We start from the raw sequence: 54,546 nt of genomic DNA, 5'->3' as shown, positions 1-54,546 counted from the left end.
GGCTGCCAGTGGTGCGCGGTTCGCCGTGGCGGTCAGTGGCGTGGCCGGGCCGGACGGTGGCTCGCCGGCCAAACCGGTGGGTACGGTATGGCTGGCGTGGGCCGATGGCAGCCATGTCAGCAGCGAGCGCCGGCACTTCGACGGCGACCGCGACGAGGTACGCCGACAAACGGTAATCGCCGCGCTAGAGGGCTTGTTACAGCTTGGTGCAGAGTAAATCGCAATTCGGGGGTAGGCGGGAACCAAACCCTGTGGAATAATACTGGCTACTTATACAGGTGTTCTGGCCGTCAGGCCCTATCGATTACGTGAGGACTTCAATGGACGACAACAAGAAGCGCGCCTTGGCTGCGGCCCTGGGGCAAATCGAGCGTCAATTCGGTAAAGGCGCGGTCATGCGCATGGGCGACCACGAGCGTCAGGCGATTCCGGCCATTTCCACCGGCTCCCTGGGCCTGGACATTGCCCTGGGCATTGGCGGTCTGCCAAAAGGCCGTATCGTCGAGATCTACGGTCCTGAGTCGTCCGGTAAAACCACGCTGACCCTGTCGGTGATCGCCCAGGCCCAGAAAATGGGCGCTACCTGCGCCTTCGTCGACGCCGAGCACGCCCTCGACCCCGAGTACGCCGGCAAGCTGGGCGTCAATGTCGACGACCTGCTGGTCTCGCAGCCTGACACCGGCGAACAGGCCCTGGAAATCACCGACATGCTGGTGCGCTCCAACGCCGTTGACGTGATCATCGTCGACTCCGTGGCCGCCCTGGTACCCAAGGCCGAGATCGAAGGCGAAATGGGCGACATGCACGTCGGCCTGCAAGCCCGCCTGATGTCCCAGGCGCTGCGTAAAATCACCGGTAACATCAAGAACGCCAACTGCCTGGTGATCTTCATCAACCAGATCCGCATGAAGATCGGCGTGATGTTCGGCAGCCCGGAAACCACCACCGGTGGTAACGCCCTGAAGTTCTACGCTTCGGTCCGTCTCGACATCCGCCGTACCGGCGCGGTGAAGGAAGGCGACGAAGTGGTCGGCAGCGAAACCCGCGTCAAGATCGTCAAGAACAAGGTGGCACCGCCATTCCGTCAGGCTGAGTTCCAGATCCTCTACGGCAAGGGCATCTACCGCAACGGCGAGATCATCGACCTCGGCGTGCTGCACGGCTTCCTGGAAAAATCCGGTGCCTGGTACAGCTACCAGGGCAGCAAGATCGGCCAGGGCAAGGCCAACTCGGCCAAGTTCCTGCAGGACAACCCGGAAATCGCCGCCACCCTCGAGAAGCAGATCCGCGACAAGCTGCTCAACGCTGGTGCTGTTGAGGCTGCTGGCAAGGCTGCAGCGGTCAACGCCGAGCCTGAAGACGAAACCGAAGCCGAAGCCGGCTACTGATCGTCCCCATGTCCGTCGTACTCGACACCCCCGTCGCCGTAAGGCGGACAGCCATGGACCTGCTCGCACGCCGCGAGCACGGTCGAGTCGAGCTGACGCGCAAGTTGCGTCAGCGCGGCGCTCCCCCCGAATTGATTGACCAGGAACTTGACCGTTTGACGGAAGAGGGCCTGCTCAGTGAAGCCCGTTACCTGGAAAGCTTTATCAGCTATCGCTCGCGGTCTGGCTACGGCCCGGCACGCATTCGCGAAGAGCTGAGCCAGCGCGGCCTGCAACGCGGCGATATCGACCAGGCCCTGCGTGAGAGCGGAGTGGACTGGGCGGGGCAGTTGCAGGATGTCTGGCAGCGCAAGTTTGCCGGGCAGCTACCCACCGATCCGCGCACCCGCGCACAGCAAACCCGCTTTCTGGTCTACCGTGGCTTTTCCATGGAGATGGTCGGCCGCCTGTTGAGCGGCCGAGGCCTGGACGACTAGCTGAGGGTCAAGTGACCCTCAGTGCTTCGCGGGCTCGCTGCGTGGTATGCATCGGCTCGGGCTTGGCCCAGTTTTCCGACAGGTTGATGAAGTCCACCAGCTCGCGCAGGCGCCCCTGGTCGCGGCCGTTGAAGGCGAAGGTCAGACGCGTCAGATGGCTGAACCTGGCTTCGTCGTGGTGCTCTCCAGCATAGGCGTGCTGGTGGTAGTGGCCGCTCAGGCGCAGGTCGGCAAACCCTTCTTGCAGATCAAGCAACGCGCCCTCGCTGAGCGGGTGGTGCATGCGGATCACGAACTGGTTTTTCAGCCAGCGGCTGGAGTGGTAGTTGCTGTAGAACTGGTTGATCTCCTCCACCGCGTCTTCGGCACTCTGCACCAGACGCAGCAGTTTCAGGTCGCTGGGCAGGATGTAGCGGTTTTCTTCCAGCTGCCGGGTGATGAAGTTCAGCGCGTCCTGCCAGAAGGTGCCGCCCGGAGAATCTAGCAGCACCACCGGCACCAGCGGGCTCTTGCCAGTCTGGATCAGGGTGAGCACTTCCAGCGCCTCATCCAGCGTGCCGAAGCCACCCGGGCATAGCACCAGGGCATCCGCTTCCTTTACGAAGAACAGCTTGCGAATGAAGAAAAAGTGAAACGGCAGCAGCTTGTCGGTGCCGTCTACAGTGGGGTTGGCATGCTGCTCGAACGGCAGGGTGATGTTGAACCCGAGGCTGTGATCGACGCCTGCGCCTTCGTGTGCGGCGGCCATGATGCCGCCGCCAGCACCGGTGATGACCATCAGGTTGGAACGCGCCAGGGTCGCGCCCAGCTCCCTGGCCAGTGCATACATGGGGTGTTCGACCGGGGTGCGGGCTGAACCGAACACGGTGACCTTGCGCCGGCCCTTGTACTGTTCAAGGGAGCGGAAGGCATGGTCCAGTTCGCGCAAGGCTTGCAGGGTGATCTTGGCGTTCCAGCGGTTGCTGTCGTCATGGGCCATGCGCAGCACAGTCAGCATCATGTCACGGTACAGCGTCAGGTTGGGGCTGTCGGGGGCAACCAGCTTCAGTTGTTCATCCAGCTTGCTCAGGTCGATTCCGTGGTTCCTGAAGTGACTCGCTAGCAGTTCATTCGGTTGGTAAGGCATTCAACGTCTCCTTCTGCAGCAAAACCTCTGACCGGACCTGTGCGGTTTCCGGCCACGACACTACGTGTGTCGCTGGCTGCCGTGGCTCGAGTGTGCGCCTCGAGCATTGCAGTAGACCTGCAAGGTCTTAGTGCAGTGATGATGGGCTCTTTGTTGTTGTCGCTCGGCAATGCTAATGCACGGCGTCGGCAGGCATCCCCCGGTGCGAGCCCTGAAACGGGCGGGCGCTTGCTATCAATCTAGACCCTGGCGGGTGTTTATGCCGAAAGGATCTTCGCTGGATCAGCTTGATCGGGGGCAGATTGGAAACAGACCGCCCGTCAGCAATGAACCGATCCTGGCATGGGTCTGGTTAACTGGAAGTCTGAGCGACTGTCGCGGTGCAGGGAGGCTGTCACATGCAACGGCTTAATCTGGAGCTCGATGCACAGCTGTTCGAGCTGCTCGAGCGCTCGGCCCAGGCTAATAACCTGAGCCTTGAAGAAGAGTGCCTGCGGCGCTTGGGGGGTGGGGTGCGGCACTCACGTTATGTCCAGGCCCTGGTGGCCGAACTGCGCGCCGATGAAAAGCAACGGCGCGACAGCGAGCAAGTGGCTTAGGCTTACTTGCTTGGCTTCACACCACAACTCTTGGCATCGAACGCCTGTTCACTGACCGGACGGTTAGTCTTGTACTCGGTGAAACGGTAGGTCAGCACCGCACCTTTGGCCAGCAATTGACGGTAGCCGGTGTTCTTGCACACGCTGTCACCCAACTGGCTGCGCACCCGGTTTGGGTCGGCCTTCATTTTTTCAGCGTGGCTGGGAAGTACGCTGAGGTGGTTGATCAGTTGCTTGCCTTCGACGGTGTAACCCTGGTCGAGGATGTCTTCGTTGATCGCTCGCGGCGTACCCACGCTGCTTTCAGTGGCAACTTTTTGCAGCATCTTGCTCAGCTCGTATTCCTGCTTGGAGGCCGCATGGGCAGCCAGGGGCAGGGCGAGCAACAGGCTCAGGGACGGGGCGATGAAGCGCAACATGGGGTTCTCCTGGTTCGGTAACTGGCGATTGGACCGGTAACTGCGCACGGTGTTCCGTCACGCGCGAAGTCGTGGTGCCAGCGGGTAGCGTCAGGCTGAAGATTATAGGGGAGTCGGCGCTATGCCTGCACGGCAAATACCGTCTGCCGGCAGCCCGGCTCTGGTAAACTGCAGCAGTTTTCCAGTCTTGCCGAGTCCGCGCAGTGCCGTCCTTTCCTTGCCTATATAGTCTGCTGCCATGAGCCATGCCGTATCGCGCCTGCGCGCCGAGCGCCTGGCGCGCAGTGTCAAACCTTTCGTTGCGCGCGGATCACGGGCGCCACGCTGTCCGCAGTGCCGGGTGATTTTCAGCCATTGCCTGTGTGCCTGGCGTCCACAGGTGCCGTCCGATTCGGCGATGTGCCTGCTGATGCACGACACCGAGCCATTGAAACCGAGCAACACCGGCTGGCTGATCGCTGACCTGATTGCCGACACCTCGGCGTTCGGCTGGCAGCGTACTGCGGTCGATGAGGCTTTGCTGGCCTTGCTCGATCAGCCGCATTGGCAGCCCTACATCGTCTTTCCCGGTGAGTTCGTGGCGCCGCAACGGGTGGTCAGCGAGGTGGTGCGTGAGCCCGGCAAACGCCCGTTGTTCATCCTGCTCGATGCGACCTGGACCGAGGCGCGCAAGATGTTTCGCAAGAGCCCCTACCTCAATCGCTTCCCGGTGCTCAGCCTGCAACCGGAGCAACTGTCGCGCTACCGCTTGCGCCGCTCCAAGCGCGACGATCATTTCTGCACGGCGGAAGTGGCGGCCATGTGCCTGGAACTGGCCGGTGACCAACGCGCTGCCGAGGCCCTGGATGCTTACCTGGATGTGTTCAGTACGCACTACCTGAGTGCCAAGCACCAGTGGTCAATTGATGAGCAGGATGCTGTCCACCAGCGTTTGCATACCTTCCTATAGTACAAGGGGCAGGTGTCGCACATTGCGTCATAATGGGCAGGCTGGCGACCATCGCGTGCTTGTCGGGACCGGGCAATCAACTTGACCACCCGGTTCTGGCTCGGCATCCTTGGCGCCGATTCGGGCATATACAAGGCTTGAAACACAGTTTTTCCTGGCCTTGAAGTGCCTTTTGGGTGTGCGGCACCGCCGTCAGCACCTTGAGTTGCCCGCCAGGCGCCTATTCTTCCTCCCTGCGCCTGCACAGAACAGGATCATTAGATCGATGGCCACGTACGAAATCCTGATTGCCGATGACCACCCGCTGTTTCGCAGTGCCCTGCGTCAGGCTGTAACCCTGGGCCTGGGGCCCGATGTCCGTCTGGTTGAAGTGGCGAGCATTGCCGAACTGGAAACCCGCCTCGCCGAAAAGTCCGATTGGGACCTGGTGCTGCTGGACCTCAACATGCCAGGTGCCTACGGTTTTTCCGGGCTGGTCCTGTTGCGCGGCCAGTACCCACAGATACCGGTAGTGATGGTCTCGGCTCAGGAAGAAGCCGCAGTGGTGGTGAAGTCGCGCGAATTCGGCGCCAGTGGCTTTATTCCCAAGTCCAGCTCCCTGGAAGTGATTCAGGACGCGGTGAAAAAGGTCCTTGATGGTGACATCTGGTGGCCGCCACAGGCCTTTGAGAAAGTCGACGTATCGGCTGAAGCCAAGGCTGCCAGTGAAGGCCTGGCCAGTCTCACCCCCCAGCAGTTCCGGGTGTTGACCATGGTCTGCGAAGGCTTGTTGAACAAGCAGATCGCCTACGAACTGAACGTTTCGGAAGCGACCATCAAGGCTCATGTTACGGCGATTTTCCGCAAGCTCGGCGTGCGTACCCGGACTCAGGCCGCACTGCTCCTGCAACAACTGGAATCGGTTTCGGCGAGCTGAGGCCGCGGCCTTCACGCTTTTTTGACCCGATCTGCACTAGGCTGCAGCGCATTTTTCAGTGGATGAAGTGACCTTTTATGTCATCGCCTTTCAAGGGCCAGACCGGCCTCAAACGTATTTTCAACGCTGCCGGCTATTCGTTTGACGGTCTGCGCGCAGCCTTCACCGGTGAAGCGGCTTTCCGCCAGTTGGTGCTGCTCAATGTACTGCTGGTGCCGCTGGCGTTCTGGCTGGACGTCAGCCGTGCCGAGCGGGCGATCCTGATCGCCGTGTGCCTGTTGGGCCTGATCGTTGAATTGCTCAATTCGGCTGTCGAGGCGGCGATCGACCGGATTTCCCTCGACCGCCACCCACTGTCGAAAAACGCCAAGGACATGGGCAGCGCTGCCCAGCTTGTCGCCCTGACGATGGTAGCGGTGGTCTGGGCGGTGATCCTCCTCTAGGCAATGCTGGGCAGGACAATTTCGTCGCTGCGCTGCACGCCGGCGGTAAAGGTGCGGCACAGCTCAAGAAACTCGCGCATGGCAGAGGTCTGGTACTTCTGCTTGTGCCAGATGAAGTAGAACTGCCGGGCCAGGTCCAGTTCCGGTGTTTCCACGGCGACCAGGCTGCCGCGACGAAAGGCGTCGCGCAACGCCAGGCGTGAGATACATCCGATGCCCAGGCCCGATTCGACAGCACGTTTGATCGCTTCGGTGTGTTCAAGCTCCAGGCGGATGTTCAGGTTGGAGCGGTGGTGACGCATCGCCTGGTCGAAGGTCAGGCGGGTGCCGGAGCCTTGCTCACGCAGAATCCAGGCTTCGTGGGTCAGCTCTTCCAGGCTGGCCTGGCCGCGCTGGGCCAACGGGTGCTGGGGCGCGCAAAACACCACCAGCTCGTCCTCCACCCAAGGTTGCACTTCAAGATCGGGATGGTTGCAGTCGCCTTCGATTAGACCCAGATCAATTTCATAATGGGCCACCTGGTGCACGATATGCGCAGTGTTTTGCACATGGAGCTTGACCTGACTTTCCGGGTGGACCTGCATGAAACTGCCGATCAGCAGTGTAGCCAGGTAATTACCGATGGTCAGGGTGGCGCCGACTGCCAGTGAGCCAAAACCGGACTTGCCGTTGAGCAGGTCTTCGATTTCCTTGGCCTGGTCGAGCAGCGCCACTGCCTGTGGCAGCAGTTGATGACCCAGGGCGTTGAGACTCAGGCGTTTGCCGGCACGGTCGAACAGCTGGCAGCTGGACTGGCGTTCAAGTTCGGTGATCGAGGTACTGGCGGCCGACTGCGATAGCGCCAGTATTCCCGCGGCGCGCGAGACGCTTTGGTACTGGGCTACGGCGACGAACACCTGGAGCTGACGAAGCGTAAATCGCATATCTATATAACCGATAAGACATATCTTGATAATTCATTTAACAGATATTGTCGCTCGCACTAAACTATCGCGCAATCGCGCTCTAGGTTAGCGCTGCGTTTTATTTCAGGAGCCCGTACATGAGCAACATGAACCACGAACGTGTCCTCAGTGTTCACCACTGGAATGACACCCTGTTCAGCTTCAAGTGCACCCGCGATCCGGGCCTGCGCTTCGAGAACGGTCAGTTCGTGATGATCGGCCTGCAACAGCCCAACGGCCGCCCGCTCATGCGTGCCTACTCGATTGCCAGCCCGAACTGGGAAGAGCATCTGGAGTTCTTCAGCATCAAGGTGCCGGACGGCCCGCTGACCTCGCAGCTGCAGCACCTGAAGGAAGGCGACGAGATCATCATCAGCAAGAAGCCTACCGGCACCCTGGTACTCGACGACCTGAACCCGGGCAAGCACCTGTATCTGCTGAGCACCGGCACTGGCCTGGCGCCGTTCATGAGCGTCATCCAGGATCCGGAAACCTACGAGCGCTTTGAAAAAGTGATCCTGGTGCACGGTGTCCGTTACGTCAACGAAGTCGCCTACCGCGAGTTCATCACCGAGCACCTGCCGCAGAACGAGTTCTTCGGCGAGGCGCTGCGTGACAAGCTGATCTACTACCCGACCGTGACCCGCGAGCCGTTCGAAAACCAGGGCCGTCTGACCGACCTGATGCGCAGCGGCAAGCTGTTCAGCGACATCGGCCTGCCACCGATCAACCCGCAGGACGACCGTGCGATGATCTGCGGTAGCCCGAGCATGCTGGACGAAACCAGTGAAGTGCTCGACAGTTTCGGCCTGAAGATTTCGGCGCGTATGCGTGAGCCGGGTGATTACCTGATCGAGCGTGCATTCGTCGAGAAGTAAGCAGCACTGGAACAAGAAAGCAGGCCTCGGCCTGCTTTTTTTATGCCTGTGGGAGCGGGCTTGCCCCGCGATGCGATATGACTGACAGTCCGCAATCGCGGGGCAAGCCCGCTCCCACCCACCCAGAGTGTTTTTTAGCGATCGGCCACCACTTCCAGCACCCGGATCTGATCCGGCTGCGGATAGTGCCAGCGCACCTGCACATCCCAGAACTTCACCCCGTACACGCGCTCGGGTGGGGGGATCTGGTAGGCCGGACGCGGGTCCTGGGCCAGGCACTGTTCGATCAGCTCAACCAGCGGCTCTGCAAGGCGCAAGGCATGCTCGCGGGCCTGGGGCAGGGCCGTGTCACTCCAGGCCACCGCAATCGGCGCTGGCGGTGCGCTGGCCATCTGGTTGGTCGCGCTACTGACAGCATCGGCATAGGGCACATAGGGCTTGATGTCCAGTACCGGGGTGCCGTCTAGCAAGTCAATGCCCGACAGCAGCAGACGCCCGGCTTCCACCTTCTCCAGACGCACCACCGATTGACCGATGCCGTTGGGCCGGTGCGTCGCCCGGGTGGCGAACACGCCCATGGAGGTGTTGCCGCCCAGGCGCGGCGGCCGCACCTTGAGCCGTGGCTTGTCTTCCAGGGCCTGGTGAAACAGGAACAGCAGCCATACATGGCTGACCTGTTCGAGCCCGGCCACTGCGTCGCCGCTGTCAAAGGGCGGCAGCAGTTCCAGCACGCCACGCGCAGCGGGCGCCAGTTGGGGCTGGCGCGGGATCGCGAACTTTTCCTTGAAGCAGGAGCGGACGAAGCCGATCGGGGCGACGCTGTAGTTCATCGACGTCTCAGCCACGGACCCGCAGGGTCAGGCCCTTGAGGAAGTTGCGCAGCAGCTGGTCGCCGCATGGACGGTAGTTGTTGTGCCCGACCTTGCGGAACAGCGCGCTGAGCTCCGGCTTGGACACCGGGAAATCAGCGGCCTTGAGGATCGCGTGCAGGTCGTCTTCCTTGAGTTCGAAGGCCACCCGCAGTTTTTTCATGATGATGTTGTTGGTCACCGGCAGTTCTACCGGCAGCGTAGGGCGGCTGTCGTCCTTGCCGCGCTTGAAGATCACCAGGCCATCGAGAAAGTGCGCGATGACTTCGTCAGGGCAGCGCACGAAGCCTTCTTCGTCCTCTTTCTTGAGGTAGGCGACGATATCGTCGGTGGCGACGTCGAAGCCGCTGAGCTTGATGATGTCGGTCAGTTTGGCGTCGTTGACGTCCAGCAGGTAGCGCAGGCTGCGCAGTACATCGTTGTGAATCATGGTGACAATCCTGTTCGGGGCGTCGCCCGGGTGGCGGCGCCTTGTTGCTAGAATCTTTCGGTGGTCGCCAGGTAGCGCCACTGCCCCAGGGGCAGCTTGCTCATGGACACGCCGCCCAGGCGAATCCGCCGCATGCTCAGCGGGGTGACCCCGACACTGCTGCACAGCAAGGCAATCAGGCCCGGCTGCGGGTTTTTCAGAACCATGCGCAGGCGCGTTTCGTTCTGCCAGCTGGCCTTGATCTTCGGCAGTTCGTTGCCCTTCCAGGTGAAGCCGCGGTTCAGCCGCTCCAGGCCGTGGGCGATCATGTCGCCACTGACTTCAACCACATATTCCTGTTCGAGCTTGGCCAGGTCGGCGTTGAGCTTGCGGGTCACCCGCCAGTCCTGGGTGAACACCTGCAGGCCGCTGGCGCCTTGCTGCAACGGCGCGACGCTGCTCAGGCGGGCGAAGTGGCCCTTGAGCGGGCGCCGGCCATGGCTGTGCTCTTGCGACAGACTGGCGGCAGTGATGCTGTTGCAGGCACTGTCGATGTCCAGGTCGGCCGGTTGGTGGAGTAGCAGGGTGACCGGCTCCAGGGCTTCGGCGCGGGCACCGGCCTGCAGTTCGACCTTCTGCTCGCCGACTTTGAATTGCGGTTCGTCGACCACCGCACCGTCCACGGTGACCCAGCCGCCTTCGATGTACAGTTCGGCCTCCCGTCGGGAACAACCGACCAGCTCGATGAGGCGTTTGGAAAGACGAATGGGTTCAGACATGACGACAGCCGTAGGCATAGGGAAAGATGCCCATTGTAACCGTGCGGACGGGCCCAGGTCCGGCAACATTCGCCCGCCGGGCCATTTATCTGCGATTTCGCTGCATTTCAGAAAGGTATGACGTCTTCTGTCAGCCGGTTTGCGCGGCTTTTGTCTGAATCAGCCTCAGATGCAGTAAGGGGTAGGGTTGGCCCATGCCATCTGTTTCCGAACGGCCGACCACTTCGAATCCCTGGTGCAAATAGAAGCCCAGCGCCTGCGGGTTTTGTTCGTTGACATCGAGTCCAACGGCGTTGAGTTCGTCGATGGCGTAGTGCAACAGGCGTTTGCCCAGCCCCTGGCCACGCGCAGCCGGATCGATAAAGAGCATTTCCACGCGCCCGGCGGCAACCCCGGCAAAACCGGTAATCCGTTGCTTGGCATCCTTGCAGCAGATCAGCATCACCGCATCCAGATACTGGCTGAGCAGCAGCTCACGCAACAGGCAAATGTAGCTGTCGGGCAGGAAGTCATGGGTTGCCCGTACAGACGCCTCCCAGACACGCGCCAGCTCCGGGTAGTCGTTTAACCTGGGGGTGTGCACGCTGATAGGCCTGTACATTGCTCTGCTCTCCTTGGGCAACAGAGAAAACGATAGTTGCAAAAAAAAGCCCCGCCAGGGTCGGCAGGGCTATTTTTCAGCGGGGTGTGATCAGATCGGTTCAGCCCACATGTCGTACTCGTCGGCGTCGGTGACCCGGCAGCGCACGGTGTCACCCGGCTTGAAGCCGTGGTTGCCATCGATGAACACGTTGCCGTCGATCTCCGGGGCGTCGAAGTAGCTGCGGCCTACCGAGCCTTCTTCTTCCACTTCGTCGATCAGCACGTCGATTTCGCGGCCGATGCGCAGTTGCAGGCGGGCACTGCTGATCGCCTGCTGGTGGGCCATGAAACGGTCCCAGCGCGCTTGCTTGACGTCATCGGGGACGACTTCCAGGCCCAGGTCGTTGGCCGGAGCGCCTTCGACGGGCGAGTACTGGAAGCAGCCGACGCGGTCGAGCTGGGCTTCGGTCAGCCAGTCGAGCAGGTACTGGAAGTCTTCTTCGGTTTCGCCCGGGAAGCCGACGATGAAGGTGGAGCGGATGATCAGCTCAGGGCACTGTTCGCGCCATTTCTTGATACGCGCCAGGGTCCGGTCTTCAAAGGCCGGACGTTTCATCGACTTGAGCACTTTCGGGCTGGCGTGCTGGAACGGGATGTCCAGGTACGGCAGGACTTTGCCGGCCGCCATCAGCGGAATGATGTCGTCGACGTTCGGGTACGGATAAACGTAGTGCAGGCGAACCCAGGCGCCCAGGCTGCTCAGTGCTTCGCACAGTTCGAGCATGCGGGTCTTGACCGGGCGACCGTTCCAGAAGTCGGTCTTGTATTTGACATCGACGCCATAGGCGCTGGTGTCCTGGGAGATCACCAGGATTTCCTTGACCCCGGCCTTGACCAGGCGCTCGGCTTCGCTGAGCACTTCACCGACCGGACGGCTGACCAGCTTGCCGCGCATCGACGGGATGATGCAGAAGCTGCAACTGTGGTTGCAGCCTTCGGAAATCTTCAGGTAGGCGTAGTGACGTGGGGTCAGCTTGACGCCCTGTGGTGGCACCAGGTCGATCAGCGGGTTGTGATCCTGGCGCGGCGGTACCACTTCGTGCACAGCGTTGACCACCTGCTCGTACTGCTGCGGACCGGTCACGGCCAGTACGCTCGGGTGCACGTCACGGATGCTGCCTTCCTCTACACCCATGCAGCCGGTGACGATGACCTTGCCGTTTTCCTTGATGGCCTCGCCGATCACTTCCAGGGACTCGGCCTTGGCGCTGTCGATGAAGCCACAGGTGTTGACCACCACCACATCGGCATCCTGATAGGTGGGCACGACTTCATAGCCTTCCATGCGCAGCTGGGTCAGGATGCGCTCGGAATCGACCAGGGCTTTGGGGCAGCCTAGGGAAACGAAGCCGACCTTTGGCGTGGTTGGCGCAGGAGTGGTGGACATGACTAACCTCGGTGTAATGGGGACAGCCGTGCGCAAGCGCCGCTGTCCTGTTGGGCGCTAGCAGCGCCTCTGATCAAAAAGTGCGCAATTCTAGCGGTGCGCAACGGAGTTGACCAGCTTTAAACGGGGAAATACGACGAGTGCTTTACGCGGCCAGGCTCCAGCAAAGCGGCTTTCTACCGCCGTCTAGGGGGCATAGGGGTTACTGCGCCTTGAACGCCGCTTGCGCCTTCGGGCTGGTGAGGATCGCGTAACGTGTTGTACGGGATACTTTTCCTGTGAGAAAACGCTCGAAAACAGGCATGAAGATACTGCGGTCCAATGCTGGCTGCTCGGCCTTCAGGTAGTTTTCACAGCAAGTGCGGTAGTCGTCCATGCTGATGAAGCGCTTGATCCAGTAGTGGAAAAAGTAACCCATTAAAAAACCCAGGCTGAAATCGCGATCAATCACCGAGTGTGCGCAGCACTCGAAATCGATCAAGCGCAGCTGGCCATCGGGGGCGATCAGGATGTTCTTCGGGTGAGGGTCCATGTGCACGAAGCCTTCATCGAGCATGCGTGCGAACAGATCGAAAACCTGTGGCAGCAATGTTGAGGCCTGTTCAGGGTGGGCGATCAAGCGATCATCAACGCTGCAATGATCGTCCAGGAAGCCGACCAGCAAGTATTCTTCCTTGAGAAACGGAAACCGCCCTTTGTAGCCAAAGGCAGCAACGCTGGGGGCGCAGGCCGATTTAGCGGATACCGCCGACAGGTTGATGAATTCGTTGGTCAGATCATGCAGGCCGAAAGCCTTCTTCAGGCCCAGGTAGTTCTGCAGCTGCTTTTTCCAATGGGTCAGGCGATTGTGCTTGAGGACCCATTTGCGCTCACCTTCGAGCAGGAAAACGCCGCGGGTCGCTTCCGGGGTGTCCAGCGGGGTGTGTTGTGCCGGTGTTGCCAGGAAGCGTCGAACGGCACTGGCAAGTTCCTGGTGATGGTGCGGATCAAAATGAAAGGTAATGCCCTCAATATCCTGTTTGTGCAGCGTTCGGGTAAGGCTCCTGAGGTGACGCATGTACCGCTCCCTGATCGAAAAATGCGCAATCCTAACGGCTGTGATGTCACTTAGCTAGCAGTCATGTGCTGTACCCTGGGCTATGCTTCGCGGCTATATGCCTGTGTTTCTATCGGGTCCTGTTGGCGCCAGCGGTGCGGTAGCTAAAGTCTCAGCGTCTGACGTGAATTTTACCGGCCCCAAGGGTCTTGGTTGCGGGAGTGGCGGATGGTTCAGGCAAGCGAACAGGCTGATTCCGGGCATTCGGCGGCGAAGCCGTTGAGCCTGCTGGTAGCGGCGGTAGGGGTGGTGTATGGCGATATCGGCACCAGTCCGTTGTACACCCTCAAGGAGGTGTTCTCCAGTGACTACGGGGTGCCGGTCAACCATGACGGGGTGCTGGGCATACTGGCGCTGATCTTCTGGTCGCTGGTGTGGGTTGTTTCGATCAAGTACATGGTGTTTATCCTGCGTGCCGACAATCAGGGCGAAGGTGGCACCATGGCCCTGACCGCCTTGGCCAGGCGTGCTTCGGCCCCTTATCCCAAGCTGCAAGCGGTTATGGTGGTTTGCGGCCTGATCGGCGCGGCGCTGTTTTATGGCGACAGCATGATCACCCCGGCCATTTCAGTGTTGTCGGCAGTGGAGGGCATGGAGCTGGCCTTCGACGGTATCGATCACTGGGTGGTGCCTATAGCCTTGGTGGTGCTGGTGGCGTTGTTTCTGATCCAGAAGCATGGCACCGCGCGGATCGGTATTCTGTTCGGGCCGGTAATGGTCACCTGGTTTCTGGTCCTGGCGGCGTTGGGCGTTCACGGTATCTCCCAGAGCCCAGAAGTGCTCAAGGCAATCAACCCGGTCTGGGCGGTGCGCTTCTTCATTCTTCATCCGGGGATGGGGGTGGCAATCCTCGGCGCTGTAGTCCTGGCCCTGACCGGCGCCGAGGCGTTGTATGCCGACATGGGCCACTTCGGCCGCAAGCCGATTGCCCGGGCCTGGTTCGTGTTGGTACTGCCGGCCCTGGTGCTGAACTACTTCGGCCAGGGCGCCATGCTGTTGCAGAACCCTGAGGCGGCGCGTAACCCCTTCTATCTATTGGCCCCCGCCTGGGCGTTGATTCCTCTGGTCGGCCTGTCCACCCTGGCGACCGTGATTGCCTCACAGGCGGTGATTTCCGGAGCCTTCTCCCTGACTCGCCAGGCGATCCAGCTGGGTTATGTACCGCGCATGCAGATCCAGCACACCTCAAGCCACGAACAGGGGCAGATCTACATCGGTGCGGTGAACTGGGCATTGATGGTCGGGGTGATCCTCCTGGTGCTCGGCTTCGAGTCGTCCGATGCGCTGGCCTCGGCTTATGGCGTGGCAGTGACCGGGACCATGCTGATGACCACCCTGCTGGTGTCTTCCGTCATGCTCTTGCTGTGGAAATGGCCACCCGTACTGGCGGTACCGGTGTTGCTTGGCTTTTTGCTGGTTGACGGCCTGTTCTTTGCCGCCAACGTACCGAAAGTGGTGCAGGGCGGGGCCTTTCCGGTGCTGGCGGGGATTGCCTTGTTCGCGCTGATGACGACCTGGAAGCGTGGCAAACAGATTCTGGTCGAACGCCTGGACGAGGGCAGCCTGCCGCTGCCGCTGTTCATTAGCAGCATTCGCGTGCAGCCACCGCACCGGGTCGAGGGCACTGCAGTGTTTCTGTCGGCGCGTGCCGATGCCGTACCTCATGCCTTGTTGCACAACATGCTGCATAACCAGGTGCTGCATCACCAGGTGGTGTTGCTCACAGTGGTCACTGAGGACACGCCGAGAGTTCCGGCGCAGCAGCAGTTCGAAGTCGAAGCCTATGGGGAGGGCTTCTACCGGGTATTACTGCATTTCGGCTTCATGGACGAACCCGATGTGCCCGGGGCGCTGAAGCTGTGCCATCTGGAGGGCCTGGACTTCAGTCCGATGCGCACCACCTATTTCCTCAGCCGCGAGACGGTGATCCCTTCGCGGCTGGTGGGGATGGCGCGTTGGCGGGCGATGTTGTTTGCGTTTCTGTTGAAGAACGCCAATGGCACGTTGCGTTTCTTCAACCTGCCGTTGAATCGGGTGATCGAGCTGGGAACGCAAGTCGAGATTTGACCTGCGCGGTGGGAGCGGGCTTGCCCCGCGATTGCGGTCTGTCAGTCAAATCGCATCGCGGGGCAAGCCCGCTCCCACAGGAATCAGTGCTCAGCAACGCTGGTCTTGCCCTGGCGATTTTCGATATCACTGATCAGGCGCTTGGCCAGCGCCGGGTAATTCTCGTCGAAATGATGCCCACCCGGCAGCTTCAGGCGTTCGCCAACCGCGGTGTGGTCGGTGCAGCCACTTTCATCGGCCTCTTCTTCGCCGTAGATGCAGATCACTTTCGCCGCTGGCAGTTTGGCCATTTCCGGGCCGGTAGGGGCTTCCTTGCCGGCGTTGCCCAGCCAGCCTTCGACTTCGATCTCGAAACTGCCGCTGCGAGCGAAGGCCAGCAGGATGACGGCGTCAACCCGTTGCTGGTCTTCAGCGGGAAGACGGTTGTAGATCGCCGGCAAGACGTCTGCGCCAAAGGAGTAGCCGGTCAGTACGAAACGCTTGGTGCCCCATTTCTGGCGGTAGTGCTGCATCAGCTCCGACAGGTCAATGGCGCTTTGCTCCGGCGTCTTGTGCTGCCAGTAGTAGCGCAGGGTGTCGATGCCGACCACTGGATAGCCAAGCTTGGCCATTTCGCCAGCCACGTCGCGGTCCAGGTCACGCCAGCCACCATCGCCGGAGAGGAACAGGGTCACGGTGTCGGTGGTCTGGCCGGCCGGGACTTCGACCACCGGGATGCTCATGGCGTTGCCCTCTTCACCCACCAGAGCCTGGGTAAGCTGTGCCTTGAGCACTTGCGGCAGGTGGATGTCGTAATCGCTGATGCTGGTTTCGGCGTTGGCCTGATCGCGTACGAAGGCGGCGCTGGCGTCGTCCGGGTTGTCGTTCCAGGCAACGCTCCAGTGGCCGTGAGCTGCCGACTTGGGCAGTGGGGTGGCGCAGCCCGGGCGTTCGATGCTGAAATCTACCGAGATGGCCTGGGCCTTGTCATCGCTCTGGCCTGCCAGCCAGTCCCAGGCTTGGGCCGCGCCAGGGCCGATACCGGCTACCAGGGTTGCCGGGCCTTGCAGTTGTTGCAGGGCCTGTTGCACGGCGGCTTTTTGCAAGGTGCAGTCGGCTGGCGGCAGGATCACCTGAACCAGCTGCGCTTCGCCGCTCTGACTCAGGTTCAGCAGTTGTTTATTCGTCAGGGCCTGATCCTGGGGCACGGCAATAGCCACCCGGGCTTTGGCGTGGCTGCCCGGGGTAACCCGGATCAGGCTGCTGCCATCGCCCAGCGTCAAGTGTTCCAGGCGCGGCTCAGGCGCTGGACGGGTCCACAGCCAGAAGCCCAAAGCTGCGACCAGCAAGCCCAGGAGCAGTGTGGCCAGAAGGTGTAACCAATAGCGTCGAATCATCAGCGTTTCACCAATCCAGTCAGGCCGCCGGCGATCAGGGCGGCGGTGTCAGCCAGTGCCACCAGCGGATCGAGTCCGGCAGGCACGGCCATGTAACGGGGTTCCCAGTCAGGCTGGAACTTGTCCTTGAAGCGTCTGAGGCCCTGGAAGTTATAGAGCTGCTCGCCACGCTGGAACACGATCGAGCCCAGGCGTTGGGTCAACGGTGCGCCACGGCGCGGTTGCAGGCCTGAGAGTGGCACCATGCCCAGGCTGAAACGGGCGTAGGCCTGCTGCTTATAGTGTTGGATCAGGCCGATCATCATGAATTCCATGGTCAGCTTCGGCGCCTGTGGGTGAGCACGCATCAGATCGAGGCTGGCCAGTTCGCGGCTGTGGGTTTCGAGCAAGTTGGCAAAGGCTACCGGGCGACCCTCGAAGCGGATCAGGGCAATCCGGAAATGTTGCAGGTACTCGGGGCTGAAGCGGCCCAGCGAGAAACCTTTCTCACGCACATTCTTGCCGCTCAGCCAGGCGTCGGAGATGACCTTGAGTTCCTCCAGTGGTGCTTGCCCCGGTTCATGCACTTCCAGGCTCAGACCGTCGCGGCCACCGCGGTTCCAGGTGTAGCGCAGGTCTTTCATCTCCTTGCCCTTGGCGTCCAGGTCAAAGCGCTTGAGGTCGACCCGTGCCTCTTCGCCGAGCTTGATCGCGGTCAGGCCGATATCCATATAGAACGGCAGGTTCTCGGCGCGCACCTGGTAGAACACCGGGCGGGCGTGGTGCACGTCACACAGGTCGCGGAACTGCCAGATCATCTCGGCTCGCTTGTGCGCGGGGCCGATAGGGTCGTACAGGGCGACAAGGCTGCGGCCACGGTGGGCGTACATAAGGAAGGCGTCGTCATCGGGGTGGAACAGCAATGCCTTGTCTCCCGTCAGCGCCAGGCCGCCATCCGGTTGGTCCGAAGCCTGCAGAATATGGTTGGCGCGCTGCAGCTCCTCGGTATTTGGCAGGTGAATCACCGGGCGTGCGGTGCGCAGCAACCAGGTCAGCGCGACCGCCACCAGCAGTACCGCGCTGCCCAGCGCCGAGCGCAGCCCGCGTGGAGCGTCGGCATCCAGGGTGAATTGCCACCACAGTTGATGGCTGTAAGGCACATCCTGATAGGCGAACAGCAGCAGCCAGATCGACGCGCCAATGACGCAAGCGCTGGCTACCAGATAGACCGGCGAGAAGGGCAGTTCCAGCAAGCGGCTGGGGCGGTAGAAGGAGCGCCGGAACAGCGCCAGCAGGCAGGCTGTAAAGGTCAGGATGCTGGCTTCCTCCCAGTCAAAGCCTTTAAGTAGCGAGAGCAGGGCGCCGACCAGCAGCAGGATGGTGGTCAGCATCCAGGCGGCAGACAGGCGACGGCGCAGGCCCTGAGCCAGCAGCAGGCACAACACGCCGATCAGGCTGGCGCCGAAATGTGAGGCGTCGATCAGGCGATGAGGAATGAGAAAACCCAGGTGTTCGAGGCGTTCGTCGATTTCTGGGGTCGCGCCGGAAAACAGCAGCACTACTCCAGAGAGAAACACCAGTACTGCCAGCACCGGCGCCGCCAGTCCCGATGCTGCTTTGATGGCTTGACGGGTAACCAGAAACCGTCGTGCTTCGTTGACCAGTAACAAGGCGCAAGCCAGCAGCAACGGCAATACCACATAGATCAGGCGATAGAGCAGCAGAGCGGCGGCCAGGGGCGCGGCGCCCAGCTGATCGGCGAAAGCGGCCAGCAGAATCGCCTCGAACACCCCGACACCACCGGGAACATGGCTCAGCACCCCGGCTGCGAGGGCCAGCAGGTAGACCAGCAGGAATGCGCCGAACGGCGGTGCTTCTGGTAGCAGCAGGTACAGCACGGTCGCCGCAGCGGCAACATCCAGGGCGGTGATCAGCAATTGCAGGGCGGTCAGGCGTGCGCCGGGCAGGCGCAGGGTGCGACGGCCGACGCGGACCAGCAGGTTGTCTACCCGCGGCTGCTCCGGCAGGCGTCGACGGTACAGACCGTAGGCCAGCAGCGCCGCCAGGCCCAGCACCGCCACGGCAATACTGGCCAGCAGTGCTTGTGGAAGATGCAGGGCAGCCGCCGCTGCCGGCAGATTGCTCAGGGTTGCCAGGGCTGCCAGTGGTGGCAGTGCACATCCGAGCGAGAGGCTGGCAAACAAGGTCATGCGCGCGACTTCAGCGGCGCCTATACCCTCGCGAGCATACAGTCGATAGCGCACCGATCCACCGGAGAGCAGCGACAGGCCGATGGCGTTGCCTATGGCGAAGGCACTGAATCCACCCATGATCAGGGTCTGGGGCGGTAACTGAACGCCGGCATAGCGACTGGCGGACCACTCGTAACTCAGCAGGATGATGAAGCCGGCGATTGTTGCCAGCAATGCGCCGGTCAGGGCCGCGGGCGGCACACTGAGCAGCGAATCATGCAGGGCATAGATGTCCAGTTCGCTGAGTAGATGACGGCAAGCGATCAGGGCGATGGTGAACAACAGCAAGGTCACCGCCAGACCGATCGGCTGGCGGTAGCGGCTCAAGCGCTCAAGCCAGCGTAAATGCTGGGCGGCGTTGGGCAACGCGGAGGTGACGGGCGCTTCTGTTTCGGGTGTCTGGCTGTGCATCAAGCACCTCGTGGAGGGTGCACGCCAGGAGGAACGTATCCAGCCAAGGTACCAATCCCTATGGAAAGTAGTGGCGACTATGATCGGGCCGCTGCCTGCCTGGAGGATAGTTAAAGAAAATTTATATTGCCGCAGGGGCTTGGGGCGGGGAGGCTGAATCGCAGATGCAAAAAAGGCCACTTTTTGCAAAGTGGCCTTTTCTGTTGTTTGGTTGCGGGAGCCGGATTTGAACCGACGACCTTCGGGTTATGAGCCCGACGAGCTACCAGACTGCTCCATCCCGCGTCTGATGTGGCGGATTCTACAGCCTTTGGCTAGGCTGTCAACGCTTAATTGTTGATTTACAATAAATTTATGCCTGAGCACTTTCTTCAGGCAAAGAAAAAGGCCACTCCGAAGAGTGGCCTTTTCTTAATCTGGTTGCGGGAGCCGGATTTGAACCGACGACCTTCGGGTTATGAGCCCGACGAGCTACCAGGCTGCTCCATCCCGCGCCTGTGAGATGAATTCTACAGTTATGCGCTGGGGTGTCAAGCGCTCATTTGAAGAAATCCTTTTTTGTTCAAATGCTTAGCGCTCTCTTTTAGTACTGCAAGGCAGCTGTGCCGGGGCTTGTAGGGTTAAAGTGTGTATGTTTATCCAGTGCCTGTGGTGCGTACCGTGCAGTGGAATGAGATACTGCCTACACGATTGTTCACCTGTAGCCACGGTTGCCGATGTCCCAGCGCAAGATCATCCATATTGATTGCGATTGCTTCTACGCCGCTATTGAAATGCGTGACGACCCGCGTCTGGGCGGGCGGCCGCTGGCGGTAGGTGGCTCGGCCGAGCGCCGTGGGGTCATCGCCACCTGTAATTATGAGGCGCGGGCTTATGGTGTGCGCTCGGCCATGTCGTCCCGGCATGCGCTCAACCTGTGCTCTGATCTGTTGATCGTCAAGCCGCGCATGGATGCCTATAAAGAAGCATCCAGGGAAATACACGCCATCTTCCGCGACTACACCGATCTGATCGAACCGTTGTCGCTGGATGAAGCCTACCTGGATGTCTCGGACAGCTCCTGGTTTGCCGGTAGCGCTACACGGATTGCCGCCGACATTCGTCGCCGGGTTGCGCAACAGCTGCACATCACCGTTTCAGCCGGGGTGGCGCCGAACAAGTTCCTGGCCAAGATCGCCAGTGATTGGCGCAAACCCAACGGTTTGTTTGTGATCACGCCCAATGAAGTCGAAGAATTTGTGGCGGCATTGCCGGTGAGCAAGCTGCACGGCGTGGGCAAGGTGACTGCGGACAAGCTTGGTCGCCTGGGGATCACCAACTGCCTGGAACTGCGCGACTGGAGTCGCCTGGCGCTGGCCCGTGAGTTCGGCAGTTTTGGCGAGCGTCTGTGGGGGCTGGCGCGGGGTATCGATGAGCGTGCGGTGCACAACGACAGTCGTCGTCAGTCGGTCAGTGTCGAAAACACCTACGACACGGATCTACCTGATCTGGCCAGTTGTCTGGAGAAATTGCCGGAGTTGCTGGACACCCTGGCCGGACGCATGGCGCGAATCGACGACAGTTATCGACCGGGCAAACCCTTTGTCAAAGTGAAGTTCCACGATTTTACCCAGACCACCCTGGAGCAGGCCGGTGCCGGGCGTGACCTGGGCAGTTATCAGCTATTGCTCAGTCAGGCGTTTGCCCGAGGCGGCAAGCCGGTGAGGTTATTGGGTATCGGAGTGCGTTTGCAGGATTTGCGTGGTGCTCATGAACAGCTGGAATTGTTTAACCACGATTGACTGGAATGCTATCGCGGGGCAAGCCCGCTCCCACAGGTATTGCATAACTCGGTGGGAGCGGGCTTGCCCCGCGATAGATCAATGCACGCCAGGATCGGCGACCAGGCGGCCGGCATCCTTGGTCAGCGACTGGAGAAACTCCTGTTGCAGCTCAGGGTCGTTGCGGGTGAGTTCGATCAGGCTCTGCTCCAGCTCGCTGGCTTCTTCTTCCAGTCCCAGTTCAGACAGACGCTTGACCCGGTGCACCCACTGACTGACTTCATCGTCTTCCAGATCGTCGAAGATCAGGTCGTGGGCTTCCACCAGCTTGTTGCGCAAGGTGCTGCTGATCAGCAGGCTGGCATCGCCGCGGACGTTGTTGTCTTCATCGGCGACCTGCAGATGCAGGGTACCGATGTGGGTCAGGTTCTGTTCGGAGAACGGGCTGTCGAGCAGGTTCAGCAACAGCACACCGTTGCGATCGGTCGTCAGCGTATGGTTCACCTTGCCGGCCTTGACCTCGACCGGACGATCGTTCCACGGCAGGCTGGTGTACTCCTGGCGTTTGTCCTTCTGTACCTCGGTAATCCCGGCAAGGTTCTGCTGGGCGCGGCCATTGGACTGAGCGTTCATGAACGGGTTGAGGCCATCGATACCGTAGCTGAACCAGTCGCGGGTAACGCTATCGGGCAGGTTGCCCAGCGCGAAGATATTGACCACGTTGGCACCGACACCGGCCACCACCGCCATCGCCCCCAGGGGAATCTCGTAGACTTCCCGCCAGGGTTGGTAGGGCGTGTAGCGATCATAACGACGGGTGACTTCGAATTCGGTGACTTCGAAGTTCTTCTGTTCATGAATGCGCACACGCCGCTGGGGCAGTTCGAGTACCTTCGGGTCCCCGACATCAATCTGCAGGCTGTGTTCGAGCAGCTTGCGCTCGATGCGTTCCTCATGCTCGCTGCGCTGGGACATCTGGTTGGCGCAACCGCTGAGCAACAGGGCGCCGCTCAGTGCGGCGCCCCCCAGGGTAAAGGTACTTCGCTTGAACATGATTACTCTTGTTTGACTATCAGCGACGAATGCGGGCCTGCAGGAACGACAGGACATCGGCTACCGGCAAGGACTGGGCCTCGCTTTCGGTACGTTGTTTGTATTCCAGCTTGCCTTCGGCCAAACCGCGATCGCTGACGACGATGCGGTGAGGGATACCAATCAGCTCCATATCGGCGAACTTGATGCCGGGGCTGGTTTTCTTGTCACGGTCGTCCAGCAGTACTTCAAAACCGGCTGCGGTCAGTTCGGCGTACAGCTTGTCAGTCGCCTGGCGGACTTCTTCTGTTTCGTAGCGCAGCGGTACTAGGGCAATCTGGAACGGCGCCAGGGTGTCGCTCCAGATGATGCCCTTGTCGTCGTAGTTCTGCTCGATGGCCGCAGCCACCACACGGGACACGCCGATACCGTAGCAACCCATGCTCAGGGTTACCGGCTTGCCGTTTTCACCCAGTACCTGGCACTTGAGCGCTTCGCTGTACTTGGTGCCGAGCTGGAAGATGTGTCCAACTTCGATACCGCGCTTGATCACCAGGGTGCCCTGGCCATCCGGGCTTGGGTCGCCTTCGACGACGTTACGCAGGTCGGCTACTTGTGGAACGGGCAGGTCACGCTCCCAGTTGACGCCGAAGTAATGCTTGTCGTCGATGTTGGCACCCACGCCGAAGTCGCTCATCAGCGCGACCGAACGGTCGATGATGCATGGCAGCGGCAGGTTCAGCGGGCCGAGCGAGCCGGCGCCAGCGCCGATGGCGTCACGCAGTTCTTCATCGCTGGCCATGACCAGTGGGCTGGCCACTTCTGGCAGGTTGGCGGCCTTGATTTCGTTCAGCTCGTGATCGCCACGGACGATCAGGGCAATCAGCTTGCCTTCTTCGGCGGCGTGGACGATCAGGGTCTTGACGGTCTTTTCGATCGCCAGGCCGTAGTTTTCCACCAGTTGCGCGATGGTCTTGGCGTCCGGGGTATCGACCAGGCGCAGTTCTTCGGTAGGCGCTGGGCGCACGGTTTCCCGTGGGATGGCCTCGGCCTTCTCGATGTTGGCGGCGTAGTCGGAGCTGTCGCTGAAGATCACATCGTCTTCACCGGACTCGGCCAGCACATGGAATTCGTGGGAGTAGCTACCGCCGATCGAGCCGGTGTCGGCTTGTACAGGACGGAAGTCCAGGCCCAGGCGGGTAAAGATGTTGCTGTAGGCCAGGTGCATGCGGTCGTAGGTTTCCTGCAGGGAAGCCTGGTCGGCATGGAAGGAGTAGGCGTCCTTCATGATGAATTCGCGGCCACGCATCAGGCCGAAGCGCGGACGGATCTCGTCACGGAATTTGGTCTGGATCTGGTACATGTTCAACGGCAGCTGTTTATAGCTGTTGAGTTCGTTGCGGGCCAGATCAGTGATGACTTCTTCATGGGTCGGGCCCACGCAGAAGTCGCGACCGTGACGGTCTTTGAGGCGCAGCAGCTCAGGGCCGTACTGTTCCCAGCGACCGGATTCCTGCCACAGCTCGGCCGGCTGGATGCTTGGCATCAGCACTTCGAGGGCGCCAGCGGCGTTCATTTCCTCGCGGACCACGGTCTCAACCTTGCGCATTACCCGAAGGCCCATCGGCAGCCAGGTATAAAGGCCGGATGCGAGCTTGCGGATCATGCCGGCACGCAGCATGAGCTGGTGGCTGATGACGACCGCGTCGGAAGGGGTTTCTTTCTGGGTAGCGAGCAAATATTGACTGGTGCGCATGGTAGGCCGTTGTCGGTTGCTTAAGACTTTAAATGACCCCGCATTGTACGGGGGCGATTCGGTGGCGTACAGGATGCCGGAGCACGAAGGCGTTGTCAGCCCGGATCGAGACAAGAAAAAGCCCGGCAATGCCGGGCTTTTTCGTACTGGGGATACTGAAAGCCCGGGGCTTACAGGATGCTCAGCGGGTACTCGACGATCAGGCGCAGTTCGTCCAGCGATGGCGAACCGTAGTAAACGCCGTCGGCGGAACGGTAGGTGGCCTGACGTACGCGGAAGCTCAGGTCCTTGGCAGGGCCTTCTTGCAGGACGTACTTGGCTTCGATGTCGCGTTCCCACTCTTTACCGTTGGTGGTGCCTTCGACGTTGGCACCTTCACCGGTCACGTAACGGGTCATGAAGCTCAGGCCCGGTACGCCATAGCTGGCCATGTTCAGGTCGTAGCGAGCCTGCCAGGAGCGCTCGTCTTCGGCGTTGAAGTCGGAACGGGCCACGGAGTTGGCCAGGAAGATCGAGCCGCCACCGTCAATGCCATACCCGTAGTCACCTTCACCGACTACACGCTGGTGAGCCAGGGTGAAAGTGTGGGCGCCAATGTTGTAGGCAGCCGACAGGCTGAATGCCTGGTTGTCCAGCTCGTCGCCGTCATAGGCGGTATACAGGGCAGCGCCTTCGCTCTTGGTGTCATAAAAGTTGACGTCGAACACCAGGCCTTGGTTGTCGTTGATTGGCAGCGCCCAGTTGACGTTGGCGTAGTACTTGCGCCAGTAATCTTCAACTTTGGAGTAGTAGAGGCTGGTGCTCAGGTTGTCGGTGAAGGAGTAGCTACCACCGAAAACGTCGGCACTGGTCAGGCCAGGGTTCTTCTGGCGGGTTACTTTGTCAACACCGCCGATACTGTCGTGATACGACTGCGATTGAGCGTTGAGCGCGGTGAAGTGACCGGCGTTCAGCTCCAGGCCGTTGATTTCCTTGCTGGTGAGCAGGAAACCCTCAATGGTTTCTGGCAGCAGGCGGCTGTCGTCGGTGGCCAGAACCGGCATGGAAGTGAACTGGGTGCCGTACTTGAGGACGGTCTCGGAGATGCGCATTTTAACTGCGCCGCCGCCTTCAGAGAAGGAATCCTCGGAGCGCCCGTCGGAGCCGGTTGGGAACTGGCCGGTGCCGGTACGGCCCTTGCCACTGTCCAGTTTTATGCCAAGCATGCCAATGGCATCAACACCGAAACCGACGGCGCCTTGAGTGAAGCCGGATTCGTAGGTGCCGAGAAAGCCCAGGCCGGTTTCTTCGGAGCGTCGTGGGCTACCGTCTGTCGGGGCTGTGCTGTTGCGTGGGTCACGGCTGAAATACAGCATGCGGGTTTTGACGTTCAGCGAGCTGTCTTCAACAAAGCCCTTGGATTCACTTTGCGAAGAGGCGAATGCCATTTGCGAGGTGCCTGCTGCAACAGCCAGGGCGATTATGCTCCACTTCATCACGCGCATCGTGATTTGCTCCTTTGGTTTTTAGGAAGAGTACTGCCGTCGCCCATTGGTTTTTTTATGCGGCGCGGCTCTTTCTTTTTGTGTCGGCGGAAATGTATATCACGCAGACTGTAGTTGGCGATATGGGGGGAAAGAACCTTTCGGTAACTTTACGGTCATGTCGCTAACGGTTAAGTCCCTGTCGCAAATCACGTCCCGATTTTACGGGGCGTACAACTCCAGCGCTGTTCCGGACGGCTTAAGGATAGGTAAAAACAATCTAGCCCCCCGGCCCCGGTACTCCCTGGTTTACCCATGCAACTGTTGTTATTTGTCGCGCTTCACCGCATCAGTGCAGGTGTCGTGCCGACTGTGGCGGATGAGAATGCAACAAGCGTGCTCAAAAGCGCGAGTGGTTCACAAAAATTTCACATCCCCCCGCAGAAAGGCCGCCAAGTGCCGTAAATCCGGGGGAGCTAAGATCGAAAGGTTCGTATGGGCGGGGCGTTCTGGAATAAGGGGAAAACTGTCCTTTAAGTCAAAGCGTTACCATGGAAACACTGTGCTGGGTAGTTTGCGGATACTTTGGGTGCCAGACACAGGAGGCAAGCCTCATTTTGGTGCGAAAAGTAGCGTTTCCGGGCTTGGCGGGCTGTTACCGCTTCGTTTGTCGGGAGCAGGGGGGAGAATTACGGCCAAACCGGTGCGTTTCTACTTTTACTGACTACCTGGCAATGCTCCGCTACGCGAACAGAGGTATCCTGCAGCATTCCGTCTGTCGCGCCGGGTTGGCTGCGCGCGGGCAAGGTACTAAACAGTTGTAGGAGATGCCCTGTGTTTGTTCTGGATTCACGTCTACAAGAAGACACCTATGTACTCGGGGACTTTCCTCTTTGTCGGCTGTTGCTGAGCAAGGACGCCAACTATCCCTGGTTTATCCTGGTACCGCGTCGCGCCGATATCAGTGAATTGTTTCAACTGGATGACAGCGATCAGGCGCAACTGTGGAAAGAGACCACAGCCTTGGCGGAAAACCTCAAGGACAGTTTTGCCGCCGATAAAATGAATGTCGCCACGCTGGGCAATGTCGTCAGTCAACTTCATATGCATGTCATCGTGCGGCGACGTAACGACCCGGCCTGGCCTGCTCCGGTCTGGGGTAACAAACCGGCAACTGCTTATACCGCCGAGCAGCTTGCGGATGTTCGCAAGCGTCTGGCGACAGTGCTCGATGACAACTTCACATTCGCCGAGGTGTGAGAAATGACACTTGAAGCACGGGTAACCGAGCTGGAAAGCCGCGTGGCCTTCCAGGACGATACAATCCAGGCCCTTAACGATGTGCTGGTCGAACAGCAGCGGGTGGTTGAGCGCTTGCAGCTGCAGATGGCGGCACTGCTCAAGCGTTACGAGGAAATGGTCGGCCAATACCAGACCAGCGAAGAAGAGGCGCCGCCGCCACATTATTGAGCGCTAGCGTTCAGGCATGAAAAAACCGCGGTCGCCCAGGCGCCGCGGTTTTTTATTTGTCGCAGGATCAGCGCCGTGGGGCGGCGATCACGTCTTCGGCTTGCAGGCCCTTGTCGCGGTTCATCACCGAGAACTCCACACGCTGGCCTTCGACCAGGACACGGTGGCCTTCGCCACGAATGGCGCGGAAGTGGACAAAAATGTCATCACCCGAGTCGCGGGAGATGAAGCCAAAGCCCTTGGACGTGTTGAACCACTTGACCGTACCGGTATCGCGGTTGCTCATGTCGTACTGGGTGTGTTGGCTGCGCGCGCTGGCGGTTTTGATGAAGCCGGCGATCAGATGCAGCACGACGGCCAGCAGGGTGACAGCCAGCGCTGGCAGGTTGCCCAGCTCGGGGCGGGCCAGCAGGGTCACGGTCTGCAGCACTACAGCCAGCACCAGCAAAACGCTGCTCACGCGCTGAAGCTGCAGGCGTGCGCCTTTGTAGTGGGGGACCACGGGGGCGAGGAGCAGGTTGAGCAGGCCGAACAGCGCCAGGTAGATGGCTTCCGGTTGCTGCAGCAGGGGAACTGCATCGGTTCTCAGGCTGGGGATGAAGGACAGCAGCAAAGCTGCAGCGCCCGTCAACAGGTGGACGATCTTGAACATGTTGGTTGGCTCACATTGATAAGGCATATCACAGGAAGAGCTGACATCACGGCGCGCATTGGCTTGAGAAGCGCAAAAACGTGAGAAAAGGCCAGCCTATGCGCCCCTGCACTGACAATCGTCAGGGGCGGCACGCCGCCTATTTAACAGCAAAGCCCCAGGCTTCTCAAATCATCGGCAAACCGTGTGTCGCCTGCTCCGGGCCCGAGCTGCCGGTGCCTGCAGCGCTGTGTCGCAGGTGCAGCGCTGCAGTCAGTGGCAAGTATTGGTACAGTGGGGTGTACCTGCTTGATCTTCAAACATCATGTAAAGGGGAATCGCATGGCTATTGATATCGGTATCAGTGAAGAAGACCGCAAGTCCATTGTCGATGGGCTGTCGCGGCTGTTGTCGGATACGTATGTACTCTATCTGAAGACCCATAACTTCCACTGGAACGTGACGGGCCCGGCCTTTCGCACATTGCACTTGATGTTTGAAGAGCAATACAACGAGCTGGCCCTGGCCGTGGACTCCATTGCCGAGCGCATTCGGGCCCTGGGTTTTCCCGCGCCCGGCGCTTATTCGATCTATGCCCGTTTGTCTTCGATCAAGGAAGAAGAGGGCGTGCCGCCTGCCGAGGAAATGATCAAGCAGCTGGTGGACGGGCAGGAAGCCGTGACCCGGACGGCACGAAGCATTTTCCCGCTGCTCGATAAAGTCAGTGACGAGCCGACTGCAGACCTGCTTACCCAGCGTATGCAAGTGCACGAAAAAACCGCCTGGATGTTGCGCTCGTTGCTCGAAGGTAAATAGGCCGGCAGGGCAGTAAACGCTTTGGCAAAAATGCCCGGACCCTTCAGGTGGCCGGGCATTGAGCGTTAATAAGGAAGGCGTTCTATGGTGATGCGATCCATCCTGTCTTGCCGAGCAATCCTACAGCCAGAGTAAGCAGGTCTGCTGGAAGCAAACCGCACCGCAGCGCTTTATTAGGGTATGTCTCTGAGTGATAAGCATTACTCGGGGTTATTTCCCTGTTAGTCAGATCGCGTGGTGCTTGTATGTCTTCATGGATGAATCGCGCAGGGCGTGTAGCGGGCGGGCCAGGTAAGGAGGGCGTCGATCCGTTCGAGGCGAACTTCAACATGGGTTTGGCTCAGCCGCTGTCGCGCTCGGTGCGCTTGAACGGGTTTGCCACCTGCCTGCGGCTGGAAGCGGTCTATTGGCGAATTCTTGAGCGGATCGCCGAGGTGAACCAGTGTTCGGTCAATGCCGTGCTGTCCTACGTGGACCGCGAGGTACACCTGCGTTACGGCGGGGTGAAAAATTTCAGTGGCCTGATCCGTGTGGTCTGTGTGGTCTTTCTGCTGGGTACACAGGTGACACGCTAGTCGGTTACCGGGCTGCACAGCACTCCTTAACCATATATAATCCCGCTCTTTACTGCCTGAACCAGCCCTCGCTGTGGTTAACGAGACACGCCTATGCCCCTGTACGACTATCAATGTGCTTCCTGTGATCACCAGATGGAAGTCCTCCAGAAGATCAGCGCCGAGCCGCTGACCGATTGCCCGGCGTGTCAGAAGCCCGAGCTGAAGAAGCTGATTTCCGCCCCGGGGTTCCGCCTTGGCGGTACAGGCTGGTACGAAACCGACTTCAAGACCGGTGCGAAAAAGAACCTTGCAGGCGGCGACAAGGCCGACTGAGTTGAATTGCACCGGCAGGGTCTTGCACTATTAGCCCTTTGTGGCGCCAAGGCCTCCACTGAACACACGAATGACGAGAAGCGAAACCACCATCATGATGCGCAGCCATTATTGCGGCCAACTGAACGAGAGCCTGGAAGGTCAGGAAATTACCCTTTGCGGATGGGTCCATCGTCGCCGCGACCACGGCGGGGTGATTTTCCTCGATATCCGTGACCGCGAAGGCATGGCCCAGGTCGTATTCGACCCGGATCGCGCAGACAGCTTCGCCGCTGCCGATCGCGTGCGCAGCGAATATGTGGTGCAGATCACCGGTAAGGTGCGTCCGCGTCCCGCTGGCGCCGTGAATGCCAACATGGCCTCCGGTGCCATCGAAGTGCTGGGTTACGAGCTGACCGTGCTCAACGAAGCCGAAACCCCGCCGTTCCCGCTGAACGAATACTCCGACGTCGGCGAAGAAACCCGCCTGCGCTACCGCTTCATCGACCTGCGTCGTCCGGAAATGGCCGAGAAGCTGCGCCTGCGCTCGCGGATCACTTCCAGCATCCGTCGCTACCTCGACGAAAACGGCTTCCTCGACGTCGAAACGCCGATCCTCACCCGTGCCACCCCAGAGGGCGCGCGTGACTACCTGGTGCCGAGCCGCACCCACGCTGGCAGCTTCTTCGCCCTGCCGCAATCGCCGCAGCTGTTCAAGCAACTGCTGATGGTGGCCGGTTTCGACCGTTACTACCAGATCGCCAAGTGCTTCCGCGACGAAGACCTGCGTGCCGACCGTCAGCCGGAATTCACCCAGATCGACATTGAGACCAGCTTCCTCAATGAATCCGAGATCATGGGCCTGACCGAGAACATGATCCGCAAGCTGTTCAAGGAAGTCCTCGACCTGGAGTTCGGCGACTTCCCGCACATGACTTTCGAAGAAGCCATGCGCCGCTACGGTTCCGACAAGCCGGACCTGCGCATCCCGCTGGAACTGGTTGACGTTGCCGATCAGCTCAAGGATGTCGAGTTCAAGGTCTTCAGCGGCCCGGCAAACGATCCGAAATGCCGCGTCACCGCTCTGCGTCTGCCAGGCGGCGCTAGCATGCCGCGCAGCAAGATCGACGAGTACACCAAGTTCGTCGGCATCTACGGTGCCAAGGGCCTGGCGTACATCAAGGTCAACGAGCGCGCCAAAGGCGTTGAAGGCCTGCAGTCGCCGATCGTCAAGAACATCCCTGAGGGCAACCTGAACGTGATCCTTGATCGCGTTGGTGCGGTCGACGGCGACATCGTGTTCTTCGGCGCCGACAAGGCCAAGATCGTCAGCGAGGCCCTGGGCGCGCTGCGTATCAAGCTGGGTGCCGATTTCAACCTGTACACCTGCGAGTGGGCGCCGATGTGGGTTGTCGACTTCCCGATGTTCGAAGAGAACGACGACGGCAGCTTCACTGCACTGCACCACCCGTTCACCGCGCCGAAGTGCAGCCCTGAAGAGCTGGAGGCCAACCCGGCCACCGCCCTGTCGCGTGCCTACGACATGGTCCTCAACGGGACCGAGCTGGGTGGTGGTTCGATCCGTATCCACCGTAAGGAAATGCAACAGGCGGTGTTCCGTCTGCTGGGTATCGAGGCGGCTGAACAGGAAGAGAAATTCGGCTTCCTGCTCGACGCCCTGAAGTTCGGCGCGCCACCGCACGGTGGTCTGGCCTTCGGTCTGGACCGTCTGGTCATGCTGATGACCGGCGCCCAGTCGATTCGTGAAGTCATCGCCTTCCCGAAAACCCAGAGCGCTGCGTGCGTCATGACCCAGGCACCAGGCCTGGTCGACGCCAAGGCCTTGCGTGAGCTGCACATCCGTCTGCGCGAACAGCCCAAGGCTGAGTAAGTGGACCCCGGGCGCATCCAAATGGATGCGCCTTTGCGTTAAGCAGTACTGATTTTATGGTTTCTGCCCGGTTTGCGCCGGGCAGGGGCATGGCATTGTTTCAAAGGATTCGGAGTCGTTATGGCTGGTCATTCCAAATGGGCAAACATCAAGCACCGCAAAGAGCGTCAGGACGCCAAGCGGGGCAAGATCTTCACCAAGTGGATCCGTGAACTGACCGTCGCCGCCAAGCAGGGCGGTGGCGATCCGGGCTCCAACCCGCGTCTGCGCCTGGCTCTGGACAAGGCCCTGGGTGCCAACATGAGTCGCGACATCATCGACCGGGCGATTGCCCGTGGTGCGGGCGCGACCGAAGCCGATAACGTTGAAGAGCTCAGCTACGAAGGTTACGGCCCAGGTGGTGTGGCGATCATGGTCGAGGCCATGACCGACAACCGCAACCGTACCGCTGCTGCCGTGCGTCACGCCTTCAGTAAATGCGGCGGCAACCTTGGCACCGACGGCTCGGTGGCCTACCTGTTCGAACGCAAGGGGCAGATCAGCTTTGCCGCAGGCGTCGATGAAGATGCGCTGATGGAAGCGGCGATGGAGGCCGATGCTGACGACGTGGTCAGCAATGAAGACGGCTCCTTCGATGTGTTCACCTCCTTTGCCAGCTTCTATGCCGTGCGTAACGCGCTGGAAGAGGCGGGCTTCAAGGCGGCGGATGCGGAAATCGTCATGCAGCCGACCACCAGTGCCGAACTGGACCTGGATGGCGCGCAAAAGGTGCTCAAGCTGATCGATATGCTTGAGGATCTGGATGACGTGCAGAACGTCTACTCCAATGCCGAGATTTCCGACGAAATCATGGAGCAGCTCGGCTAGGTGGGCGCAACTGTCTCCCTGTGGGAGCGGGCTTGCCCCGCGATGCGGTGTGACTGACAGTCCACAATCGCGGGGCAAGCCCGCTCCTACCGGTCCGAAGGCCGGATCTGCCTGCAGCTGCATTGCACCTGCAAGTCGGTCCGGCTTCTGTTTTTAGTACGGCGCGATCACGCGTCATTGAAGATGCAGGCGTTATGACTCTGATTCTTGGCATCGACCCTGGTTCGCGCATCACCGGCTACGGCGTGGTGCGCCAGGGGCCTCGGGGCTGCGAATATGTGGCTTCCGGGTGTATTCGAACCGGCAGCGGCGAGTTGCCGGAGCGTTTGCAGATCGTGTTTCGCGGTGTGCGCGAGATCATCAGCCAGTACGGCCCGGTGACCATGGGCATCGAGCGCGTGTTCATGGCGCGCAACGCCGACTCGGCGCTGAAGTTGGGGCAGGCGCGTGGCGCGGCCATCGTCGCTGCCATTGAAGAAGGGCTGGAAATCGCCGAATACAGCGCCACCCAGGTCAAGCAGGCCGTCGCCGGTACAGGCGGGGCCAACAAGGAACAAGTGCAGATGATGGTCATGCACCTGCTCAAACTGACCCAGAAGCCACAGATCGATGCCTCCGACGCCCTGGCCATCGCCCTGTGCCATGCCCATACCCGCTCAAGCCTGTTGCCTCATGGCCTGGGCACTGCACGTAGCCGTAGCGGGCGCCTGCGGCTCTGATAGCATCATGCGCTGAAACAAATTTTGACCGGGCAATGCCATCGGCCATTGCATTTGCTGTTAGGGTTGACCGGTTGTTTGCCGGCGCCCATGAGGAAGGATTGCAACGTGATTGGACGTTTGCGCGGCACTCTGGCTGAAAAGCAGCCGCCGCACCTGATTGTTGATGTCAATGGCCTGGGCTACGAGCTCGAAGTGCCAATGACCACGCTGTACCGCCTGCCCAAGGTCGGTGAGGCAGTGACCCTGCACACCCACCTGGTGGTGCGTGAGGATGCCCACCTGTTGTACGGCTTCCATGAGAAGCGTGAACGCGAGCTGTTCCGTGAGCTGATCCGCCTCAACGGCGTCGGCCCCAAGCTGGCCCTGGCGTTGATGTCGGGCCTGGATGTCGATGAACTGGTGCGCTGCGTGCAGGCGCAGGATGCTTCGGCCCTGGTCAAGGTGCCGGGTGTCGGCAAGAAGACCGCCGAGCGCCTGCTGGTGGAGCTCAAAGACCGTTTCAAGGCCTGGGAAACTTCCCCAGCCATGTTTGCCCTGGTACCCAATGGGCCTCTGCCGCTGGCCACTGTCTCCAGTGCCGAAGCCGATGCCGTCAGTGCCTTGATCTCCCTGGGTTACAAACCCCAGGAAGCCAGCAAGGCAGTGGCCGCCGTCGATGCTAAAGGTTTGAGCAGTGAAGAACTGATCCGCCGCAGCCTGAAGGGAATGATCTAAGTGATAGAAGCCGATCGACTGATAGCCGCCACCGGGCGTGACCGCGAAGAGGTCCAGGACCGGGCGATCCGTCCACTGCGCCTGGCCGAGTACATCGGCCAGCCAGTGGTGCGTGAGCAGATGGCCCTGTTCATCGAGGCGGCCCGCGGGCGCAGCGAGTCGCTGGATCACACCCTGATCTTCGGCCCGCCGGGGCTGGGTAAAACCACCTTGGCCAATATCATTGCCCAGGAAATGGGCGTATCGATCAAGAGCACCTCGGGGCCTATTCTCGAGCGTCCGGGTGATCTGGCGGCGTTGTTGACCAACCTTGAACCGCACGACGTGCTGTTCATCGACGAAATCCATCGTCTGTCGCCCATTGTCGAGGAAGTGCTGTACCCGGCCATGGAGGACTTCCAGCTCGACATCATGATCGGTGAAGGGCCGGCGGCGCGCTCGATCAAACTCGACCTGCCGCCGTTCACCCTGGTCGGCGCCACCACTCGCGCCGGCATGCTGACCAATCCGTTGCGCGACCGCTTCGGTATCGTCCAGCGCCTCGAGTTCTATAACACCGAAGACCTGGCAACCATCGTCAGCCGTTCCGGTGGCATTCTCGGTCTGCCGATCGAAGACGAAGGTGCCTTCGAGATCGCCCGGCGCGCCCGTGGTACGCCGCGGATCGCCAACCGTCTGCTGCGTCGGGTGCGAGACTTTGCCGAAGTGCGTGGCAAGGGCCATATCACCAAGCCGATTGCCGATATGGCGTTGAACCTGCTGGATGTCGACGAGCGCGGCTTCGATCACCAGGACCGTCGCCTGCTGCTGACCATGATCGAGAAGTTCGACGGTGGTCCGGTCGGCGTCGACAGCCTGGCGGCAGCCATCAGTGAAGAGCGTCACACCATCGAGGATGTGCTCGAGCCCTACCTGATTCAGCAGGGCTATATCATGCGCACCCCACGGGGCAGGGTGGTGACCCGGCATGCCTACCTGCATTTCGGCTTGAACATCCCCAATCGCCTCGGCGAGTCGGTCAATGGCGAAGGTTTTTCCGCCCCGCCCGATGAATGACAGATTTATCTGCTGTTTTCGTGGTCCTATCGGCTGTCATGGAAGGACCGCGATGGCAATTCGACATAATCGATGAAAAACAGTTGCCGGAGCGGATTGGCAAGCTGAGGAGTAAGCACTAGAGTATGCGCGCGCAAAATGGGCTTGAGCCGTTCGCACATCATTGTCGGGTCTATTACGAAGACACTGATGCGGGCGGCGTGGTGTATTACGTCAATTACCTGAAATTCATGGAGCGTGCCCGCACCGAGCGGTTACGCGCACTGGGCTTTGCCCAGTCGGCCTTGGCGCAGGACAACCTGCTGTTTGTGGTCCACTCCAGCGAGGCGCGCTATCACGCGCCAGCGCGATTGGACGACGAATTGCGGGTTACCGCGCAAGTGCTTGAATTGAACCGCGCCAGCTTGCGCTTCGTGCAGCAGGTGTGGCGCGAAAAAGATGCAACGCTGCTCTGCGAAGGGCAGTTCCTGGTGGCCTGTGTGCGCGCCGATACTTTCAAACCCCGGGCCATTCCCCCAGCGCTGCGTACGGCCTTTGCCGAGGCTGGCGATCCGGGTACTCATTCAAATGCAGGAGATTAAGCGTGGAAGCTAACGTCGTCGACCATACCTCCATGTGGAGCCTGGTCAGCAATGCCAGCATCGTGGTACAGCTGGTGATGCTGATTCTGGTTGCCGCATCGGTAACGTCATGGATCATGATTTTCCAGCGCAGCACCATGCTGCGCGCCGGTCGTCGAGCCCTGGACAGCTTCGAAGAGCGCTTCTGGTCGGGGATCGACCTGTCCAAGCTGTACCGTCAGGCCGGTAGCAACCCGGACCCGGACTCGGGTGTCGAACAGGTTTTCCGTGCCGGCTTCAAAGAGTTCTCCCGTCTGCGCCAGCAGCCTGGTGTCGACCCGGATGCGGTCATGGAAGGTGTTGGCCGGGCCATGCGCGTAGCGATCTCCCGCGAGGAAGAGAAGCTTGAGCAGAGCCTGCCGTTCCTGGCGACCGTCGGTTCCACCAGCCCGTACATCGGTCTGTTCGGTACCGTGTGGGGCATCATGAACTCTTTCCGCGGCCTGGCCAGCGCCCAGCAGGCCACCCTGGCCACCGTCGCCCCGGGTATCGCCGAGGCCCTGATCGCTACCGCGATCGGCCTGTTTGCCGCGATTCCAGCGGTGATTGCCTACAACCGTTTCGCTGCCCGCAGTGAAGTCTTGATCGGCCGTTACTACACGTTCGCCGACGAGTTCCAGGCCATCCTGCACCGTAAAGTGCACACCAGCGAAGAGTGATCAGGTAAAAGCCCATGGCCCGAGTTCGCCACAAACGCAAGCCGGTCGCCGAGATGAACGTGGTGCCTTACATCGACGTGATGTTGGTACTGCTGGTCATTTTCATGGTGACCGCACCGATGCTCAACCAGGGCGTGAAGGTCGACCTGCCCAAGGTTTCCAGCGAAGCCTTGCCGCAGGACAACAACGTCCAGGTCCTGACCATTTCGATCAAGGCTGACAAGACCTACTTCTGGAACCTTGGCAGCGAAGTCGACACCGAAAAGCAGATGGACAAGGCCATGACCTTGCCGCAAATGACCGACGCGGTGACCAAAATCATCGCCGCCGGACGTGACCAGGGCAAACAGACCCAGGTCTTCATCCGTGGCGACAAGTCCGTCGACTACGGCGCGGTCATGGGTGCCATGGGCGGGTTGCAGAAAGCAGGTGTCGGTAACGTTGGCCTGATTACCGAGGCGCCCTGATGCAACAGCGAGAGCCATCCGCCTCGGAAAGCTATTTCTGGCCCAGTGTCTGGGCCATTGCGCTGCACGTTCTGGTGTTCGGCATGCTGTTCGTCAGTTTTGCCATGACCCCGGAATTGCCGCCGTCCAAGCCTATTGTCCAGGCAACTCTGTACCAGCTGAAATCGAAAAGTCAGGCCACCACCCAGACCAATCAGAAGATTGCGGGTGAAGCGAAGAAAACCGCTTCGCGCCAGACCGAAGAAGAACAGATGGAGCAGAAAAAGGTCGAGCAGCAAGCAGTGAAGGCTGCGGAACAAAAGAAGGAAGAAGCTGCTCAAAAGGCGGAAGAAGCGCGCGCCGAAGCCGAGGCCAAGAAGGCCGAGGAAGCCAAGAAGGCTGACGAAGCGAAGAAGACCGCCGACGCCAAGAAAGCCGAAGAGGCCAAGAAGGCTGCCGAGAAGCAACAGGCTGATATCGCCAAGAAGAAGGCCGAAGAGGAAGCCAAGAAAAAGGCTGACGAAGAGGCCAAGAAGCAGGCGGCTGAAGAAGCCAAGAAAAAAGCAGCCGAGGACGCCAAGAAGAAGGCGGCCGAGGATGCCAAGAAGAAAGCAGTGGCCGAAGAGGCGAAGAAAAAGGCCGCTGAAGACGCGAAGAAGAAAGCTGCAGCTGATGCAGCCAAGAAGAAGGCACAGGATGCAGCCCGCAAGGCGGCGGAAGACAAGAAAGCCCAGGCCCTGGCCGAGCTTCTGTCCGACACCACCGAACGGCAGCAGGCATTGGCTGACGAGCAGGGTGACCAGGTAGCCGGCGATTTCGACGACCTGATCCGCGCCCGTGCGGCCGAGGGCTGGGCCCGTCCACCTTCTGCGCGCAAGAACATGACGGTGGTTCTGCAGATCGGCATGCTGCCTGATGGCACCATTACGTCGGTGAGCGTTGCACGCTCCAGTGGCGATGGTCCGTTTGACAGTTCGGCCGTTGCCGCGGTCAAGAACATTGGTCGCTTAACCGAGATGCAGGGTTTGAAACCGAGCGAATTCAATCCCTATCGTTCATTCAAGATGACATTCACACCTGAGGATCTAGCCTTGTGATTAAACTTCTTCGAGGACTGCTGGTCGTTCTCTGCTGCGCAGCAGGGATGGCCGTGGCAGAAGAAAAGAACATTCTGGTCACCAGCGGCAGTGATCGCGCCACGCCTATCGCAGTCGTGCCTTTCGGTCTGCAGGGCGGTAGCGTGCTGCCGGAAGACATGGCTGACATTATCGGTAATGACCTGCGCAACTCCGGTTATTACTCGCCGATTCCGCGGCAGAACATGATCAGCCAGCCGAGCCAGGCCAGCGAAGTGATCTTCCGTGACTGGAAAGCCCTGGGCGCCCAGTACGTCATGGTCGGCAGCATTGTGCCGGCCGGCGGTCGCCTGCAGGTGCAGTACGCACTGTTCAACGTCGCCACCGAGCAGCAAGTGCTGACCGGCAGCGTCTCTGGCGGTGTCGATCAGCTGCGCGACATGTCGCACTACATCGCCGATCAGTCGTTCGAGAAGCTCACCGGCATCAAGGGTGCGTTCTCTACCCGCATGCTGTACGTGACCGCTGAGCGTTTCTCCACCAACAATACGCGTTACACCCTGCAACGTTCGGACTACGACGGTGCACGTGCGGTGACCCTGCTGCAATCGCGTGAGCCGATCCTGTCGCCGCGTTTTGCACCCGATGGCAAGCGTATCGCCTACGTGTCGTTCGAGCAGAAGCGTCCGCGCATCTTCGTTCAGCACATCGATACCGGTCGCCGCGAGCAGATCACCAACTTCGAAGGCCTCAACGGTGCCCCGGCCTGGTCGCCGGACGGTTCGCGCCTGGCATTCGTGCTGTCCAAGGACGGTAACCCGGACATCTACGTGATGAACATGGGCTCGCGTCAGCTGTCGCGTGTAACTGCCGGTCCTGGTATCAACACCGAACCGTTCTGGGGTAAAGATGGTTCGACCATTTATTTCACTTCCGACCGTGGCGGCAAACCACAGATCTATAAAACCAATGTTTCCGGTGGTGGTGCCGAGCGTGTAACTTTTGTAGGCAACTACAACGCTAACCCTAAACTTTCGGCGGATGAAAAGACCCTGGTGATGATTCATCGTCAACAAGGTTTCACCAACTTCAAGGTGGCTGCACAAGATTTGCAACGTGGCAGTGTAAAGATTCTCTCAGAAACAAGTCTTGATGAGTCTCCTACTGTTGCGCCCAACGGCACCATGCTAATCTACGCCACCCGCCAGCAGGGCCGGGGAGTCTTGATGCTCGTCTCTCTCAACGGACGCGTGAGGCTCCCGCTTCCTACCGCTCAAGGCGAAGTCAGAGAACCGTCCTGGTCCCCTTACCTGAACTGACGCGGCGCTTTACGCTTTACGCTTGACTTAACACATTGGGGTTGTTCATTAGGAGTTTCACGATGGAAATGCTGAAGTTTGGTAAGTTTGCTGCGCTGGCTCTGGCCATGGCCGTAGCTGTAGGTTGCTCTTCGAAAGGCGGCGACGACGCTGGTCAAGGCGCTGTTGACCCTAACGCTGGCTACGGTGCCAACACTGGCGCTGTTGACGGCAGCCTGAGCGAAGAAGCAGCTCTGCGCGCAATCACCACCTTCTACTTCGAATACGACAGCTCGGACCTGAAGCCAGAAGCCATGCGCGCTCTGGACGTTCATGCCAAGGACCTGAAAGGCAACGGCGCTCGCGTCGTGCTGGAAGGTAACACCGACGAGCGTGGTACTCGCGAATACAACATGGCTCTGGGCGAGCGTCGTGCGAAAGCCGTTCAACGCTACCTGGTACTGCAAGGCGTCTCTCCTGCTCAGCTGGAACTGGTTTCCTACGGCGAAGAGCGTCCAGTTGCCACCGGCAACGACGAGCAGTCCTGGGCTCAGAACCGTCGCGTCGAACTGCGTAAGTAATTCGATATGCGAATGTGCCGTCGTGCTGTAACCGTCCTGGCGCTCAGCCTGCCACTCGTGGCTTGGGCTGAGGTTCCTGTTGTTGATGACAACGCTGGCTATAGCGGCGCAAGCAGCTATCCGCCCGCGGGTTATGGTACGAACGGCGCCTACGCCGGGGGAGGGGTTACCGCCCCTGCCTCGGCGCAGGGTCAGCTGTTCCTGCAACTGCAGCAGATGCAGGATCAGCTATCGCGTCAACAAGGCATCATCGAAGAGCTGCAAAACGATGTTGCGCGCATGAAACAGGAAAGCCTGGAGCGTTACCAGGACCTGGATCGGCGTATTGGAACCGGCGCTCCTGCCGAGGCTCCACAGAATTCTCCAGCCGGTGGCGAAGCCGCCGCCGGCGCTGCTGCAGGTGCTGCCGCCGCGCAAGCCCCCGCAGCCAGCAGCGAACCTGGCGATCCGGCCAAAGAGAAGCTCTATTACGACGCTGCTTTTGACCTGATCAAAGCCAAGGATTTCGACAAGGCCAGCCAGGCGTTCAACGCCTTCCTGCGCAAGTACCCCAACAGTCAGTACGCCGGCAACGCCCAGTACTGGCTGGGCGAGGTGAACCTGGCCAAAGGTGACCTGCAAGCCGCAGGGCAGGCCTTTGCCAAGGTCAGCCAGCTGTATCCCAAGCACAACAAGGTGCCGGATTCGCTGTACAAGCTGGCCGACGTAGAGCGCCGCCTGGGTCACACTGACCGGGTCAAAGGCATTCTGCAGCAAGTCATTACCCAGTACCCGGGTACTTCGGCTGCACAACTGGCCCAGCGCGACCTGCAGAAGCTCTGAGTCAGCCGTTTAGCAAGAAACCCGCGCTAATCGCGGGTTTTTTCGTTAGAATCTCTGCCCTTTTATTGAAATACGCTGCTGTGAACTACGCGATGACGGGTTTTCAGCGGTGCCTGACGGAGGCGGACAGCCTGTTTAGCTGTTACGCCCGTGGCGACTATGCAAGACACATTACGTATTACCGAAGTTTTTTACTCGTTGCAGGGTGAAACGCGTACCGCTGGCCTGCCCACGGTATTTGTCCGTCTCACCGGCTGCCCGCTGCGCTGCCAGTACTGCGACAGCGAATACGCCTTCAGTGGCGGCACTGTCCGTACCCTGGATTCGATCCTCGAGCAGGTCGCAGGCTTCAAGCCGCGCTATGTCTGCGTCACCGGCGGCGAACCACTGGCCCAACCCAATGCCATTCCCTTGCTCACACAGTTGTGTGATGCGGGCTATGAGGTTTCGCTGGAGACCAGTGGCGCGCTGGATATTTCCAGGGTGGACCCGCGTGTAAGTCGGGTGGTTGACCTGAAAACCCCAGGCTCCGAGGAAGCACACCGTAACCGTTACGAGAACATCGAACTGCTGACCGCCAATGATCAGGTCAAGTTCGTCATCTGTTCGCGTGAAGACTACGACTGGGCGGTGTCCAAACTCATTCAGTACGGCCTGGAAAAACGCGCAGGTGAAGTGCTGTTCTCGCCAAGCCACCATCAGGTGAGCGCCACCGACCTTGCCGACTGGATTGTGGCCGATAATTTGCCGGTTCGTTTTCAGATGCAGCTGCACAAGCTGCTGTGGAACGACGAGCCGGGACGCTGACAGGAGTGCGATGCAATGACTGAGAAACGTGCGGTAATTCTGCTTTCCGGCGGCCTGGACTCGGCCACCGTGGTGGCCATGGCCAAAGCCGAAGGCTACAGCTGCTACACCATGAGCTTCGACTATGGCCAGCGCCATCGTGCCGAGCTGAACGCCGCTGCGCGGGTCGCCCGCGACCTGGGTGTGGTTGAGCACAAGGTCATCGGCCTGAACCTGGACGGCATCGGCGGCTCGGCTCTGACCGACAGTAGCATCGACGTGCCCGAGGCGCCGAGCGAGGGGATCCCGGTCACTTACGTGCCGGCACGCAACACGGTGTTCCTGTCCCTGGCCCTGGGCTGGGCCGAGGTGCTGGAAGCGCGGGATATCTTTATCGGTGTCAACGCCGTGGACTATTCCGGATATCCGGATTGCCGACCAGAGTTTGTCGAGGCGTTCGAGCGCATGGCCAACCTGGCCACCAAGGCCGGAGTTGAAGGCCAGGGCTTCCGCATCCAGGCGCCGCTGCAGAACCTGAGCAAGGCACAGATCGTCCAGGCCGGTATGGCCCGTGGCGTGGACTACAGCCTGACGGTTTCCTGCTATCAGGCCGACGATGAAGGCCGTGCCTGCGGTAAATGCGACAGCTGCCGCCTGCGTGCCGACGGCTTCAAAGCGGCGGGTGTAGAAGACCCAACACGATATTTTTAAATTATTTTGCGATGGGGTGTTGATTTCCTGTTAGAAATCAGTATTATACGCGCCATCCAACGGGTCGTTAGCTCAGTTGGTAGAGCAGTTGGCTTTTAACCAATTGGTCGTAGGTTCGAATCCTACACGACCCACCATACGCTGTAAGAGAGAGCCCGCGTCCTGAGAAGGTCGCGGGCTTTTTCGTTTCCGGCCATTTTTTCCTTAGCAGTGGGTGCAAGCGCCGTGTTGTTCAGATTAGTTCTGGTCGCCATGTTGTTGGCGATTTCTGCATGCAGTTCTCAACCCACCGGCCCAGGGGTGGCCTCCACGAAAGTCGTGGCCGGCACCTACAAGGTCAAGCGCGGCGATACCTTGTATTCGATTGCCTCGCGCCATGGCTGGAATTTCAAGGAGCTGGCGCGCTACAACGGCATCAGCGCCCCTTACGCCGTGAATGTGGGGCAGACCATTCGCTTTGGTGGCTCAAAAACGTCGACGCGTACCACGACCACCACGGCCAGCAAGGGCAAGCCGGTAGCACCGGCTACCAATGTAACCTTGCGCGGCTGGGCGTGGCCGCTGCAGGGCACGGTGATCGGCCGCTACTCAGCAGCGGATAAGCTCAGCAAGGGCATTCGCATTGCCGCTAAACCGGGACAGCCGGTGTTTGCCAGCCTCGGCGGCAAGGTGGCGTTCGCCACTAACATCCGCGGCTACGGCAACCTGATCATCCTCCAGCACGGTACGTCCCATGCCAGCGTTTACGGCCACAACAGCAAGCTGCTGGTCAAGGAAGGGCAAACCGTCAGCAAGGGCCAGAAGATCGCCGAAGCGGGGGACCTGGATGCTGATCGCGTGCAGCTGTACTTCGAGATTCGCCAGAACGGCAAACCGGTCAATCCGCTGAGCGTGCTCCCCGCCGAAAGCTGAACTACTGGTACTTGATCACGATGCCCTTGAGTTTGCGTCCTTCGACCGTATGGATGTCACGGTCCCATAGTGGTCCGCTGACATAGGCCGACTGCGGCTGGATGCGGTCGTAGACCACCACCACGGCATCACCGCCGATCTTCGCGGCCTCGTCACGCAGCTTCTGTTCGACCTCGCTGATCGGCGGTGCCGGCTCGACGCTGGCATCGACCAGAATTTCACCCAGTCGTTCGTGTGGGCGTAGCGGTTCGCGGCGCAGCACTTCGACATTGGCGGCGCTGGTGGGGGCAGCATGGGCAACCCCGACGTACTCGGTTGTACGTGCATCAATGCTGCTGCAGCCGGCTAACACCAGCAGCAGCGCACCTGAAAAGCAGAGTTTGCTGATTGTCCTCATCGTTTCTCTCCTCCGTGGCCGTTGCCCAGCGCAACTGCAATTCAACTGACAGTAGCTGCAATTGCTTCGCTGGCAAGGGCCTGGAGGAGGGAGCGCGAGTCTCAGCCCAGCACTTCACGCAGCCGATACCACATCATGCCCAGCGCCAGCAGCGGCGAGCGCAGGGCCTTGCCGCCGGGGAAGGTCATGTGCGGTACGGCGCTGAACACATCCATGCCCTGGCTGTGGCCGACATCGATCGCCTCGGCGAGCAGCCGGGCGGTCCAGTGGGTGACGTTCAGGCCATGCCCGGAATAGCCCATGGCGTAGTACACGTTGGGATGCTGCGACAGGCGGCCAACCTGGGGAAAGCGGTTGGCGGTGATGCCGATCTTGCCGCCCCACTGGAACTCGATGCGGGCGTCGGCCAGTTGCGGGAACACCTTGAGCATCTTCGGGCGCATGTACGCTGCGATGTCCAGCGGGTCGCGCCCGGAGTAGTGACAGGCACCGCCGAACAGCAGGCGCCGGTCCGCGGTGAGCCGGTAGTAGTCGAGGCCGACTTTCTGGTCGCACAGCGCCAGGTTCTGCGGGATCAGTGCTTTGGCCTGTGCGGCTGACAAAGGTTCGGTGGTGATGATGTAGCTGCCTGCAGGCAGCACCTTGCCGCTCAGGCGTGGCTCGAGTTCTTCCAGGTGCGCGTTGCAGGCCAGCACCAGGCTGCCGGCCCGCACGCTGCCGTGGGCACAGCGCACCTGTACGGTGGCGCCGTGGTTGATCTCCAGCACCGGGCTGTGTTCAAAGATTCGCACCCCGAGGGAGGCCGCCACCTGCGCCTCGCCCAGCACCAGGTTGAGCGGGTGCAGGTGGCCCGAGCCACGGTCGATCAAGCCGCCGGCGTACACCGAGGAGGCGACCACTTCGTGCATCCGCTCAGGGCCGATCAGTTGGGTTTCGTGGCGGTAGTCCAGGGCTGCCAGGCTGTCCTGCTCGGCGCGAAAGGCGGCGAACTGGGCCGGGGTATTGGCCAGTTCGCAAAAGCCCCAGCGCAGGTCGCAGTCGATGTTGTGCTCGTTGATGCGCTTGGCCACCACTTCGACCGACTCGATGCCGGCACGCTGCAGGTATTTCACCCCGTCCTGGCCAACGTAACGGGCAAAACCTTCGACCTCATGGCCGATGCCGCGGATCAGCTGGCCACCGTTGCGCCCGCTGGCACCCCAGCCGATGCGCCGGGCTTCCAGGAGGATCACCGAGAGGCCGCGCTGGGCCAGTTCGATGGCGGTGTTGACGCCGGTAAAGCCGCCGCCGATCACACACACGTCGGCACTCAGTTCAGCGCTCAACACCGGGTGTTCAGGCATCGCAGCGACCGATGCCCGGTAGTAGGAGCTGGCATGTTGCGCAGCAGGATTCATAGAGGCTCCGTGGTTCATTTGTTCGACTTCACTTTGCTCCAGGAGCGGGTCATCAGGCGCATGATCTGCGGGGTCGGGGTGTTGGAAACGTACAGTTTGTCCAGCACTGCCTGCGGCGGGTACACCTCGGGGTTCTTGACCAGGTCGGCGTCCATGTACTGCTGGGACGGTGGAACGGCGTTGGCATAGCCGACGGTGGCGCTGACCTTGGCGATCACTTGCGGGTCGAGCAGGTAGTTCACAAAGGCATAGGCTTCTTTCGGGTTGCTGGCATCGGCGGGAATCGCCAGCAGGTCGAACCACAGGTTGGCGCCTTCCTTGGGAATGGCGTAGGCAATGTTGACGCCATTGTTGGCTTCCTTGGCGCGGTTGGCCGCCTGGAACACATCGCCGGAGTAGCCGAAGGCTACGCAGATATCACCGTTGGCCAGGTCCGAGACGTACTTGGAGGAGTGGAAGTAGGTGATGTACGGGCGCAGGGTCAGCAGCTTGGCCTCGGCCTTTTTGTAGTCCTCGACACTGTTGCTGCGCGGGTCCATGCCCATGTAGTTGAGGATCGCCGGGAACAGTTCATCCGCCGAGTCCATGAAGGACACGCCGCATTTGCTCAGTTTCTTGAGATTCTCCGGTTCGAACATCACCGCCCACGAGTCGATGTGATCGACCCCCAGTACCTGCTTGACCTTGTCGACGTTGTAGCCGATGCCGTTGGTGCCCCACAGGTAGGGCACCGAATGCTGGTTGCCGGCATCGTTCTCTTCCAGGGCCTTGAGCAGCACCGGGTCGAGGTTTTTCCAGTTCGGCAGCTGTTCGCGGTCGAGCTTCAGGAACGCGCCGGCTTTGACCTGGCGCGCAAGAAAGTGGTTGGAAGGCACGACCACGTCGTAACCGGTGCGACCGGCCAGCAACTTGCCTTCCAGGGTTTCGTTGGAGTCGAACACGTCATAGATGACCTTGATACCGGTGCTGCCCTGGAAATCCGCCAGGGTGGTTTCACCGATATAGTCGGTCCAGTTGTACACGCTGACACTGGGCTGGGCCTGGGCTGTGGCGCTGACCAGCAGCGCCAGGGTCGCACTTGCAACTGTTTTCAATGAACGCATATCGACACCTCTTGGAATTGTTTTATCGATGTTTGTGACTGGCCGCGGCTCAGACGCTGAGCAGCAAGAACTCCCGCTCCCACGAGCTGATCACGCGCTTGAAGTTTTCGTGTTCGGCGCGTTTGACCGCGACATAGCCACGCACGAACTTGCTGCCCAAGTGCTGCTCGATGCTCGGGCAGTCTTCCATGTTGGCCAGGGCGTCTTCGATGGTGATCGGCAGGCGCAGGTTGCGTCGTTCATAGGCGCGGCCCTGCACCGGGGCGCTGGGGTTGATCTTCTCGACCATGCCCAGGTAGCCGCACAGCAGACTTGCGGCAATCGCCAGGTACGGGTTGGCGTCGGCACCCGGCAGGCGGTTCTCCACACGCATGGCCTCGGGGCTCGAGGTCGGTACACGGAGGCCCACGGTGCGGTTCTCTTCACCCCATTCGACGTTCACTGGTGCCGAGGTATCGGGCAGGAAGCGGCGGAACGAGTTGACGTTGGGGGCGAACATCGGCAACACCTTGGGGATGTACTTCTGCAGGCCGCCGATGTGCTGCAGGAACAGCTCGCTCATCTGCCCGTCTTCATTGACGAAGATCGGTTTGCCGGTGGCGATGTCGACCACGCTCTGGTGCAGGTGCATGGCGCTGCCGGGCTCGTCGCCCACAGGCTTGGCCATGAAAGTGGCGGTGACGTTGTGCTTGAGCGCCGCCTCACGCATGGTGCGCTTGAACACGGTGATCTGGTCGGCCAGGTCGAGGGCGTCGCCGTGGCGGAAGTTGATCTCCATCTGCGCCGGGCCGTCTTCGTGGATCAGTGTGTCGAGGTCCAGGCCCTGGGCTTCGCACCAGTCGTAGACGTCTTCGAACAGCGGATCGAATTCGTTGGCGGCATCAATGGAGAACGACTGCCGGCCGCTTTCGGCACGGCCTGAACGGCCCAGCGGCGCCTGCAGGGGCAGGTCCGGGTCTTCGCAGCGCTGGGTCAGGTAGAACTCCATCTCCGGCGCAACGATTGGCTGCCAGCCCTTGTCGGCGTACAGCTTGAGCACTTTTTTCAGGACGTTGCGCGGCGACAGTTCAATCGGGTTGCCTTGCTTGTCGAAGGTGTCGTGGATGACGATGGCGGTCGGCTCGATGGCCCATGGCACCACGTACACCGCGGCCGAGTCCGGGCGGCAGACCATGTCGATGTCGGCCGGATCGAGCAGGTCGTAGTAGATGTCGTCGTCGACGAAATCCCCGGTTACCGTTTGCAGCAACACACTTTCCGGCAGGCGCATGCCTCGCTCATGCAGGAACTTGTTGGTGGGTGCGATTTTGCCGCGGGCGATCCCGGTCAGGTCACTGACCACGCACTCGACTTCGGTAATCTTGTGTTCTTTCAGCCACGCAGACAGCTGATCGAAAGGGGCATTCATAAAGACCTCGTTATTGGTTTTATTCCGCGCCAGGACCAGCGATCAAGGCCGGTATGCCGTCTGGACGACTTCCCCTGCAGCGCGTTGAGGTCTATCTTGGGTGAGCCTTGAACATCCATCTATCCACTTTTCGCAGGATAAAATGCACCAAAAGAGTGCATAAAGAGCCGCTCATGACAACGGACAGTCCGTTTCAGGTACAAGCTTTCAGCACCGCCGACGTCGGCGAACAAGTGCGTGCCACCCCCAGCTGGACTCAGCATTACCAGCAAATGTCACCCGGGCATTTTGCCGGTCAGGTGCGTTGCCTGGACCTGCAGGGCGTGGAGATCTACGAAGAATTCATGAACACCCGGGTCGAGCAGAATTTCAGTGCGCCGCCGGGCGCCCTGGCGTTCTGCTTCGATCGCACCGACAACAGCCTGTACCTGCTCAACGGCGAGAGCCGCAACATCTGGATCACTCCGGAGAACTACCAGGAAGTGGCGGTGGTGTTCGGCCCCGAGTTCGTCCAGCGCCACGGCCTGGATATCGCCCGCCTCGAAGGGCTGTTCATGGCGCCGCTCAATTCGGTGCAGAACGCGCTGTTCGGGCGCTGGTTGAGCAGCACCCTGACGCGCCTGGGCGAGGAGAGCGACCTGCCGAACCGGGAAGCGCTGGCCGAGCAACTGCTGGAAGACTGCCTGTTCATTCTCGACAACGCCTGTGTACGCCTGGACCGCGGCGCGCTGTGGCGGCGTACCGAGGAGCGCACGATCATGCGCCGGGTCGGCGAGTGGGCTGCTGACTGTCCGGAAGAGACCCTCAACCTGCTGGAGCTGGCGCAGGTCGCCGGGGTATCGCTGCGTCAGCTGCAGCAGGCGTTCAAGGCCTTTACCGGCATGACCCCGGCGCACTGGCTGCGTTTGCGCCGCCTGAACAGTGCGCGCCGTGAGCTGCTGGGCAGCCGCGCGGGCGCCAGTACCGTGGCCGAAGTGGCCATGCACTGGTCGTTCTGGCACCTGGGCCGCTTCTCCAGCAGCTACCAGCAACTGTTCAAGGAGTTGCCCAGCGAAACCCTCAAACGCGCTCAACGGCGCACTTGAGCGGATAAAAGCTGCGTATCTGACCCTGTCGGCGAGAGGGCCTGCAGTGGTATGTTCTGTCGAATAAATGAAGTCGATAGATTGGAAAGACCATGCCAAGAGCCTCCCACCAAGACCTGCGTCGCGCGTTTCGTCAACTCCTTGCTTCCCCTGCCTGTTACCACACGGCTTCCGTGTTTGACCCGATGTCGGCGCGTATCGCCGCCGACCTGGGTTTCGAGGTGGGTATCCTCGGTGGTTCGGTCGCTTCCCTGCAGGTGCTGGCTGCACCTGATTTTGCCCTGATTACCCTCAGCGAGTTCGCCGAACAGGCCACGCGCATTGGCCGGGTGGCCCAGTTGCCGGTGATTGCCGACGCCGACCACGGCTACGGCAACGCCTTGAACGTGATGCGCACGGTCACTGAGCTGGAGCGTGCCGGCATCGCCGCGCTGACCATCGAAGACACCCTGCTGCCCGCCCAGTTCGGGCGCAAGTCCACCGACCTGATCAGCATTGCCGAGGGCGTCGGCAAGATCCGCGCGGCCCTGGAAGCGCGCGTCGACCCGGAGCTGTCGATCATCGCCCGGACCAACGCCGCGTTGATTCCGGTCGAAGAAGTGATTGCCCGTACCGTGGCCTATCAGAATGCCGGTGCCGACGCGCTGTGCATGGTCGGCATCCGTGATTTCGACCACCTGGAACAGATCGCCAAACACCTCAGCGTGCCGTTGATGCTGGTGACCTACGGCAACCCGCAACTGCACGACGATGCCCGCCTGGCGCAACTGGGCGTGCGCATTGCCGTCGATGGTCACGGCGCTTATTTCGCCGCGATCAAGGCCACCTACGACTGCCTGCGCGAACAGCGCCGGATCACCAGCAGCGCCTCGGACCTGAGCGCTACCGAACTTACCCATACCTACACCGTACCGGGCGACTACATCGTCTGGGCGCGTGAGTTCATGGACGTCAACGAATAGGCCACTGGCCTTGCTGCAACAACTCTCAACAAATGGACAAGCGGAACAATTCATGAAGAAAACAGTGGGTGTACTTTCAGGTCTGGTAGTTGCCGTGGCTGCAGTGTGCACGGCCGGCGCCTGGTACACCGGCAAGCAATTGCCTGAAGTGCTCGAGCAGGCCATGGCGCAAGCCAATGTCCAGCTCAAGCAGTCGTCGGGGTTGAGCGGCAAAGTGACCCTGGAGCTGGCATCGCTGGAATCGCACCTGTTCTCCAGCACCGCGCGGTACCGGGTCAAGGTCACCGAGCTCAAGGGCGCTGAGGGGACGGAGAGTTTCGAGCTGGGCTTTGTCGATCAGATCGAGCACGGCCCGTTGCCCTGGAGCCGGGTCAAGGCGTTGAAGCTCATGCCGGTTATGGCGGCCAGTAACTACGCCCTGGAGAAGGACGCGTTCACTGCCCAGTGGTTCGCCGCCAGCGCTGAGGTGCCGCCGGTATACGGGCAGAACAGCCTGGGCTACGACGGCTCGACAGACGGCACGCTGATCATGCCGCCCATGCAAGTGACCGAGGTGGGCGGGGCCGTCACTCAATTCTCCGGTCTGACCATTCAGGCCAGCGGTACGCGCGATGGCGAGCAGATCAAGTTCAGCGGTGTTGCGCCAAGCTTTAGCCTGAACCATGTTGATGAGCAAAGCGGGCGCTTGAAGCTGGAACTGAAGAACCTGAGCCTTGTCGGTGACTTGAACAAGACGCCTTATGGTTTCTATGTCGGCAGCACCGACATGAAGCTTGAGCAGGTCAGTGCGAGCCTGGGCGAGGAGCAGAAGGTCCTGTTGCTCAAGCAACTTGAGCAGAACAGCGAGTCCCGCGCGGATGGCGATCAGTTTGGCGGCAGCATCGTCTACAAGGTTGGCGACATCAACTTTGATGGCCAGCCGGTCGGTTCCAGTGCAATGGTCTGGAATATGAAGAACATCGATATGCCTGCCATGCAGACCCTGATTGCGTGGTACCAGAGCCGTCTGCCGGAGTTCGAGGCGGCTGCCGCGCAAGGTCAGGTGTTGCCGACCTTGCCGATGACCGAGGCGGAAAAGACCAAGGTCAGCGCCAACGTCCAGCAACTGCTGGCGGCGAAGCCGCAGATTGCCCTGGAGGACTTTTCGTTCAAGACGGCCAATGGTGAAAGCCACTTCAAGCTGAGTGTCGACCTGGGCAAGCCGTCTTCCCTGGAACTGCCATCGGCTGAACTGTACAAGCAGATGATCACCCAGGTGCAAAGCACGCTGCAGTTGTCCAAACCCATGATTGGCGACCTGGCTACCTTGCAGGCCCGCCTGCAGGGCCAGAGCGACGCGCAGCTGCTGGCCCAGCAAGCGTCGCAAACCGGGGAGATGCTCGGCATGATGGCCGTGCAGAGCCAGATGGCCACGGTACAGGGCAACGACATCCTGGCGAACGTGCACTATGCCGACGGCATGGTCGACTTCAACGGCCAGAAAATGACCGTCGAGCAGTTTGCCAGCCTGATCATGGCCAACCTTGGTGCCATGCACCCGGCCGAAGGGTGATGGCTTGCCCCGGAGCGGTCAGTCGCTCCGGGGCTTGTTTGACTAAAAAAACCTTTTGAATTCATCCGATTATCTGTAGCCTTCGGCATCCCATAAAAACCCGAGGCCGCAGAAGGTCTTTGGTTCTGCCAGCAGCGCCGTTCAGCGCCTTGCTTGCAGAGCCGCTAACCGATTTGCCAGGGCTCGGTGATACACTCGACTTACGCGCACAAGCGCCTGCAGGTCCAGCGATCATGACCCAGATTTCCGAACGCCTTTTGGTCCAAGCCCACCTCGATGCCAAGCAGCCCAAGCCGCTGACGCCTGAGCAAGAGGCTGACTACCGTGCCGCCATCGCCGCCGAACTCAAGGCGCAGAACGCGGTGCTGGTTGCCCATTACTACTGTGATCCGGTGATCCAGGCGCTGGCCGAGGAAACCGGCGGCTGTGTGTCCGACTCGCTGGAAATGGCCCGTTTCGGCAACAAGCACGAAGCCAGCACGGTGATTGTCGCCGGCGTGCGCTTCATGGGCGAGACGGCAAAAATCCTCAACCCGGAAAAACGCGTCCTGATGCCGACCCTGGAAGCGACCTGCTCGCTTGACCTGGGTTGCCCGGTCGAAGAGTTTTCGGCGTTCTGCGACAAGCACCCGGAGCGCACCGTGGTGGTTTACGCCAACACCTCGGCAGCGGTCAAAGCCCGTGCCGACTGGGTGGTGACCTCCAGCTGCGCGCTGGAAATCGTCGAGAGCCTGATGGACAACGGCGAAACCATCATCTGGGGCCCGGACCAGCACCTGGGCCGCTACATCCAGAAACAGACCGGCGCTGACATGCTGCTCTGGGATGGTGCCTGCATCGTCCATGAAGAGTTCAAGTCGCGGCAGCTGGCCGATATGAAGGCCTTGTACCCTGATGCTGCGATCCTCGTGCACCCGGAATCGCCGGAGGCGGTGATTGATCTGGCGGATGCCGTGGGCTCTACCAGCCAGCTGATTGCGGCGGCGCAAACGCTGCCGAACAAGACCTTCATCGTCGCCACCGACCGCGGCATCTTCTACAAGATGCAGCAGCTGTGCCCGGACAAGGTCTTCATTGAAGCCCCTACGGCCGGTAACGGCGCAGCTTGCCGTAGCTGTGCTCACTGTCCGTGGATGGCCATGAACACCCTGGAACGCACCCTGCAGTGCCTGCGTGAGGGCAGTAACGAGATCTTCGTCGAGCCTGCGCTGATTCCCCAGGCGATCAAGCCGCTCAAGCGCATGCTCGATTTTACTCAGGCGGCGCGGATGAAGTTGTCCGGTAACGCTTGAGGAATCCCACATCGCGGGGCAAGCCCGCTCCCACAGCGCCTGTGGGAGCGGGCTTGCCCCGCGATGCTTGTCACATCATTAACGCATCATGTCCTTGACCATCCGCTGCTGCTCCAGCAGCTCGCGCTGACGCGCATCGATCTTCGACGCCAACACGAAGTTGTTGCCAGCCCGCTGCTTGGCGTAGTCGAGCTGCTGCAGCGCCTGATCAAAGTCGCCGACCAGGGCAAAGTACTCGGCACGCGCCTGGTGCAAGCCGATGGTATTGCCGGACAAGCCGCGAACCTCTGCCACGTCATACCAGACGTCCGGATCTTGCGGACGATTCTTGAGCAGCGCATCCAGGGCCTTTTCCGCTTCGGCCGGACGGTTCTGCTTGAGCAGCAGGTCAATCCGCGCCTGCTGCAGCGGGTAGTTGGCCGGGTACAGCGTACGCATGCGCTCGACCCGCTGCTGGGCATCGGCCAGGCGATTGTTGGTCACGTCCAGGTCAATCTGCGCCAGGTTGTAGGTGACATCGTTGGGCGCTTTGTCGAGCAACGGCTTGAGCGCATCCCGCGCTTCGTTGAGGCGGCCACCCTTGATCAGCGCCAGGGCCAGGCCGTAGCGGGCTGAGTCGAGCTTGGGGTTCTCATCCAGTTGCGCGCGGAAGCGCTTGGCCGCAAGGCCCGGGGTGCCTTCGTAGATCAGTGCGACACGGGCGCGGATCAATTGATAGCGGGCGCTGTCTTCGGTGCCGCCCTGGGGCGCCTGCTCGGCACGGTTGCGGGTGTCGGCGATACGCGATTCGGTGACCGGGTGAGTCAGGAGGAATTCCGGCGGCTTGGCGTCGTAGCGGTACTGACGCATCAGGCGTTCGAACATGCTTGGCATGTTGCGCGGGTCGTAACCGGCTTTTTCCAGGTTCTGGATACCGATGCGGTCGGCTTCCTGTTCGTTTTGCCGCGAGAAGCGCCGCTGCTCCTGAATGGCTGCAGCCTGGGTGCCGGCAATCGCGGCGATACCGGCATCGCCGGCACCGGCGGCAGCAGCGACGATGCCGACCAGTAGCGCACCCATCATCGGCAACTGCATACGCTGCTGGGCCTCGACGCCGCGGGCAAAGTGGCGTTGCGACAAGTGCGCCAGTTCGTGGGCCAGTACCGAGGCGTACTCGCCTTCGGTCTGGGCGTTGAGGAACAGGCCGCCGTTGACCCCGACAATCCCGCCAGGGGCGGCAAAGGCGTTGAGTTCCCGGCTGTCGATGAGGATGAATTCCAGGCGCCGGTCCTGCAACTGGCTGGTTTCAGCCAGGCGATAGACGCTGGTTTCGACATAGTCCTTGAGCTGGGGATCGTTCAGTTGATTGACATTGCCCCGCAGCAGGCTGAGCCAGGCGCGGCCCAGCTGGTGTTCCTGTTGCGGGGAAACAATGGCAGAACTGGCGTCGCCAAGTGACGGCAGGTCGTCGGCATGGCTGGGGAGCGCCATCAAACAGGCCAGCGTCAGCAGGGTAGGGCGCAGAAAATTCATGCACGAAGCTCTGGTCGACAAAGAGCCTTACTGTAGCTGGCTCACACGTTGGCGACCAGTGGCGGTATTCTACCCAGCTTGATTGATTCTGCCTGCCAGGAGTAACCGATGAGCGATACCCCGACGTTTGACGCTGAACTCGACGCCTGCGGCCTGAACTGCCCGCTACCGCTGCTCAAGGCGAAGATGGAGCTCAATCGCCTGGCCAGTGGTGCGGTACTCAAGGTGATCGCCACCGATGCCGGATCGCAGCGCGATTTTCGCACTTTTGCCAAATTGGCCGGTCATACGCTGCTGCTCGAAACAGCCGAGGCAGGTGTGTACACCTACTGGCTGCGCAAAGCCTGAGTTTTTTCCCCTAAGGATCGTCAATGTTCAAGGTGCTTCGCGACTGGATGCAACGCTACTTCTCGGATGAAGAAGCGGTGGTATTGGCGGTCTTGCTGTTTCTGGCCTTCACCGCCGTCCTGACCCTGGGCGGCATGCTCGCGCCGGTGCTTGCCGGTATGGTCCTGGCGTTCCTCATGCAGGGACTGGTCAACGCCCTGGAGCGTCTGCGGGTGCCGACCCGCTATGCCGTCGGCCTGGTTTTCACCCTGTTCATGGGGGCTCTGGGGGTGTTCTTGCTGGTGCTGGTGCCTTTGCTCTGGCATCAGTTGATCACCTTGCTGAACGAACTGCCGGGGATGCTGGGTAAGTGGCAATCGCTGTTGCTGTTGTTGCCTGAGCGTTATCCGCACCTGGTTTCCGATGAACAGGTGCTGCGCGCGATTGAGGCCCTGCGCGGGGAGATTGGTAAGTTCGGCCAATGGGCATTGACCTTTTCGCTGTCCAGTCTGCCGTTGCTGGTCAACATCATGATCTACCTGGTGCTGGTGCCGATCCTGGTGTTCTTCTTCCTCAAGGACCGCGAGCTGATTGCCCGCTGGGTCAGCGGTTACCTGCCGCGTGAGCGGACGTTGATGAACCGGGTGGCCGAAGAAATGAACCGGCAGATCGCCAACTACATTCGTGGCAAAGGCATCGAAATCCTGATTTGCGGTGGGGCGACTTACATTGCCTTCATCACCCTGGGGCTCAATTATGCGGCGCTGCTGGCGTTGCTGGTGGGCTTGTCGGTGGTGGTGCCGTATGTCGGCGCGGTGGTGGTGACGGTGCCGGTCACGCTGATTGCCTTGTTCCAGTGGGGTTGGGGCGATCAGTTCATCTACCTGATGGCGGTCTACGCGATCATCCAGGCGCTGGATGGCAACGTTCTGGTGCCGCTGCTGTTCTCCGAGGCGGTGAGCCTGCACCCGGTGGTGATCATCTGCGCGGTTTTGCTGTTTGGCGGGCTGTGGGGGTTCTGGGGGATCTTCTTTGCGATTCCGCTGGCGACCCTGTTCAAGGCAGTGCTCGATGCCTGGCCGCGGCAGGAGCCTCCTGTCGCGCCGTTGTTGTGAAAGCATCGCGGGGCAAGCCCGCTCCCACATACC

Annotated in this window: 56 protein-coding genes and 3 tRNA genes (1 of these 59 only partly in view); 37 read left to right on the top strand and 22 right to left on the bottom strand. The window is 60.5% G+C overall.

The window, feature by feature from the left end; translation table 11 throughout:
- From NPS47_RS07190 to recX, 3 genes are all read left to right on the top strand, one after another.
- Positions 1-217 carry the 3' portion of a CinA family protein gene (locus NPS47_RS07190; protein WP_274294309.1) on the top strand. Its footprint begins 266 nt before the window's first position, so only the last 217 of its 483 coding nucleotides appear in the window; its start codon lies off the left edge, out of view; its stop codon occupies positions 215-217.
- Positions 218-320: 103 nt separating this feature from the next.
- On the top strand, positions 321-1,388 hold the full coding sequence (gene recA, locus NPS47_RS07185; RefSeq protein ID WP_274294308.1) for a recombinase RecA: 1,068 nt from the start codon (positions 321-323) through the stop codon (positions 1,386-1,388).
- Positions 1,389-1,396: 8 nt separating this feature from the next.
- Positions 1,397-1,864: a recombination regulator RecX gene (gene recX, locus NPS47_RS07180; protein WP_274294307.1), complete on the top strand. Its 468-nt coding sequence runs from the start codon at positions 1,397-1,399 to the stop codon at positions 1,862-1,864.
- A 7-nt stretch (positions 1,865-1,871) separates the two neighbouring features.
- Here recX and NPS47_RS07175 read toward each other — a convergent pair whose 3' ends face one another.
- On the bottom strand, positions 1,872-2,990 hold the full coding sequence (locus NPS47_RS07175) for an LOG family protein (RefSeq protein WP_274294306.1): 1,119 nt from the start codon (positions 2,988-2,990) through the stop codon (positions 1,872-1,874).
- A 398-nt stretch (positions 2,991-3,388) separates the two neighbouring features.
- On the opposite strand from NPS47_RS07175, the gene NPS47_RS07170 reads away from it, so the two are divergent.
- On the top strand, positions 3,389-3,589 hold the full coding sequence (locus tag NPS47_RS07170; protein ID WP_038613929.1) for a hypothetical protein: 201 nt from the start codon (positions 3,389-3,391) through the stop codon (positions 3,587-3,589).
- A 2-nt stretch (positions 3,590-3,591) separates the two neighbouring features.
- Here the strand turns inward: NPS47_RS07170 and NPS47_RS07165 are convergent, their stop codons facing one another.
- Positions 3,592-4,008, bottom strand: coding sequence for a quorum-sensing-regulated virulence factor family protein (locus NPS47_RS07165; RefSeq protein WP_274294305.1), 417 nt, complete (start codon positions 4,006-4,008; stop codon positions 3,592-3,594).
- A 238-nt stretch (positions 4,009-4,246) separates the two neighbouring features.
- On the opposite strand from NPS47_RS07165, the gene NPS47_RS07160 reads away from it, so the two are divergent.
- The 3 genes from NPS47_RS07160 to NPS47_RS07150 all read left to right on the top strand — a co-directional run bounded on the left by NPS47_RS07160 (position 4,247) and on the right by NPS47_RS07150 (position 6,316).
- Positions 4,247-4,957: a tRNA-uridine aminocarboxypropyltransferase gene (locus NPS47_RS07160; protein ID WP_274294304.1), complete on the top strand. Its 711-nt coding sequence runs from the start codon at positions 4,247-4,249 to the stop codon at positions 4,955-4,957.
- Between the two features lie 265 nt (positions 4,958-5,222).
- A complete protein-coding gene (gene erdR, locus NPS47_RS07155; protein WP_274294303.1) occupies positions 5,223-5,873 on the top strand; it encodes a response regulator transcription factor ErdR in 651 nt (216 codons plus the stop codon).
- Between the two features lie 77 nt (positions 5,874-5,950).
- On the top strand, positions 5,951-6,316 hold the full coding sequence (locus tag NPS47_RS07150; RefSeq protein ID WP_274294302.1) for a diacylglycerol kinase: 366 nt from the start codon (positions 5,951-5,953) through the stop codon (positions 6,314-6,316).
- Here the strand turns inward: NPS47_RS07150 and NPS47_RS07145 are convergent.
- A complete protein-coding gene (locus NPS47_RS07145; RefSeq protein WP_274294301.1) occupies positions 6,313-7,239 on the bottom strand; it encodes a LysR family transcriptional regulator in 927 nt (308 codons plus the stop codon). The two genes, NPS47_RS07150 and NPS47_RS07145, sit on opposite strands and share 4 nt — an antisense overlap.
- 119 nt (positions 7,240-7,358) lie before the next feature.
- Between NPS47_RS07145 and fpr the strand changes: the two genes are divergently transcribed.
- The gene (gene fpr / locus NPS47_RS07140; protein ID WP_003222277.1) at positions 7,359-8,138 is read left to right on the top strand and encodes a ferredoxin-NADP reductase; all 780 of its coding nucleotides are present in this window, start codon (positions 7,359-7,361) and stop codon (positions 8,136-8,138) included.
- A 134-nt stretch (positions 8,139-8,272) separates the two neighbouring features.
- Here fpr and tsaA read toward each other — a convergent pair whose 3' ends face one another.
- The 6 genes from tsaA to NPS47_RS07110 form a co-directional block, all read right to left on the bottom strand.
- Positions 8,273-8,968 (bottom strand): tRNA (N6-threonylcarbamoyladenosine(37)-N6)-methyltransferase TrmO, encoded by a 696-nt coding sequence (tsaA, locus tag NPS47_RS07135; protein ID WP_274294300.1) that lies wholly within the window; start codon positions 8,966-8,968, stop codon positions 8,273-8,275.
- Positions 8,969-8,975: 7 nt separating this feature from the next.
- Positions 8,976-9,437 carry a DUF1456 family protein gene (locus NPS47_RS07130; protein WP_274294299.1) on the bottom strand — a complete coding sequence of 154 codons (462 nt, stop codon included), beginning with the start codon at positions 9,435-9,437 and terminating at the stop codon, positions 8,976-8,978.
- 47 nt (positions 9,438-9,484) lie between these two features.
- Positions 9,485-10,195: an rRNA pseudouridine synthase gene (locus NPS47_RS07125; RefSeq protein ID WP_274294298.1), complete on the bottom strand. Its 711-nt coding sequence runs from the start codon at positions 10,193-10,195 to the stop codon at positions 9,485-9,487.
- A gap of 130 nt (positions 10,196-10,325) precedes the next feature.
- A complete protein-coding gene (locus tag NPS47_RS07120; protein ID WP_274294297.1) occupies positions 10,326-10,796 on the bottom strand; it encodes a GNAT family N-acetyltransferase in 471 nt (156 codons plus the stop codon).
- Positions 10,797-10,886: 90 nt separating this feature from the next.
- The gene (rimO, locus tag NPS47_RS07115) at positions 10,887-12,224 is read right to left on the bottom strand and encodes a 30S ribosomal protein S12 methylthiotransferase RimO (RefSeq protein ID WP_274294296.1); all 1,338 of its coding nucleotides are present in this window, start codon (positions 12,222-12,224) and stop codon (positions 10,887-10,889) included.
- Positions 12,225-12,426: 202 nt separating this feature from the next.
- Positions 12,427-13,281 carry a phosphotransferase gene (locus NPS47_RS07110; RefSeq protein WP_274294295.1) on the bottom strand — a complete coding sequence of 285 codons (855 nt, stop codon included), beginning with the start codon at positions 13,279-13,281 and terminating at the stop codon, positions 12,427-12,429.
- Between the two features lie 207 nt (positions 13,282-13,488).
- Here NPS47_RS07110 and NPS47_RS07105 point away from each other — a divergent pair, with 207 nt between their 5' ends.
- The gene (locus tag NPS47_RS07105) at positions 13,489-15,387 is read left to right on the top strand and encodes a potassium transporter Kup (protein ID WP_274294294.1); all 1,899 of its coding nucleotides are present in this window, start codon (positions 13,489-13,491) and stop codon (positions 15,385-15,387) included.
- Positions 15,388-15,470: 83 nt separating this feature from the next.
- Here the strand turns inward: NPS47_RS07105 and NPS47_RS07100 are convergent, their stop codons facing one another.
- The 4 genes from NPS47_RS07100 to NPS47_RS07085 form a co-directional block, all read right to left on the bottom strand.
- On the bottom strand, positions 15,471-16,763 hold the full coding sequence (locus NPS47_RS07100) for a virulence factor family protein (RefSeq protein ID WP_274294293.1): 1,293 nt from the start codon (positions 16,761-16,763) through the stop codon (positions 15,471-15,473).
- Positions 16,763-19,405 carry a bifunctional lysylphosphatidylglycerol flippase/synthetase MprF gene (mprF, locus tag NPS47_RS07095; RefSeq protein WP_274294292.1) on the bottom strand — a complete coding sequence of 881 codons (2,643 nt, stop codon included), beginning with the start codon at positions 19,403-19,405 and terminating at the stop codon, positions 16,763-16,765. Before mprF ends, NPS47_RS07100 begins: the two co-directional genes overlap by 1 nt.
- Positions 19,406-19,613: 208 nt before the next feature.
- Positions 19,614-19,690: transfer RNA gene (locus NPS47_RS07090), tRNA-Met, on the bottom strand.
- A gap of 132 nt (positions 19,691-19,822) precedes the next feature.
- Positions 19,823-19,899: transfer RNA gene (locus NPS47_RS07085), tRNA-Met, on the bottom strand.
- A 222-nt stretch (positions 19,900-20,121) separates the two neighbouring features.
- Between NPS47_RS07085 and dinB the strand changes: the two genes are divergently transcribed.
- Complete coding sequence (gene dinB, locus NPS47_RS07080; RefSeq protein WP_274294291.1) at positions 20,122-21,186, top strand: DNA polymerase IV; 1,065 nt, start codon at positions 20,122-20,124, stop codon at positions 21,184-21,186.
- A 78-nt stretch (positions 21,187-21,264) separates the two neighbouring features.
- On the opposite strand, the gene NPS47_RS07075 is transcribed toward dinB, so the two are convergent.
- The 3 genes from NPS47_RS07075 to NPS47_RS07065 form a co-directional block, all read right to left on the bottom strand.
- Complete coding sequence (locus tag NPS47_RS07075) at positions 21,265-22,218, bottom strand: hypothetical protein (RefSeq protein WP_274294290.1); 954 nt, start codon at positions 22,216-22,218, stop codon at positions 21,265-21,267.
- A 19-nt stretch (positions 22,219-22,237) separates the two neighbouring features.
- Positions 22,238-23,953: a proline--tRNA ligase gene (locus NPS47_RS07070; protein WP_274294289.1), complete on the bottom strand. Its 1,716-nt coding sequence runs from the start codon at positions 23,951-23,953 to the stop codon at positions 22,238-22,240.
- Positions 23,954-24,123: 170 nt separating this feature from the next.
- Entirely contained in the window at positions 24,124-25,437 is a 1,314-nt protein-coding gene (locus NPS47_RS07065; RefSeq protein ID WP_274294288.1) for an OprD family porin, read from the bottom strand.
- Positions 25,438-26,250: 813 nt separating this feature from the next.
- Here NPS47_RS07065 and NPS47_RS07060 point away from each other — a divergent pair.
- A complete protein-coding gene (locus NPS47_RS07060) occupies positions 26,251-26,676 on the top strand; it encodes an HIT family protein (protein ID WP_274294287.1) in 426 nt (141 codons plus the stop codon).
- A gap of 3 nt (positions 26,677-26,679) precedes the next feature.
- Complete coding sequence (locus NPS47_RS07055; RefSeq protein WP_274294286.1) at positions 26,680-26,886, top strand: SlyX family protein; 207 nt, start codon at positions 26,680-26,682, stop codon at positions 26,884-26,886.
- Between the two features lie 67 nt (positions 26,887-26,953).
- Here the strand turns inward: NPS47_RS07055 and NPS47_RS07050 are convergent, their stop codons facing one another.
- Positions 26,954-27,538, bottom strand: coding sequence for a cold-shock protein (locus NPS47_RS07050; protein WP_274294285.1), 585 nt, complete (start codon positions 27,536-27,538; stop codon positions 26,954-26,956).
- A gap of 321 nt (positions 27,539-27,859) precedes the next feature.
- Between NPS47_RS07050 and NPS47_RS07045 the strand changes: the two genes are divergently transcribed.
- From NPS47_RS07045 to NPS47_RS06955, 19 genes are all read left to right on the top strand, one after another.
- Positions 27,860-28,333, top strand: a complete 474-nt coding sequence (locus tag NPS47_RS07045; RefSeq protein ID WP_274294284.1) for a Dps family protein — start codon at positions 27,860-27,862, stop codon at positions 28,331-28,333.
- 245 nt (positions 28,334-28,578) lie between these two features.
- The gene (locus NPS47_RS07040; RefSeq protein ID WP_274294283.1) at positions 28,579-28,908 is read left to right on the top strand and encodes a ribbon-helix-helix domain-containing protein; all 330 of its coding nucleotides are present in this window, start codon (positions 28,579-28,581) and stop codon (positions 28,906-28,908) included.
- Between the two features lie 93 nt (positions 28,909-29,001).
- Positions 29,002-29,223 (top strand): FmdB family zinc ribbon protein, encoded by a 222-nt coding sequence (locus NPS47_RS07035; RefSeq protein ID WP_157193672.1) that lies wholly within the window; start codon positions 29,002-29,004, stop codon positions 29,221-29,223.
- A 94-nt stretch (positions 29,224-29,317) separates the two neighbouring features.
- The gene (aspS, locus tag NPS47_RS07030) at positions 29,318-31,093 is read left to right on the top strand and encodes an aspartate--tRNA ligase (RefSeq protein ID WP_274294443.1); all 1,776 of its coding nucleotides are present in this window, start codon (positions 29,318-29,320) and stop codon (positions 31,091-31,093) included.
- Between the two features lie 120 nt (positions 31,094-31,213).
- Entirely contained in the window at positions 31,214-31,960 is a 747-nt protein-coding gene (locus NPS47_RS07025) for a YebC/PmpR family DNA-binding transcriptional regulator (RefSeq protein ID WP_274294282.1), read from the top strand.
- A gap of 194 nt (positions 31,961-32,154) precedes the next feature.
- Positions 32,155-32,679 (top strand): crossover junction endodeoxyribonuclease RuvC, encoded by a 525-nt coding sequence (gene ruvC, locus NPS47_RS07020; protein ID WP_038613867.1) that lies wholly within the window; start codon positions 32,155-32,157, stop codon positions 32,677-32,679.
- A gap of 108 nt (positions 32,680-32,787) precedes the next feature.
- Positions 32,788-33,396 (top strand): Holliday junction branch migration protein RuvA, encoded by a 609-nt coding sequence (gene ruvA, locus NPS47_RS07015; RefSeq protein ID WP_038613864.1) that lies wholly within the window; start codon positions 32,788-32,790, stop codon positions 33,394-33,396.
- The gene (ruvB, locus tag NPS47_RS07010; protein WP_038613862.1) at positions 33,397-34,452 is read left to right on the top strand and encodes a Holliday junction branch migration DNA helicase RuvB; all 1,056 of its coding nucleotides are present in this window, start codon (positions 33,397-33,399) and stop codon (positions 34,450-34,452) included. It abuts the gene before it with no gap.
- Between the two features lie 125 nt (positions 34,453-34,577).
- Positions 34,578-35,033, top strand: a complete 456-nt coding sequence (gene ybgC / locus NPS47_RS07005) for a tol-pal system-associated acyl-CoA thioesterase (RefSeq protein WP_051939500.1) — start codon at positions 34,578-34,580, stop codon at positions 35,031-35,033.
- A gap of 2 nt (positions 35,034-35,035) precedes the next feature.
- Positions 35,036-35,731, top strand: a complete 696-nt coding sequence (gene tolQ, locus NPS47_RS07000; protein WP_010223192.1) for a protein TolQ — start codon at positions 35,036-35,038, stop codon at positions 35,729-35,731.
- Positions 35,732-35,745: 14 nt separating this feature from the next.
- Positions 35,746-36,198: a protein TolR gene (gene tolR, locus NPS47_RS06995; RefSeq protein ID WP_028943072.1), complete on the top strand. Its 453-nt coding sequence runs from the start codon at positions 35,746-35,748 to the stop codon at positions 36,196-36,198.
- Positions 36,198-37,274: a cell envelope integrity protein TolA gene (tolA, locus tag NPS47_RS06990; RefSeq protein WP_274294281.1), complete on the top strand. Its 1,077-nt coding sequence runs from the start codon at positions 36,198-36,200 to the stop codon at positions 37,272-37,274. Before tolR ends, tolA begins: the two co-directional genes overlap by 1 nt.
- Before the next feature lie 47 nt (positions 37,275-37,321).
- The gene (gene tolB / locus NPS47_RS06985) at positions 37,322-38,572 is read left to right on the top strand and encodes a Tol-Pal system beta propeller repeat protein TolB (protein ID WP_274294442.1); all 1,251 of its coding nucleotides are present in this window, start codon (positions 37,322-37,324) and stop codon (positions 38,570-38,572) included.
- Between the two features lie 62 nt (positions 38,573-38,634).
- Positions 38,635-39,132, top strand: coding sequence for a peptidoglycan-associated lipoprotein Pal (pal, locus tag NPS47_RS06980; RefSeq protein WP_028943075.1), 498 nt, complete (start codon positions 38,635-38,637; stop codon positions 39,130-39,132).
- Between the two features lie 6 nt (positions 39,133-39,138).
- Entirely contained in the window at positions 39,139-39,954 is an 816-nt protein-coding gene (gene ybgF / locus NPS47_RS06975) for a tol-pal system protein YbgF (RefSeq protein ID WP_274294280.1), read from the top strand.
- A 159-nt stretch (positions 39,955-40,113) separates the two neighbouring features.
- Entirely contained in the window at positions 40,114-40,761 is a 648-nt protein-coding gene (gene queE / locus NPS47_RS06970; protein ID WP_038613850.1) for a 7-carboxy-7-deazaguanine synthase QueE, read from the top strand.
- Between the two features lie 15 nt (positions 40,762-40,776).
- A complete protein-coding gene (gene queC, locus NPS47_RS06965; protein ID WP_157193668.1) occupies positions 40,777-41,451 on the top strand; it encodes a 7-cyano-7-deazaguanine synthase QueC in 675 nt (224 codons plus the stop codon).
- Positions 41,452-41,512: 61 nt separating this feature from the next.
- Positions 41,513-41,588: transfer RNA gene (locus tag NPS47_RS06960), tRNA-Lys, on the top strand.
- Between the two features lie 88 nt (positions 41,589-41,676).
- Positions 41,677-42,363: a peptidoglycan DD-metalloendopeptidase family protein gene (locus tag NPS47_RS06955; RefSeq protein ID WP_274294279.1), complete on the top strand. Its 687-nt coding sequence runs from the start codon at positions 41,677-41,679 to the stop codon at positions 42,361-42,363.
- A 1-nt stretch (position 42,364) separates the two neighbouring features.
- On the opposite strand, the gene NPS47_RS06950 is transcribed toward NPS47_RS06955, so the two are convergent.
- From NPS47_RS06950 to NPS47_RS06935, 4 genes are all read right to left on the bottom strand, one after another.
- On the bottom strand, positions 42,365-42,760 hold the full coding sequence (locus NPS47_RS06950) for a hypothetical protein (RefSeq protein ID WP_274294278.1): 396 nt from the start codon (positions 42,758-42,760) through the stop codon (positions 42,365-42,367).
- A 101-nt stretch (positions 42,761-42,861) separates the two neighbouring features.
- On the bottom strand, positions 42,862-44,157 hold the full coding sequence (locus tag NPS47_RS06945) for an NAD(P)/FAD-dependent oxidoreductase (protein ID WP_274294277.1): 1,296 nt from the start codon (positions 44,155-44,157) through the stop codon (positions 42,862-42,864).
- 14 nt (positions 44,158-44,171) lie between these two features.
- Positions 44,172-45,260: a polyamine ABC transporter substrate-binding protein gene (locus NPS47_RS06940; protein WP_274294276.1), complete on the bottom strand. Its 1,089-nt coding sequence runs from the start codon at positions 45,258-45,260 to the stop codon at positions 44,172-44,174.
- A gap of 49 nt (positions 45,261-45,309) precedes the next feature.
- Positions 45,310-46,668, bottom strand: a complete 1,359-nt coding sequence (locus NPS47_RS06935) for a glutamine synthetase family protein (protein ID WP_274294275.1) — start codon at positions 46,666-46,668, stop codon at positions 45,310-45,312.
- 173 nt (positions 46,669-46,841) lie between these two features.
- Between NPS47_RS06935 and NPS47_RS06930 the strand changes: the two genes are divergently transcribed.
- From NPS47_RS06930 to nadA, 4 genes are all read left to right on the top strand, one after another.
- A complete protein-coding gene (locus tag NPS47_RS06930; protein WP_274294274.1) occupies positions 46,842-47,753 on the top strand; it encodes a helix-turn-helix domain-containing protein in 912 nt (303 codons plus the stop codon).
- 92 nt (positions 47,754-47,845) lie between these two features.
- A complete protein-coding gene (locus NPS47_RS06925) occupies positions 47,846-48,715 on the top strand; it encodes an isocitrate lyase/PEP mutase family protein (protein ID WP_157193662.1) in 870 nt (289 codons plus the stop codon).
- A 52-nt stretch (positions 48,716-48,767) separates the two neighbouring features.
- Complete coding sequence (locus tag NPS47_RS06920; RefSeq protein ID WP_274294273.1) at positions 48,768-50,267, top strand: YdgA family protein; 1,500 nt, start codon at positions 48,768-48,770, stop codon at positions 50,265-50,267.
- A 233-nt stretch (positions 50,268-50,500) separates the two neighbouring features.
- Entirely contained in the window at positions 50,501-51,559 is a 1,059-nt protein-coding gene (gene nadA, locus NPS47_RS06915; protein ID WP_274294272.1) for a quinolinate synthase NadA, read from the top strand.
- A gap of 78 nt (positions 51,560-51,637) precedes the next feature.
- Here nadA and NPS47_RS06910 read toward each other — a convergent pair whose 3' ends face one another.
- Entirely contained in the window at positions 51,638-53,071 is a 1,434-nt protein-coding gene (locus NPS47_RS06910) for a M48 family metalloprotease (RefSeq protein ID WP_274294271.1), read from the bottom strand.
- A 108-nt stretch (positions 53,072-53,179) separates the two neighbouring features.
- On the opposite strand from NPS47_RS06910, the gene NPS47_RS06905 reads away from it, so the two are divergent.
- Positions 53,180-53,419: a sulfurtransferase TusA family protein gene (locus NPS47_RS06905; protein ID WP_274294270.1), complete on the top strand. Its 240-nt coding sequence runs from the start codon at positions 53,180-53,182 to the stop codon at positions 53,417-53,419.
- Between the two features lie 23 nt (positions 53,420-53,442).
- Positions 53,443-54,513, top strand: coding sequence for an AI-2E family transporter (locus tag NPS47_RS06900; RefSeq protein ID WP_274294269.1), 1,071 nt, complete (start codon positions 53,443-53,445; stop codon positions 54,511-54,513).
- The last annotated feature ends 33 nt before the right edge of the window (positions 54,514-54,546 follow it).

The organism is Pseudomonas putida (assembly GCF_028682475.1).
Lineage (GTDB): Bacteria > Pseudomonadota > Gammaproteobacteria > Pseudomonadales > Pseudomonadaceae > Aquipseudomonas > Aquipseudomonas putida_AG.
The sequence above is the reverse complement of the archived record's forward strand: the minus strand, read 5'-3'. Positions and strand labels throughout refer to the sequence as shown.

Excerpts from the sequence above, each read along its gene's own strand:
- NPS47_RS07025 (WP_274294282.1), top strand. The coding sequence starts at position 31,214 with ATGGCTGGTCATTCCAAATGGGCAAACATCAAGCACCGCAAAGAGCGT.
- tsaA (WP_274294300.1), bottom strand. The coding sequence starts at position 8,968 with ATGAACTACAGCGTCGCCCCGATCGGCTTCGTCCGCTCCTGCTTCAAG.
- NPS47_RS07110 (WP_274294295.1), bottom strand. The coding sequence starts at position 13,281 with ATGCGTCACCTCAGGAGCCTTACCCGAACGCTGCACAAACAGGATATT.
- NPS47_RS06910 (WP_274294271.1), bottom strand. The coding sequence starts at position 53,071 with ATGAATTTTCTGCGCCCTACCCTGCTGACGCTGGCCTGTTTGATGGCG.
- NPS47_RS06905 (WP_274294270.1), top strand. The coding sequence starts at position 53,180 with ATGAGCGATACCCCGACGTTTGACGCTGAACTCGACGCCTGCGGCCTG.
- ruvC (WP_038613867.1), top strand. The coding sequence starts at position 32,155 with ATGACTCTGATTCTTGGCATCGACCCTGGTTCGCGCATCACCGGCTAC.
- nadA (WP_274294272.1), top strand. The coding sequence starts at position 50,501 with ATGACCCAGATTTCCGAACGCCTTTTGGTCCAAGCCCACCTCGATGCC.
- NPS47_RS07050 (WP_274294285.1), bottom strand. The coding sequence starts at position 27,538 with ATGTTCAAGATCGTCCACCTGTTGACGGGCGCTGCAGCTTTGCTGCTG.
- queE (WP_038613850.1), top strand. The coding sequence starts at position 40,114 with ATGCAAGACACATTACGTATTACCGAAGTTTTTTACTCGTTGCAGGGT.
- queC (WP_157193668.1), top strand. The coding sequence starts at position 40,777 with ATGACTGAGAAACGTGCGGTAATTCTGCTTTCCGGCGGCCTGGACTCG.
- NPS47_RS07070 (WP_274294289.1), bottom strand. The coding sequence starts at position 23,953 with ATGCGCACCAGTCAATATTTGCTCGCTACCCAGAAAGAAACCCCTTCC.
- NPS47_RS07035 (WP_157193672.1), top strand. The coding sequence starts at position 29,002 with ATGCCCCTGTACGACTATCAATGTGCTTCCTGTGATCACCAGATGGAA.
- NPS47_RS07045 (WP_274294284.1), top strand. The coding sequence starts at position 27,860 with ATGGCTATTGATATCGGTATCAGTGAAGAAGACCGCAAGTCCATTGTC.
- NPS47_RS07100 (WP_274294293.1), bottom strand. The coding sequence starts at position 16,763 with ATGATTCGACGCTATTGGTTACACCTTCTGGCCACACTGCTCCTGGGC.
- pal (WP_028943075.1), top strand. The coding sequence starts at position 38,635 with ATGGAAATGCTGAAGTTTGGTAAGTTTGCTGCGCTGGCTCTGGCCATG.
- NPS47_RS07145 (WP_274294301.1), bottom strand. The coding sequence starts at position 7,239 with ATGCGATTTACGCTTCGTCAGCTCCAGGTGTTCGTCGCCGTAGCCCAG.
- recA (WP_274294308.1), top strand. The coding sequence starts at position 321 with ATGGACGACAACAAGAAGCGCGCCTTGGCTGCGGCCCTGGGGCAAATC.
- dinB (WP_274294291.1), top strand. The coding sequence starts at position 20,122 with ATGTCCCAGCGCAAGATCATCCATATTGATTGCGATTGCTTCTACGCC.
- NPS47_RS07165 (WP_274294305.1), bottom strand. The coding sequence starts at position 4,008 with ATGTTGCGCTTCATCGCCCCGTCCCTGAGCCTGTTGCTCGCCCTGCCC.
- NPS47_RS07170 (WP_038613929.1), top strand. The coding sequence starts at position 3,389 with ATGCAACGGCTTAATCTGGAGCTCGATGCACAGCTGTTCGAGCTGCTC.
- NPS47_RS06920 (WP_274294273.1), top strand. The coding sequence starts at position 48,768 with ATGAAGAAAACAGTGGGTGTACTTTCAGGTCTGGTAGTTGCCGTGGCT.
- NPS47_RS07130 (WP_274294299.1), bottom strand. The coding sequence starts at position 9,437 with ATGATTCACAACGATGTACTGCGCAGCCTGCGCTACCTGCTGGACGTC.
- tolA (WP_274294281.1), top strand. The coding sequence starts at position 36,198 with ATGCAACAGCGAGAGCCATCCGCCTCGGAAAGCTATTTCTGGCCCAGT.
- NPS47_RS07065 (WP_274294288.1), bottom strand. The coding sequence starts at position 25,437 with ATGCGCGTGATGAAGTGGAGCATAATCGCCCTGGCTGTTGCAGCAGGC.
- NPS47_RS07150 (WP_274294302.1), top strand. The coding sequence starts at position 5,951 with ATGTCATCGCCTTTCAAGGGCCAGACCGGCCTCAAACGTATTTTCAAC.
- NPS47_RS06950 (WP_274294278.1), bottom strand. The coding sequence starts at position 42,760 with ATGAGGACAATCAGCAAACTCTGCTTTTCAGGTGCGCTGCTGCTGGTG.
- NPS47_RS07040 (WP_274294283.1), top strand. The coding sequence starts at position 28,579 with ATGTCTTCATGGATGAATCGCGCAGGGCGTGTAGCGGGCGGGCCAGGT.
- ybgF (WP_274294280.1), top strand. The coding sequence starts at position 39,139 with ATGCGAATGTGCCGTCGTGCTGTAACCGTCCTGGCGCTCAGCCTGCCA.
- NPS47_RS06925 (WP_157193662.1), top strand. The coding sequence starts at position 47,846 with ATGCCAAGAGCCTCCCACCAAGACCTGCGTCGCGCGTTTCGTCAACTC.
- NPS47_RS07105 (WP_274294294.1), top strand. The coding sequence starts at position 13,489 with ATGGTTCAGGCAAGCGAACAGGCTGATTCCGGGCATTCGGCGGCGAAG.
- NPS47_RS07075 (WP_274294290.1), bottom strand. The coding sequence starts at position 22,218 with ATGTTCAAGCGAAGTACCTTTACCCTGGGGGGCGCCGCACTGAGCGGC.
- rimO (WP_274294296.1), bottom strand. The coding sequence starts at position 12,224 with ATGTCCACCACTCCTGCGCCAACCACGCCAAAGGTCGGCTTCGTTTCC.
- NPS47_RS07120 (WP_274294297.1), bottom strand. The coding sequence starts at position 10,796 with ATGTACAGGCCTATCAGCGTGCACACCCCCAGGTTAAACGACTACCCG.
- NPS47_RS06935 (WP_274294275.1), bottom strand. The coding sequence starts at position 46,668 with ATGAATGCCCCTTTCGATCAGCTGTCTGCGTGGCTGAAAGAACACAAG.
- ybgC (WP_051939500.1), top strand. The coding sequence starts at position 34,578 with ATGCGCGCGCAAAATGGGCTTGAGCCGTTCGCACATCATTGTCGGGTC.
- NPS47_RS06945 (WP_274294277.1), bottom strand. The coding sequence starts at position 44,157 with ATGAATCCTGCTGCGCAACATGCCAGCTCCTACTACCGGGCATCGGTC.
- NPS47_RS06900 (WP_274294269.1), top strand. The coding sequence starts at position 53,443 with ATGTTCAAGGTGCTTCGCGACTGGATGCAACGCTACTTCTCGGATGAA.
- NPS47_RS07175 (WP_274294306.1), bottom strand. The coding sequence starts at position 2,990 with ATGCCTTACCAACCGAATGAACTGCTAGCGAGTCACTTCAGGAACCAC.
- NPS47_RS06940 (WP_274294276.1), bottom strand. The coding sequence starts at position 45,260 with ATGCGTTCATTGAAAACAGTTGCAAGTGCGACCCTGGCGCTGCTGGTC.
- NPS47_RS06930 (WP_274294274.1), top strand. The coding sequence starts at position 46,842 with ATGACAACGGACAGTCCGTTTCAGGTACAAGCTTTCAGCACCGCCGAC.
- NPS47_RS07160 (WP_274294304.1), top strand. The coding sequence starts at position 4,247 with ATGAGCCATGCCGTATCGCGCCTGCGCGCCGAGCGCCTGGCGCGCAGT.
- erdR (WP_274294303.1), top strand. The coding sequence starts at position 5,223 with ATGGCCACGTACGAAATCCTGATTGCCGATGACCACCCGCTGTTTCGC.
- fpr (WP_003222277.1), top strand. The coding sequence starts at position 7,359 with ATGAGCAACATGAACCACGAACGTGTCCTCAGTGTTCACCACTGGAAT.
- tolR (WP_028943072.1), top strand. The coding sequence starts at position 35,746 with ATGGCCCGAGTTCGCCACAAACGCAAGCCGGTCGCCGAGATGAACGTG.
- recX (WP_274294307.1), top strand. The coding sequence starts at position 1,397 with ATGTCCGTCGTACTCGACACCCCCGTCGCCGTAAGGCGGACAGCCATG.
- mprF (WP_274294292.1), bottom strand. The coding sequence starts at position 19,405 with ATGCACAGCCAGACACCCGAAACAGAAGCGCCCGTCACCTCCGCGTTG.
- NPS47_RS07125 (WP_274294298.1), bottom strand. The coding sequence starts at position 10,195 with ATGTCTGAACCCATTCGTCTTTCCAAACGCCTCATCGAGCTGGTCGGT.
- tolB (WP_274294442.1), top strand. The coding sequence starts at position 37,322 with ATGGCCGTGGCAGAAGAAAAGAACATTCTGGTCACCAGCGGCAGTGAT.
- NPS47_RS07055 (WP_274294286.1), top strand. The coding sequence starts at position 26,680 with ATGACACTTGAAGCACGGGTAACCGAGCTGGAAAGCCGCGTGGCCTTC.
- aspS (WP_274294443.1), top strand. The coding sequence starts at position 29,318 with ATGATGCGCAGCCATTATTGCGGCCAACTGAACGAGAGCCTGGAAGGT.